General features: G+C 71.2%; 41 protein-coding genes (2 of these 41 running past the window's edge). 26 read left to right on the forward strand and 15 right to left on the reverse strand.

What is annotated here, in order from left to right; genetic code table 11:
• Positions 1–113 carry the end of a kinetoplast-associated protein gene (locus tag OWM54_RS06825; protein WP_223785091.1) on the forward strand. 916 nt of this gene lie to the left of the window's left edge, so 113 of the gene's 1,029 nt are visible here — the last part of the coding sequence; its start codon lies beyond the left edge, outside the window; it ends in the stop codon at positions 111–113.
• Between the two features lie 78 nt (positions 114–191).
• Here the strand turns inward: OWM54_RS06825 and OWM54_RS06830 are convergent, their stop codons facing one another.
• Together OWM54_RS06830 and OWM54_RS06835 are read right to left on the reverse strand one after the other, a co-directional pair.
• Positions 192–3,479: an RCC1 domain-containing protein gene (locus OWM54_RS06830; RefSeq protein ID WP_267696959.1), complete on the reverse strand. Its 3,288-nt coding sequence runs from the start codon at positions 3,477–3,479 to the stop codon at positions 192–194.
• Between the two features lie 120 nt (positions 3,480–3,599).
• Positions 3,600–4,031 (reverse strand): hypothetical protein, encoded by a 432-nt coding sequence (locus OWM54_RS06835; RefSeq protein WP_267696960.1) that lies wholly within the window; start codon positions 4,029–4,031, stop codon positions 3,600–3,602.
• Positions 4,032–4,353: 322 nt separating this feature from the next.
• Here OWM54_RS06835 and OWM54_RS06840 point away from each other — a divergent pair, with 322 nt between their 5' ends.
• The 3 genes from OWM54_RS06840 (at position 4,354) to OWM54_RS06850 (ending at position 7,177) form a co-directional block, all read left to right on the forward strand.
• On the forward strand, positions 4,354–5,463 hold the full coding sequence (locus OWM54_RS06840; RefSeq protein WP_267696961.1) for a Kelch repeat-containing protein: 1,110 nt from the start codon (positions 4,354–4,356) through the stop codon (positions 5,461–5,463).
• Positions 5,464–5,503: 40 nt separating this feature from the next.
• Positions 5,504–6,313, forward strand: coding sequence for an SAM-dependent methyltransferase (locus OWM54_RS06845; RefSeq protein WP_223751265.1), 810 nt, complete (start codon positions 5,504–5,506; stop codon positions 6,311–6,313).
• Positions 6,314–6,466: 153 nt separating this feature from the next.
• Positions 6,467–7,177 carry a hypothetical protein gene (locus OWM54_RS06850; RefSeq protein WP_267696962.1) on the forward strand — a complete coding sequence of 237 codons (711 nt, stop codon included), beginning with the start codon at positions 6,467–6,469 and terminating at the stop codon, positions 7,175–7,177.
• A 36-nt stretch (positions 7,178–7,213) separates the two neighbouring features.
• On the opposite strand, the gene OWM54_RS06855 is transcribed toward OWM54_RS06850, so the two are convergent.
• The 3 genes from OWM54_RS06855 to OWM54_RS06865 all read right to left on the reverse strand — a co-directional run bounded on the left by OWM54_RS06855 (position 7,214) and on the right by OWM54_RS06865 (position 12,358).
• Entirely contained in the window at positions 7,214–8,668 is a 1,455-nt protein-coding gene (locus tag OWM54_RS06855; RefSeq protein ID WP_223751263.1) for a hypothetical protein, read from the reverse strand.
• Positions 8,669–8,884: 216 nt separating this feature from the next.
• Positions 8,885–10,693: a DUF4215 domain-containing protein gene (locus OWM54_RS06860; RefSeq protein WP_223751262.1), complete on the reverse strand. Its 1,809-nt coding sequence runs from the start codon at positions 10,691–10,693 to the stop codon at positions 8,885–8,887.
• 204 nt (positions 10,694–10,897) lie between these two features.
• Positions 10,898–12,358: a M20 family peptidase gene (locus tag OWM54_RS06865; RefSeq protein ID WP_223751261.1), complete on the reverse strand. Its 1,461-nt coding sequence runs from the start codon at positions 12,356–12,358 to the stop codon at positions 10,898–10,900.
• Positions 12,359–12,556: 198 nt separating this feature from the next.
• Between OWM54_RS06865 and OWM54_RS06870 the strand changes: the two genes are divergently transcribed.
• Positions 12,557–14,317, forward strand: a complete 1,761-nt coding sequence (locus OWM54_RS06870) for a glycosyl hydrolase family 18 protein (RefSeq protein ID WP_267696963.1) — start codon at positions 12,557–12,559, stop codon at positions 14,315–14,317.
• 53 nt (positions 14,318–14,370) lie between these two features.
• Here OWM54_RS06870 and OWM54_RS06875 read toward each other — a convergent pair whose 3' ends face one another.
• Positions 14,371–16,587, reverse strand: coding sequence for a M3 family metallopeptidase (locus OWM54_RS06875; RefSeq protein WP_223751259.1), 2,217 nt, complete (start codon positions 16,585–16,587; stop codon positions 14,371–14,373).
• Between the two features lie 201 nt (positions 16,588–16,788).
• Here OWM54_RS06875 and OWM54_RS06880 point away from each other — a divergent pair, with 201 nt between their 5' ends.
• The 5 genes from OWM54_RS06880 (at position 16,789) to OWM54_RS06900 (ending at position 22,128) form a co-directional block, all read left to right on the forward strand.
• Positions 16,789–17,859 carry a hypothetical protein gene (locus OWM54_RS06880; protein ID WP_223785082.1) on the forward strand — a complete coding sequence of 357 codons (1,071 nt, stop codon included), beginning with the start codon at positions 16,789–16,791 and terminating at the stop codon, positions 17,857–17,859.
• 75 nt (positions 17,860–17,934) lie between these two features.
• Positions 17,935–19,464 (forward strand): acetyl-CoA hydrolase/transferase C-terminal domain-containing protein, encoded by a 1,530-nt coding sequence (locus OWM54_RS06885; protein ID WP_223751257.1) that lies wholly within the window; start codon positions 17,935–17,937, stop codon positions 19,462–19,464.
• Between the two features lie 107 nt (positions 19,465–19,571).
• On the forward strand, positions 19,572–20,342 hold the full coding sequence (locus OWM54_RS06890; RefSeq protein ID WP_267696964.1) for a tetratricopeptide repeat protein: 771 nt from the start codon (positions 19,572–19,574) through the stop codon (positions 20,340–20,342).
• A 214-nt stretch (positions 20,343–20,556) separates the two neighbouring features.
• Positions 20,557–21,612, forward strand: a complete 1,056-nt coding sequence (locus tag OWM54_RS06895; protein ID WP_267696965.1) for a hypothetical protein — start codon at positions 20,557–20,559, stop codon at positions 21,610–21,612.
• A gap of 123 nt (positions 21,613–21,735) precedes the next feature.
• Positions 21,736–22,128 (forward strand): hypothetical protein, encoded by a 393-nt coding sequence (locus OWM54_RS06900; RefSeq protein ID WP_223751254.1) that lies wholly within the window; start codon positions 21,736–21,738, stop codon positions 22,126–22,128.
• A 60-nt stretch (positions 22,129–22,188) separates the two neighbouring features.
• Here OWM54_RS06900 and OWM54_RS06905 read toward each other — a convergent pair whose 3' ends face one another.
• The gene (locus OWM54_RS06905) at positions 22,189–23,775 is read right to left on the reverse strand and encodes an adenosine deaminase (protein ID WP_267696966.1); all 1,587 of its coding nucleotides are present in this window, start codon (positions 23,773–23,775) and stop codon (positions 22,189–22,191) included.
• A 252-nt stretch (positions 23,776–24,027) separates the two neighbouring features.
• On the opposite strand from OWM54_RS06905, the gene OWM54_RS06910 reads away from it, so the two are divergent.
• Complete coding sequence (locus tag OWM54_RS06910) at positions 24,028–24,426, forward strand: GFA family protein (protein WP_223751252.1); 399 nt, start codon at positions 24,028–24,030, stop codon at positions 24,424–24,426.
• A gap of 78 nt (positions 24,427–24,504) precedes the next feature.
• Here OWM54_RS06910 and OWM54_RS06915 read toward each other — a convergent pair whose 3' ends face one another.
• Complete coding sequence (locus OWM54_RS06915; RefSeq protein ID WP_267696967.1) at positions 24,505–25,224, reverse strand: hypothetical protein; 720 nt, start codon at positions 25,222–25,224, stop codon at positions 24,505–24,507.
• Between the two features lie 311 nt (positions 25,225–25,535).
• Between OWM54_RS06915 and OWM54_RS06920 the strand changes: the two genes are divergently transcribed.
• The 4 genes from OWM54_RS06920 (at position 25,536) to OWM54_RS06935 (ending at position 30,203) form a co-directional block, all read left to right on the forward strand.
• A complete protein-coding gene (locus OWM54_RS06920) occupies positions 25,536–26,465 on the forward strand; it encodes an arginase family protein (protein WP_267696968.1) in 930 nt (309 codons plus the stop codon).
• Between the two features lie 9 nt (positions 26,466–26,474).
• A complete protein-coding gene (locus tag OWM54_RS06925; RefSeq protein ID WP_223751249.1) occupies positions 26,475–27,029 on the forward strand; it encodes a CGNR zinc finger domain-containing protein in 555 nt (184 codons plus the stop codon).
• Positions 27,030–27,181: 152 nt separating this feature from the next.
• A complete protein-coding gene (locus tag OWM54_RS06930; RefSeq protein ID WP_267696969.1) occupies positions 27,182–29,134 on the forward strand; it encodes a hypothetical protein in 1,953 nt (650 codons plus the stop codon).
• A 175-nt stretch (positions 29,135–29,309) separates the two neighbouring features.
• Positions 29,310–30,203, forward strand: a complete 894-nt coding sequence (locus OWM54_RS06935) for a Virginiamycin B lyase (protein ID WP_267696970.1) — start codon at positions 29,310–29,312, stop codon at positions 30,201–30,203.
• Positions 30,204–30,386: 183 nt separating this feature from the next.
• On the opposite strand, the gene dusA is transcribed toward OWM54_RS06935, so the two are convergent.
• The gene (gene dusA / locus OWM54_RS06940; RefSeq protein ID WP_223751318.1) at positions 30,387–31,385 is read right to left on the reverse strand and encodes a tRNA dihydrouridine(20/20a) synthase DusA; all 999 of its coding nucleotides are present in this window, start codon (positions 31,383–31,385) and stop codon (positions 30,387–30,389) included.
• Positions 31,386–31,535: 150 nt separating this feature from the next.
• Between dusA and OWM54_RS06945 the strand changes: the two genes are divergently transcribed.
• From OWM54_RS06945 to thrA, 6 genes are all read left to right on the forward strand, one after another.
• Positions 31,536–32,438: a LysR family transcriptional regulator gene (locus OWM54_RS06945; protein WP_255666194.1), complete on the forward strand. Its 903-nt coding sequence runs from the start codon at positions 31,536–31,538 to the stop codon at positions 32,436–32,438.
• Positions 32,439–32,562: 124 nt separating this feature from the next.
• Entirely contained in the window at positions 32,563–32,889 is a 327-nt protein-coding gene (gene trxA, locus OWM54_RS06950) for a thioredoxin (RefSeq protein WP_141330114.1), read from the forward strand.
• Between the two features lie 190 nt (positions 32,890–33,079).
• Positions 33,080–33,706, forward strand: a complete 627-nt coding sequence (locus tag OWM54_RS06955; RefSeq protein WP_223751244.1) for a DUF47 domain-containing protein — start codon at positions 33,080–33,082, stop codon at positions 33,704–33,706.
• Between the two features lies 1 nt (position 33,707).
• Positions 33,708–34,733 carry an inorganic phosphate transporter gene (locus OWM54_RS06960; RefSeq protein WP_141330118.1) on the forward strand — a complete coding sequence of 342 codons (1,026 nt, stop codon included), beginning with the start codon at positions 33,708–33,710 and terminating at the stop codon, positions 34,731–34,733.
• Between the two features lie 76 nt (positions 34,734–34,809).
• Positions 34,810–36,387 carry an adenylate/guanylate cyclase domain-containing protein gene (locus tag OWM54_RS06965; protein WP_223751243.1) on the forward strand — a complete coding sequence of 526 codons (1,578 nt, stop codon included), beginning with the start codon at positions 34,810–34,812 and terminating at the stop codon, positions 36,385–36,387.
• A gap of 356 nt (positions 36,388–36,743) precedes the next feature.
• The gene (gene thrA, locus OWM54_RS06970; protein ID WP_267696971.1) at positions 36,744–39,197 is read left to right on the forward strand and encodes a bifunctional aspartate kinase/homoserine dehydrogenase I; all 2,454 of its coding nucleotides are present in this window, start codon (positions 36,744–36,746) and stop codon (positions 39,195–39,197) included.
• On the opposite strand, the gene OWM54_RS06975 is transcribed toward thrA, so the two are convergent.
• On the reverse strand, positions 39,119–41,245 hold the full coding sequence (locus tag OWM54_RS06975) for a PAS domain S-box protein (RefSeq protein WP_267696972.1): 2,127 nt from the start codon (positions 41,243–41,245) through the stop codon (positions 39,119–39,121). The two genes, thrA and OWM54_RS06975, sit on opposite strands and share 79 nt — an antisense overlap.
• Before the next feature lie 297 nt (positions 41,246–41,542).
• Here OWM54_RS06975 and OWM54_RS06980 point away from each other — a divergent pair, with 297 nt between their 5' ends.
• Positions 41,543–43,147, forward strand: a complete 1,605-nt coding sequence (locus OWM54_RS06980; RefSeq protein WP_223751240.1) for a hypothetical protein — start codon at positions 41,543–41,545, stop codon at positions 43,145–43,147.
• 38 nt (positions 43,148–43,185) lie between these two features.
• Positions 43,186–43,692, forward strand: coding sequence for a hypothetical protein (locus tag OWM54_RS06985; RefSeq protein WP_223785072.1), 507 nt, complete (start codon positions 43,186–43,188; stop codon positions 43,690–43,692).
• Between the two features lie 413 nt (positions 43,693–44,105).
• On the opposite strand, the gene rsgA is transcribed toward OWM54_RS06985, so the two are convergent.
• Positions 44,106–45,194: a ribosome small subunit-dependent GTPase A gene (gene rsgA / locus OWM54_RS06990; protein ID WP_267696973.1), complete on the reverse strand. Its 1,089-nt coding sequence runs from the start codon at positions 45,192–45,194 to the stop codon at positions 44,106–44,108.
• Between the two features lie 329 nt (positions 45,195–45,523).
• Here rsgA and OWM54_RS06995 point away from each other — a divergent pair, with 329 nt between their 5' ends.
• A complete protein-coding gene (locus OWM54_RS06995) occupies positions 45,524–49,567 on the forward strand; it encodes a protein kinase domain-containing protein (protein ID WP_267696974.1) in 4,044 nt (1,347 codons plus the stop codon).
• Between the two features lie 11 nt (positions 49,568–49,578).
• Here the strand turns inward: OWM54_RS06995 and OWM54_RS07000 are convergent, their stop codons facing one another.
• Together OWM54_RS07000 and OWM54_RS07005 are read right to left on the reverse strand one after the other, a co-directional pair.
• The gene (locus OWM54_RS07000) at positions 49,579–50,073 is read right to left on the reverse strand and encodes a hypothetical protein (protein WP_223752218.1); all 495 of its coding nucleotides are present in this window, start codon (positions 50,071–50,073) and stop codon (positions 49,579–49,581) included.
• An 87-nt stretch (positions 50,074–50,160) separates the two neighbouring features.
• Positions 50,161–51,726: a sigma 54-interacting transcriptional regulator gene (locus OWM54_RS07005; RefSeq protein ID WP_267696975.1), complete on the reverse strand. Its 1,566-nt coding sequence runs from the start codon at positions 51,724–51,726 to the stop codon at positions 50,161–50,163.
• Positions 51,727–51,940: 214 nt separating this feature from the next.
• Here OWM54_RS07005 and OWM54_RS07010 point away from each other — a divergent pair, with 214 nt between their 5' ends.
• Complete coding sequence (locus tag OWM54_RS07010) at positions 51,941–52,708, forward strand: RNA polymerase sigma factor (RefSeq protein WP_267696976.1); 768 nt, start codon at positions 51,941–51,943, stop codon at positions 52,706–52,708.
• Here OWM54_RS07010 and OWM54_RS07015 read toward each other — a convergent pair.
• Positions 52,644–54,005 (reverse strand): TAXI family TRAP transporter solute-binding subunit, encoded by a 1,362-nt coding sequence (locus OWM54_RS07015; RefSeq protein WP_267696977.1) that lies wholly within the window; start codon positions 54,003–54,005, stop codon positions 52,644–52,646. The genes OWM54_RS07010 and OWM54_RS07015 overlap by 65 nt on opposite strands.
• A gap of 60 nt (positions 54,006–54,065) precedes the next feature.
• On the reverse strand, positions 54,066–55,559 hold the full coding sequence (locus OWM54_RS07020; RefSeq protein WP_223752214.1) for a hypothetical protein: 1,494 nt from the start codon (positions 55,557–55,559) through the stop codon (positions 54,066–54,068).
• Between the two features lie 344 nt (positions 55,560–55,903).
• Between OWM54_RS07020 and OWM54_RS07025 the strand changes: the two genes are divergently transcribed.
• Positions 55,904–57,671: the 5' portion of a hypothetical protein gene (locus OWM54_RS07025; protein WP_223752213.1), read on the forward strand. Its footprint extends 239 nt past the window's final position; only the first 1,768 of its 2,007 coding nucleotides appear in the window; its start codon is at positions 55,904–55,906; its stop codon lies off the right edge, out of view.

The raw sequence follows: 57,671 nt of genomic DNA on the forward strand, positions 1-57,671 counted from the left end.
AGCGCCAGGTGCAGGCCATCGCGGAGAAGGCGCTCGAGTCCGCCTCCGGCGCTCGCGCCCTCGCCGAGGTGCAGGGCGTCATCGCCAGCCGCGAGTTCGGCAAGGCGAAGTAGTCCCGCCCCGCTCCCGCGTCCCACCCGGCCCGCTCGCGATGGACTCACGCGAGCGGGCCGCCGTCCGCGCGGGGGGCGCTACCAGACCTGCACGGGCGCCTCGCGGAAGCCCGCCATGCCGGTGCCCAGCTGGCCCTGGCTGCCGTTGCCCCAGGCCCAGACGCCGCGGTCCGCGAGCACGGCGAGCGAGTGCTCCCCGCCGCCCGACACCGCCACCGCGCCGGTGAGCCCGAGCACCTGCGCGGGCAGCTTCTGCCAGTTCGACTTCACGCCGTTGCCCACCTGGCCGTGCTGGTTGCGGCCCCAGCCCCAGACCTTGCCGCCGGTGGTCACCGCGAGGCTGTGGTGCTCGCCGGCGCCCACCGCGGTGACGCCCGTCAGGGTGTTCACCAGGATGGGCGCGAGCCGCCGCGTCTGGGTGTTGTCCCCCAGCTCGCCATAGGTATTGGAGCCCCACGCCCAGAGCGTCGCGTCCGCCTTGAGCGCGAGCGCGTGCGTGCGCCCGGCCGCCACCGCGGTGACGCCCGTGAGGCCGGTGAGCTCCACCGGCTCCAGCCTGCGCTGGGTGGAGTTGTCCCCCAGCTGTCCCAGGCCATTGGCGCCCCAGGACCACACCGTGCCGTCGTGCTTGAGCGCCAGCGAGAAGCCCTCGCCGGCGGCGATGGCCGCCACGCCCGACAGGTTCAGCACGCGCACGGGGAGCCGCCGGGACACCGTCGTCCCATCGCCGAGCTGGCCCTGGAGGTTGGAGCCCCAGGCCACCACCGTGCCGTCGCCATGCAGCGCCAGCGAGTGACGGCCGCCCACCGCGATGGACAGCACGCCCGCGAGCGACGGCAGCTGCGCGGCCTGCATGCGGGGCGTCGTCGTGCCATCCCCCAATTCGCCCTCCAGGTTCGCGCCCCAGGAGTAGACGTGGCCATCGGTCTTCAGCGCGAGCGCGTGCCCCGGGCCCGCGGCGATGGCCCGGACCTCCGTCAGCCCCATCGCGGCCACGGGGGCCGCGCGCGTCAGCAGGCTGCCGTCACCCAGCTGCCCGGAGTCGTTGGCGCCGGTGCCCTGCACGCTGCCATCCAGCGCGACGACCAGCGAGTGGCGGGACGCGGCGGCCACGCCTCGCGAGGCCACCAGCCCCGAGCGGGTCGGCGTCAGCTGCCAGTCCACCGCGCCGATGCCCAGCTGCCCGTCGCCATTGCCGCCCCAGGCCCAGAGCGTGCCGTCCTCCTTGAGCGCCAGGGTGTGCGAGGCCCCCGAGGACAGCGTCCTCACGCCCGCCAGCGAGGGCACCTGCACGGGCGCCACGCGCGGAGCGGACAGGCCCGCGCCCAGCTGGCCCAGGGGATTGCTCCCCCACCCCCACACGCCGCCGTCCTGCTTGAGCACCAGCGCCTGGCGCGGCCCCACGGCGAGCGACACCACGCCGGTGAGCCCCGTCACCTGAGCGGGCGTCATCCGCGCGAGGAGCCCCCCATCCCCCAGCTGCCCCTGGTCATTGCTCCCCCAGGCCCAGACAGTGCCATCCGCGCGCAGCGCCATCGAGTGACAGAGCCCCGCGCCCACCGCCACCACGTCCGTCAGCCCCGGCACCTGGCGCGGCGCGCGCACCGCCAGCGCCTCGCCCCCCGGGTCCTCGCACGTGTCCTGCCGGCCCCAGACCCAGACGGTGCCGTCCGACTTCAAGGCGAGCGAGTGCTCCAGGCCCGCGGCCACGGAGACGACGCCGTCCAGGTCCGGCACGCGGGTGGGCGTGGTCCGCGTCGGCGTGGCGTCGCTGCCGTCGCCCAGCTGCCCCACGCTGTTGTCCCCCCACGCGAAGACGGTTCCATCCACGCCCAACGCCAGCGAATGGTACGCCCCCGCCGCCACCGCCGAGGCCACCAGGGTGCCCTGCCCCACCCGCACCGGCTGCGGGCGATTGACGACGCTCCCGTCCCCGACGGCGCCCCAGCCGTTCGCGCCCCAGCCGAACACCGCGCCGTCCTCCTTCAGCGCCAGCGAGTGGAACGCCCCGGCGGCGACGGACGCCACCTGCGTGAGCGTCCCCACGCGCACCGGCAACCGACGCGACACATTCGTCCCGTCGCCGAGCTGGGCCTGGGTGTTGTTCCCCCATCCCCACGCGGTGCCATCCCCCTTGACGGCGAGCGAGTAGCCCTCCCCCGCGGACGCGCCCGCGCGCTCCAGCAGCCCGCGCGCCAGCGTGGGCACCAGCTTCATCAGGTACGTCCCATCACCGCACTGCCCATCGGAGTTGGAGCCCCACGTCCACACCTCGCCGCTCGCCTTCACCGCCACCGAGTGCTGCCCTCCGCCCGCGGACACGCCCAGCACGCCCGTCAGCCCCGGCACCTGGAACGGCGACAGCCGCTGCGTCTGCGTCCCATCCCCCAGCTGCGCGCGGATGTTGCTGCCCCACGCCCACACCGTCCCGTCCGCCTTCAGCGCCACCGAGTGCTGCCCGCCCCCCACCACCGCGGCCACGCTGGTGAGGCCCGGCACCTGCACCGGCACCAGGCTCGCGGTGGTGTTCCCCAGGCCCAGCTGGCCATCGTCGTTCTTCCCCCAGCCCCACACGGTGCCGTCCGTCTTCAGCACCATCGAATGCGAGCCTCCACCCGACAGCCCGGACACCATGCCCGTCATGCTCGCCAGCGCGCCCGGGAGCGAGCGGGGCGTCTGGTTGCCCGTGCCGAGCTGCCCGTCGGCGTTGCCACCCCACGTCCACAGCCGCCCATCCGCCGTCAGCGCCAGCGAGTGCACGTTGCCCGCGGCGATGGCCACCGCGCCCGGCAGCCCCTGCACCTGCACGGGCGACAGCTTGCGCACCGTCGTTCCATCGCCGAGCTGCCCCGTCGCGTTGAGCCCCCACGCCCACACGGTGCCGTCCGACTTGAGCACCATCGAGTGGGTGAAGCCGGCGGCGATGGCCACCACGTTCGTCAGGTTCGGGATTCGCGCGGGCACCGAGCGCGACGTCGTCGTGCCGTCGCCCAGCTGGCCGTTGTTGTTCCAGCCCCAGGACCACACCGTGCCGTCCACGCCCAGCGCGAGCGAGTGCTGCTCCCCCACGCCAATGGCGCGGATGCTCGACAGGCGCCAGACGCGCGAGGGCATCGGGTTGGGGCGGGTCGAGTTGTTGCCGAGCTGGCCGAAGGTGTTGCCACCCCATGCCCACACGGTGCCGTCCGTCCTCAACACCAGCGTGTGATGCCGTCCCGCCAGCACCGAGCCCTGACGGGAGGCACCCTCCCTGGCGCGCACGGTGCCCAGCTCGCCGGTGAAGGACGACGCCCCGGGCTCGACACAGCCCGCCCACCACAACAGGCACAGCAGCAACCCAGACACACGCCTCGCGACACGTTCCATGGGACACCCCCGTTTCAGACTGCCCGACGACGTACTCGCTGCATCCGGGCCCACCGGGGCGCGGAGTTCTCGAGGGAGGGCGCATAGGACGCCCTCCCGTTTCGCGTGAGGCGCGGCGCGCTACCAGACCTTCACGGGGGAGGCCCGAACCGTCGACAGGCCCGTGCCCAGCTGTCCCTGGGCGCTGTCGCCCCAGGCCCACACACCTCCCGCGCGCAGCGAGTGCGCATGGCCCGCCGCGAGCGCGCCCACCTGCGTCAGCCCCACCGCATGCACCGGCGCCCACCGCGACGCCGTCGTGCCGTCACCCAGCTGACTGGCGCCGTTGTCTCCCCAGCCCCACGCCGTGCCATCCGCGCGCATCGCCAGCGTGTGATGCCGCCCCGCCAGCACCGTCCCCTGTCGGGCCACCCCCTCCACCGCCTGGGCACCGGCGCCCAGGCGCCCCTCCTCGCTCGCGGCCCCCCGCTCCGAGCAGGCGCCCAGCAGCGCCACGCACAGCAAGGCGCACCCCGCCAGCAGCCCCGACACACGTCTCCCGATGAGTTGCATGACTCCCCCCTTTTCCAGACGACGTCTCACGCAATGCCTGTCATGGGCCCCGTCCCGACATGGACGCGCCCCGCCAGGGCAAGACGGGCTCGGCGGAATCTCGTGGCGCACGGCGCATGTTTCCCCCCTCGGAACGATGCGGGCCCCAGAGAATCACCAGACACGCATGCGGAACAAGCCATTGCCCAGGACACCCTCGTCCCGGCCGCCCTCCCAGGTTGTCATTCCCAGGGCCGGCCCCCCGGACGGCGACTGTCTCCAGGTCACCGTGGACCTCCCCGGTGGCAGGCGCGGCGCGGCGCGGACGGCGTACGATGGCGCCATGACTGGCGGCCCTCCGTCCACGGCGACTCGACGTGTTCCCGCCCCCGGGCTCTGGCTGGAGGGCTTCGGCCTGACGCCCGTGGCCGGCGGCGCGCTGCTCACCGGCGGACAGGGCTGGCACGCAGAAGGGGGCGGCTCCACGCCCAGGACCTCCGCCAGCGCCTTCCTCTGGGACACCCTCCGTCAGGAATGGCGGGAGGCAGCGCCCCTGCCGGAGCCCCGGCACGACCACGCGGCGGTGGCGCTCCCGGACGGACGCGTGCTGCTCGTGGGCGGCCGCGACAATGCCCACCCGGACCTGGCCAGCACCGTGGTCTGGGAGCCGGACGCGCTGCGCTTCGTCCCCGGTCCTTCCATGCGGGCTTCGCGCTCACACCCCGTCGCGCTGGTGCTCGAGGACGGGGCGGTGCTGGTGCTGGGCTCGGACCACGACGACGACCTCGAGCGCGGAACGCGCGCGGAGCTGCTGCGGCCCGGCGCGGCGGAGTGGGAGCCCGCGGGCCAGACGGTCCGCATCTTCCACATCGGCCCGGTCTGCGTGAGCCGGGGCCGCGTCGTCATCGCCGGGGGGCGCGACAACGGCTTCGGCTTCGCCATCGTCGAAGGCCAGCACCTGGCACCCCCGCTCGACATGAGCACCGAGGTCTACGAGCCCGCCACGCGCACGTGGAGGACCGCGCCCCATCCGCTCACCGCGTCGCGCGACGACGCCGCCGGCGTCACGCTCGCCGACGGTCGCATCCTCGTGGTGGGCGGCTGGCACCAGGGCACGCTGCTCACGAGCGCCGAGCTCTTCGACCCCGCCACCGAGCAGTGGAGCGCCACCGCGCCGCTCGCCCTGGGCCGCTCCAGCTTCGCGCTCACCGCGCTGCCGGACGGACGCGCCGCCGTGTCCGGAGGCCTGGAGTCGACGACATACGGCGCCACCCCCGACGTGGAGCTCTGGAACCCGGCCACGGGCCTGTGGAGCCCGGGGACACCGCTCGCCCACGGCCGCGCGGGCCACCGCGTCGCGCCCCTGGGCGATGGCGCCTACCTGGTGGTGGGCACCACCCGCGCCGCGCCGGACAGCCCGCCGGAGACGACCTCCGAGGTCTGGCGCCCCTGAGAGCCGCGCAACCCCCTACCCCACGAGGAGCGAGCGAAGGATGGACAACCAGGAGCTCTCCCGCATCCCGGGCGTCAACCCCCACGTGCCCGACGCGGCCCGCATCTACGACTACACGCTGGGCGGCACCCACCACTTCGAGGTGGACCGACAGGCCGCCGAGTTCATGTTCTCGCTGGTGCCCTCCACCCGGAAGTGGCTGCGCATGCTCCGAAGCTGCCTGCGCACCGCCGCGCTGCGCCTGTCCGCGGACGGCTTCGACCACTGGGTGGACTTCGCTTCGGGCCTGCCGACGAGCGACCACATCCACTCGGTGCTGCCCGACGCCAAGGTGCTCTACACCGACATCAACCCGCTCACCATCGCCACCGGCAAGCACCTGCTCGGCGACAATCCGCGCACGCGCTACATGGAATGCGACATCCGCTCCGCGGGCGACTTCCTGCGGCGGCCCGACGTGCGCGCGTTCCTGGATGGCGAGCGGCGCGTGGCCTTCGGCGCCAATGGCATCACCGTGTTCCTCTCCTCGGAGGAGAACCGGAGGTTCTTCAAGGATTTGTATGACTGGGCCGCGCCCGGCTCGAAGCTCTTCGCCACCTTCGAGACGAAGGCGCCCGGGCTGAGCACGCCGAAGTGGGAGCAGTTCGTCGGCATGTTCCAGAAGATGGGCGAGTCCTTCCAGCTCTACTCGCTGCGCGAGTACCTGGACCTGTGCGGCCCCTGGTCTCCCGGGCCCGGCGGGGTGATGACGGTGCGGGAGTTCCTGGGCCTGCCCGTGGGCCACATCACCGAGGAGGACCGCGAGGGCGTGGGCATCGAGTTCTACGCCGTCATCCTCGAGAAGCACTGAGCAGGCGGCCACACCAGCCGCCCTCCTCCACGCCCGCCCCCCGAGCGGGCGCGTCAAGGCCAGCGTCGGGTGTCGCACCGTGCCTCCTGCCTCGCCGTCGCCGAGTGCCTACCGTGTCGAGCAAGCGACGATACGCACGGTCAGGAGGAATTCATGTTCCAGTCGACGAGGAAGCATCGGGTTCTGGCGGGAGTGGTGTTGGGGACGGCGCTGGTGCTCGGCGGGTGCAGCTCATCCAAGTCCGCGAAGAAGCAGGTGGACGAGTCCTGGCTGGCGCGCGTCCCCGAGAGCCAGCTCGGCGACGTCCGCAACGCCCAGTCCGAGCGCACCAAGGCCCAGGACGAGGTCACCCGCGCCGACGTGGCGGTGAAGGACGCCGAGCGCGCGGTGGAGGTCTCCCGGCGCAACGAGGAGGCGGCCAAGCTCTCCCACGAGGCGAACCAGACGGCGCTCGAGGCCGCCCGCGCCACCGGTCAGCAAGCCAACATCACCCAGGCCCAGAAGGACCTGAGGACCACCGAGGCGAAGCTCCAGGCGGCCCGCGCCCAGACGGCGTGGCGCCAGCGCGCCGTGGAGACGCAGAAGGCCCGCAAGGACTTGCGCCAGGCGGAGCTGGAGCTGTCCGAGGCCCAGCTGCGCCAGGCGGAGCTGCAGGCGCTGAAGAACAGCGATGACGTGCGCGCCAAGGAGATGTCCGACGCCGAGTTCACCCGCGCGGTGGCCGACGCCCAGCGCAAGACGGAGGAGGCCCAGCGCCAGGTGGACGTGCGCCTGGGTGAGGAGCGCCAGGCCCGCGCCGACTTCGAGAAGGCCCGCGGCTCCTCGCAGGGCTACGGCGGCAGCGGCATGAACGACGACGAGTGAGTGGCGCCCTGATTCCAGGCCCGCGTCTTCCGGCGGCTACTTCGGCGGCCGGAAGACGTACTGGAAGATGGGCTCGTCCTTCGCGGGCGGGTACTGCGCGTCCAGGAAGGCGAAGTAGGCGTGGCCGGCGACGAGCGGGTCCTCCAGGCTATCGTAGAGGACCTTCACCTGCGTGGCCTTGCCCGTCTCGTCCACCTGCACCTGGAGCTTCAGGTTGCCCTTGAGCTCCGGTGACTCCTTGAGCCGCTCCATGTAGATGGCGACCAGGCCCAGGGACACGCGGGCGTAGATTTTATCCGGCACCCCCTTGGCGGGCGTCGCGGGCAGCCGGAAGCGCCTCACCAGCTCGGCCGTCTCCGCCTCGGCCTCGGCCACCTTGCGCTCCGGCGCGGCGAGCGCGGCGCGGTAGGACACCAGGGCCTCCCGCCAGCGCTCCTGCTTGAGACACAGCCGCGCGCGGCGCACGTGGATGTCCGAGCGCGCCGGCGCCCGCTCCGAGGCGCTCACCAGGAAGGCCTCGCTCGCGGCCGCATCCCCGCGCGCTTCGGCCAGCTCGGACAGCCGCAGCAGGGGCTCGGGGTCCTTGAGCTCCGCCTCGATGAGCCGCGCGAGCGCCTTCTCCTCGTCCGCCGCGCGCCCCAGCTCCGCGTACACGTGCGCGCGCAGCGCCAGGGGCGCCACGTCCGCGCCGCCCAGCTCCACGTAGCGCTCCAGCGAGCGCGCGGCCTTGTCCTTCTCCGACGCGGACAGCCACAGCTCCGCCTGGAGCCGGTGCGCCTCGCGGTCCGCGGGCTTGAGCGCGACCAGCTTCTCGCCCGCCGCCGCGGCGGCGCGCACGTCCTTGGCCGCCTGGGCCAGCGAGGCGAGCTTGCGCAGGGCCTCGGGCTGCTCCGGCCACGCCTCCACCGAGCGCGTCAGCTCCGCGCGGGCCTCGGCCTCGCGCCCCGGGCTCGCGGCCAGCAGCAGCCCCAGCGCCGTGCGGGCCTGGGGCGCGTCCAGCCTGGAGAGCGACTCGCGCAGCCGCGCCTCGGCCTCCGCGGGCTTGCCCTCCGCCTGGAGCAGCAGCCCCTCCCCCCACAGGGCGGGCGCGAAGTCGGGGGACACGCGCCGGGCGGCGGCCAGCGGCGCGCGCGCCTCCGACAGGAGCCCCCAGCGGATGTAGATGAGCCCCATGCCCAGGTGCGGCCAGGGGTTCTCCGGCTCCAGCGAGGACAGGGCCTTGAGCTCGTTCCAGCTGGTGTCCGCGGGGAACGCGAGCCAGGCGCGGTACACGCGCGGCATCACGCTCCTGGGCTGGGCGCGCGTCAGCTCCTCGAACTCGCTGTCGAGCACGCGCAGCGTCCCACGCACCCGCGCCGTCTCCACCCGCCGCAGCACGCCCATCACCTCGTCGGCGGGAGGTGGTGTGCTCCGCGCGCTCGCGGCCCCGGCCGGGACGGCCAGCACCAGCGACAGCAGCAGCGACAGACGGAAGAGGACGGAGGGCGCCATGAAGTCGGGCGCGAAGATACCAGACGGCCTCGCGTGAGCATCCCACTTGGGAGCACGGGCCTGCCTGCTTCCCCACCGGGCGGCGCGGTCATCCCGGCCCCAGGGCCTTGGGGACGACTCGCCCCCGGCGACAGCCGCCTCGCGGGAGCTTCTTCCGCGAGGCGGTGAGCCGCTCCGGGGCACTCGCGCCCGGAGCGGCCCGTCACGTCGGACGACTCAGCCGATCTCCGACTTGCACGTGGCGCTGCAGCCGTCGCCGCTGGTGGTGTTGCCGTCGTCGCACTCCTCGTTGGCCGGAGGCGCCGTCTGCGGGATGCCGTCGCCGCAGCGCGGACCCCAGACGCAGCCGGGCGCGCACTTGCCGTAGCCACCGGCGTTGACGAAGTCGTCGCACTCCTCGCCCTCGTCCACCTCGCCGTTGCCGCACGTGGCGTTGCACACCGTGCGACGGGTCTCGAAGTTGTTGAGCGTCAGCCGGTACGACGAGCCGGAGGTGTGGCGCTCGGCCTGGAACACCACGACCTCGTAGATGCCACCCACCGTCAGGCCCAGGGCCGCGGCCTGCTGCGACACCGTGACGGTGCCGTTCTCCGGACCGTGGACGCCGCCCAGGTCCAGCGCGAGCTTGCCGTTGATGAAGACCCACACGTCGTCGTCACCGCGGAACAGCAGCACCTCGGTGCCCTTGTACTGGAACCAGTACCGGACCTCGCTCGTGAAGCTGAAGTTGTGCTGCTGGGAGGGCTGTCCGTTGTCGCCGCGCAGCGGCTCCTTGCCCGCGGCCACCCAGCTGTCCGGGTGGTTCGTCAGCGGGAAGAACCGGTCGCTGTCGAACACGTACGAGCCACCCGCCTGGCGGTTGAGCTTGAGCGTCCCGACGATGGTCTTGTTGATGTTCGCGTGGTCCGTGTACCACTGGTGGAAGGCGGTCGCGCCGTGGGTGGTGGCGGACGACTGCCCCGTCTTGGCGTACTCCGGCTTGCCACCCGGGAACGTCTTGCCCGGGATGCCCTCCAGCGTCGTGGCCAGCTGCGCCTTCACGATGCCGCGCTCGCCGGCGTTCCCGTTCTCGAAGTCGATGTGGCCGCGCGGCAGCGCGCCATCCGCCGGCAGGTCATACCCGCGGAAGTCGCGGAAGACGGCGGACAGGTCGAGCGAGGCCGGGGGATCCGTCTGGACCACCTGGCACACGTAGCCCGTCTCCAGCTTGCACGTGGCCGAGCAGCCGTCGCCCGAGCGGGCGTTGCCGTCGTCGCACTCCTCGGAGGTGTCGTTGGGCAGGATGATGCCGTCGCCGCACGTCGCCTGGCACTGGCCGTTCTGGCACCGCGGCTCGCGCTTGCACGCCGCCGAGCAGCCATCGCCCATGTCCTTGTTGCCGTCGTCGCACTCCTCGGTGCCCTCGACGATGTTGTCGCCGCAGGTCGTCTTCGAGCAGGCCGCGCCCACCGTCGGGCACTTCCAGCCCTCCTCCAGGCGGCACTCCGCGGTGCAACCATCACCGTTATTGGTGTTGCCGTCCTCGCACTCCTCCTCGCCCACCTTGAAGCCGTCGTTGCACTGCGCGGCGTGGCAGCGGCCACCCGCCGACGGGCAGTTCCAGCCCTGCTCCACGGTGCACGTCTCGCTGCAGCCGTCGCCGCTGGACACGTTGCGGTCGTCACACTGCTCGCCCGCCTCCACCTTGCCGTTGCCGCACCCGACCACCTTCACGCACGGCTCGCCCGGCGTGTTGCACGCCCAACCCTCCTCGAGGGTGCACGTGGCCGAGCACCCGTCGCCGCTCACCTGGTTGCGGTCGTCGCACGTCTCCCCGGACTGGAGGGTGCCGTTGCCGCAGTTCTCGACGGGACACGTGCCTCCGTCACACGGCTGGGTGGGGCCGGCATCGTCATTGCCCCCACCGCCGCCATCCGGCTTGCCATCACCACCACCGCCTCCACATGAGGATGCGATCAACGAGAAGAGAAGAGAGGCGAGTACGAGACCCGCGAGGCGCTTTCCAGCAGAGGGGACGGTCACCATGACCCCCGATGCTGGAAGTGCGCGCGGTGCGTGTCAACGCGGTTGCGATTTCTCACTCCCGCACAGCGCGTGAAAATGCAGGAATTGCGCAGATGTGCAGGAAGAGCGGACTGAATCGCCTGATTTCGTGTCTCGGACACACATCCGCGTCCATGTCGCGATACAGGCCCCCATCGAGGGGAGGGCCCCTGTCTCAGCCATGTCTCAGCGCGCGGCGTTGCGGAGGTATTGCGCGTAGAAGCGGACGGCCTGGGCATGCGCCGTCACGGCGATGCGCTCGTCCTTGCCATGCACGCGCGCCAGGTCCTCGGCGCGCAGGTGCACGGGGAAGAAGCGGAAGACGTTGTCGCTCAAGCCCACGTAGTGGCGCGAGTCGGTGGCGGCGACGTTGAGGTAGGAGGACACCACCACCTCCGGGAACACCTGCCGCAGCGTGCGCTCCAGGTGGCCGAAGGCCTCCGTGTCCGTGCGCGACACGGGGGACGGCTCGCTCTGGAACGCCAGCGTGCCCAGCTCCACGCGCGAGTCATCCACCACCGAGCGCACGTGCGCGAGCACCCCGTCCACGCTGTCGCCGGGCAGGATGCGGAAGTTCACCACCGCGCGGGCGCTGGCGGGCAGCACGTTGTCGCGCACGCCGCCCTGGAACAGCGTCACCGCGGTGGTGGTGCGCACCGCGGCGTTGGTGGTGGGCTTCTGGGTGAGCTGGCGCACCACGAGCGGCTCGGTGAGCCACAGGTTGGCGAAGAGCAGCCGCATGCCGAAGGGCATCTCCGGGCCCACGCGCAGGAACAGCTCGCGGCTGCCACCCTCGAGCCGGGCGGGCATGGGCGAGTCCTCCACCTTCGCCACCGCGCGGGCCAACACCCCCACGGCGCTGCGCGGCGGCGGCATGGACGAGTGCCCTCCCTCCCCCTTCACCTTCAGCTCCACGCTGGTGAAGCCCTTCTCGGACGTGCCCACCAACGCCACCGGGGCGCTCACCCCAGGCACCGTCCCGGACATGATGACGCCGCCCTCGTCGAGCACGGACTCCAGCCGCACGCCCCGCTCCTTCAAGAGCGCCGCGATGGCCACAGCGCCCTTCAGGCCCCCCACCTCCTCGTCCCCGCCGAACGCGAACATCACCGTGCGCCGGGGCTTCTCCCCCGCGGCGAGCAGCGCCTCCACCGCCTCCAACTGCGCCAGCACGCTGCTCTTGTCATCCAGCGCGCCGCGCCCCCACACGAACCCGTCCGCCACCACGCCGGCGAACGGCGGGTGCGCCCAGGACTCCTCCGTCCCGGGGGCCACCGGCACCACGTCCAGGTGCCCCACGAGCAACAGGGGCGACAGCGACGCGTCCGTCCCCGGCCACGTGTAGAGCAGCGAGTGCGTCCCCACCGGCTCGCGCTTCAGCTCCGCGTGCACGCGCGGGAAGTGCTCGGCCAGGTAGGCATGCAGCCCCGCGAAGGCCGCGTCCTCCGCGGGCACGCCCTCCGACGCCGCCACCGTCTTGAGCCGCAGCGCTCCGGCCAGGCGCGCCGCCGCGGCGTCCGCGTCCACCGTCAGGGGTTCCATCGCCGCCGGCGCCACCTGCCGCGAGGTGAAGGACAGCGTCCGCACCACCAGCACCAGGACGAGGACACTGGCCGCGAGGGCCATGGACAGGAGCAGTCGTTTCATGGATGGAAGCGACCACCGTAGCAAGGCCGCCTCCAACGACGCGGGAACGGCCCGCACCCTCCCTAGCGTTTTCCCAGAACCCGAGACAGACGCGACCACCTTGTCGCTCGTCGAGCAGATGCAGTATTGCCACACTATTTCAACGCAGGGATGTCGGACTTCCCCGTATTATCTGTGCCAGTTCGAAGAGGTGCGCAGGTGAAGACTCGACTCGTGACGCAGTGGTGGTGCCTTCTCGTAGCGGGGGTGCTGCTCGGGGGATGCGGAAAGGGTGAGGAGGGGCCGGGGCTGCCCGGGGCGCCCTCGGACGTGGAGGCGCAGGCGGCGGACGCCCAGGCGCTGGTGACGTGGACGCCGCCGACGAGCGATGGCGGCCACCCCCTGCTGTACTACGTGGTGCGGTGCGACCCGGCCTGCGGCGGCGCCATCGTCAGCGCGAGCGAGCGCCAGGCCACGGTGCTGGGGCTCAACAACGGCTTCAAGTACCTGTTCAAGGTCTCCGGGGTGAACGCGCGGGGCGAGGGCGACGCCTCCTTGCCGTCGGTGCCGGTGGTGCCCCAGCCGGGCATGTCCATCCCCAACCCCACGACGCCGGGTCAGCCGCGCTCGGTGAGGGCGACGCCGGGCAACGGCGCGGTGTTCGTCAGCTGGCTGGCGCCGGCGAGCTTCGGCGGACGCGCGCTCAAGCACTACCTCGTCACCGCCGAGCCCGGGGGGCACTCGGTGACGGTGGACGTCAAGGCCGGGAGCGCGAACGTCCCGGGGCTGCCCAACGGCAAGCCGCACACCGTCACGGTGAGGGCCGTCAACGACGTGGGCGAGGGTCCGGGTGCGCAGGTCGGTCCGGTGACGCCCAAGCCCGGCGGCGCGCCGGCGAGCTGGGTGTCCGGCTACTACGTGGGCTACCAGCACCGCGCCTACCCGCCCGACGTGGTGGACTTCTCGGGGATGACGCACATCATGGTGGGCCGCGTGCGCCCCCGCTTCGACGGGACGCTGTTCACGGACTTCGACGTCTCCGACCTGGAGGGCCCCGCCATCGCCCGGACGCTGTCCGCCCGGGCGAAGGCCGCGGGGAAGATACCGCTGCTCATGATTGGCGGCTTCGGCGAGCACGACGGCTTCGTGCTCGCGTCCACGGGTGAGAGCCGCATCGTCTTCGTGCGCGAGCTGCTCAAGACGATGGATGAGCTGGGCTACATGGGGCTGGACCTGGACTGGGAGCCCATCAACCTGCCGCCCGCGGGCAACGACGGGGAGCTGCTCCTGGCGCTCATCGACGAGCTGCGCGCGGCCCGTCCGGACATCATCCTCACGGTGCCGGTGAACTGGCTCAACTCCAACTTCGGGATGCCGGAGCACGAGGCGAAGTTCATGAAGGAGCTGGGCTCGCGCGTCGACCAGCTCAACATCATGTCCTACAAGATGAGCGGCCACTGGGGCGGCTGGGAGAGCTGGCACTCCAGCCCCCTCTGGGACGAGGCGCAGAACCGCCCCAGCTCCGTCGCCAACTCCGTGGCGGGCTACATCCGGGCGGGCGTGCCGCGCGGACGGCTGGGCGTGGGCATCGGCTTCTTCGGCACGTGCTGGCAGGGCGTGACCCAGCCGCGCATCCCCCTGGACGGCCGGCCCGACGTCAACGAGGGCCAGAGCGACAACGCCATGAGCTACGCCAACATCGTGGACAAGTACCTCCAGGACCCGCTGATGAAGCGACACTGGGACGAGCGCGCGGCCTCGCCCTACCTGTCCGCCTCCGACGTCACCGGCGCGGGCCACTGCAACTACGTCTCGTACGAGGACGGGCAGTCGGTCGCGGTGAAGGGCCAGTGGGCGCGCGACGAGGGACTGGGCGGCACCATCATCTGGACCATCAACCAGGGCCACCGCCCCCTGCAGCCCGCGGGCAAGAAGGATGAGCTGCTGCTCGAGGTGAAGCGCGCCTTCCTGGACCCGTGAGCCCCCAGGTGCGCGAGGCGTCATCCCCCGCGCACCCGGACGTCACCCGCCGCCTACGGCGTGGACTTGGACTGCTTCGCCTGCGCGGGCACCGGGAAGCCCCGCTTGCGCATCAGCGCGTTGATGCCGGCGTCGCGGCCGCGGAAGGCGCGGTAGCCCTCGGCCGGGTCCACCGTGTTGCCCACCGAGAACACGCTCTTGCGCAGCTTCTCCGCCACGGCCTTGTCGTAGGCGCCCTTGCCCTCGGTGAAGGTCTCGTACGCGTCCGCCGTCAGCGTGTCGGACCACAGGTAGCTGTAGTAGCCCGCAGAGTAGCCGTCGCCCGCGAACACGTGGCCGAACTGCGGCGTGCGGTGGCGCATCACGATCTCCTTCGGCATGCCCAGCGCCTTGAGCGTGTCGCGCTCGAACGCGTCCGGGTCGATGCTCGCGTCGCCGGCCAGGTGCAGCTTCATGTCGATGAGCGCGGAGGACAGGTACTCCACCGTGCCGAAGCCCTGGTTGAAGGTCGCCGCCTTCTCGATGCGCGCCACCAGCGCCGGGGGGATGGGCTTGCCCGTCTGGTAGTGCAGCGCGAAGGTGTTGAGCACCTCGGGCGTGGACAGCCAGTGCTCCAAGAGCTGCGACGGGAACTCCACGTAGTCCCGCGCCACGGCGGTGCCGGACAGCGACGGGTACGTCACCGACGAGCTCAGGCCGTGCAGCGCGTGGCCGAACTCGTGGAACAGCGTGCTCGCGTCCTCCCACGAGATGAGCACCGCCTCGCCGGGCGCCGCCTTCACGAAGTTGGAGTTGTTGGAGACGATGGTCGTCACCTCACCCCGGAAGCGCTCCTGGCCGCGGTACGCGTTCATCCACGCGCCCGAGCGCTTGCCCTTGCGCGCGTACGGGTCGAAGTACCACAGGCCCACGTGCTTGCCGCTCGTCTTGTCCTTCACCTCCCACACCCGCACGTCGGCGTGGAAGACGGGCACGTCCGTCACCTGCTCGAAGCTGAAGCCGAACAGCTCGCCGGCCACCCAGAACATGCCCTCGCGCAGCTTCTCCAGCTGGAGGTAGGGCTTCACCTCGTTCTGGTCCAGGTCGTACTTCGCCTTGCGGACCTTCTCCGCGTAGTAGCGGTAGTCCCACGGTTCGATCTTGAGCTTCGCGCGCTCCTTGTCGGCCACCTTCTGCATGTCCGCGACCTCCTCGCGGACGCGGGCCACGGCGGGCTTCCACACCGCCTCCATCAGCTCCATCGCGCGCTCGGGCGTGCGGGCCATGGCGTTCTCCAGCCGCCAGTGCGCGTGCGTGGCGTAGCCGAGCAGCTTCGCGCGCTCGGCGCGCAGCTTGAGCACCTCCGAGATGATGGCGTTGTTGTCGCGCTCGTCGCCGTTGTCGCCGCGGTTGACGTAGTTACGCCAGACCTTCTCGCGCAAATCCCGGCGGGACGAGTACGTGAGGAACGGCTCCATGGAGGAGCGCGTGTTGGTGATGACCCACTTGCCCTTCTGGCCCCGGGCCTCGGCCGCGGCGGCGGCGCCCGCGCGCACGGAGTCGGGCAGGCCCGCCAGGTCCGCCTCGGACTCCAGGACGACGGTGTAGGCCTCCTCGTCGCCGAGCACGTGCTGGCTGAAGGCCGTGTAGAGCGAGGCCAGGCGCTGGTTGATGGCGCCCAGGCGCTGCTTGGCGGCGCCGTCCAGCTTGGCGCCGGAGCGCACGAAGCGCGTGTGGTGCAGCCACGCGAGCCGCTGCTGCTCGGGCGTCAGCTTCGCCTTGTCGGGCGAGTTGTAGACGGCCTCGATGCGGCGGAAGAGGGCCTCGTTCTGGAAGATCTCATCCTCGAACGCGGCGAACTTCGGCGCGAGCTCGCGCTCCACGGCCTGGTACTCGGGGCTGCTCAAGGACGAGCCCCAGATGCCGTAGAGCGTCTCCACGTTGCTCAAGCCGCGGCCGGCGTCCTCCAGCGCGGCCAGCGTGTTCTCGAAGGTGGGGGCCTCCGGGTTCGACGCGATGGTCGCCAGCTCCTTGCGGAAGGTGTCCATGGCCGCCTCGATGGCGGGCTTGAACAGCTCCACCTTCACCTGGTCGAACGGGGGCACGCCGCCATGGGGGCCGCTCCACTTCGCCAGCAGGGGGTTGGCGGGAGCCACGGGGGCCTCGGGGGCAGGGGCGGCAGGGGCCGCGGTGGAGGTGGCGGCGTCCTCGGGACGGGCGTCCTTGGAGGTCGCGCATCCGGTGGAGGCGAGCGCGGCCACGCCCGCGCTGACGATGAGGAGGTTGCGCATGAAAGTGTAGGTCTCCCGAGGATGGGGTGGGTTGTGCACCAAAGCACGGAATCGCGGCGCCCAACACGTCCACCCGTCCACCTGTTCCCTTCTCGCGACAAACACCTGGCGGGTCGGATGAGGACGGGGCCCCGGGCCGGATAGAGGAGGCGTGCAGGCCTCCGTCCTCGAGGGCCTTCGTCGCCAGGAGACACCCGCCGGATGCGAACCGTCCTCGCCCAGCCCAGGGGCCGTGCCTCGCGGGGCCTCGCGCTGGCGCTCCTCTTCGCGGCGGGCGGGGCCCGGGCGGACTGGAAGGTGGAGTACAACACCCCCGCCCCGCTCTTCCTGGACCGCAGCTACATCTTCGGCTCGCCCAACCGCATCCGCCGGCAGGGAGATCCCGACTCCCCGGCGCCGCTCCTGTTCGAGGCGCAGCTTGCCCCGAACCTCTTCCTGCCCCAGCTGCACACGGGCCGATTCCGGAGCGAGCACGGCGAGTGGTTCCTCACCGCGGTGCTCACGCCGTACATCCGGCTGCGGATGCTGAACACGGACAGCAGCCCCGTCATCCCGCCGTCGTACGTCCCGAAAATCACGCTCCAGGTGGCGCACCTGCGCGTGCTGCCGGGCTCGCTGGCGGAGGACCGTCCGATGCGGGGGCTCGCGCTCGCGGCGAACCTCACGGTGGGCCACTACTCCAATGGCCAGGACGGCTGCTTCTTCGCGAACCAGGAGGGCACGGACCCCGACTGCGCGCCGGCCCAGGGGGAGCTGCCGCTCAACGAGCTGACCGGCAGCTTCTCCACCAACTTCGTGCGCGGGGAGCTGCACGCGCGCGTGGCGTTCGGCGTGGACCCGGACCTGGACAGCGCGTGGCTGGTGGGCGGCGGCTCGTTCCTGGAGCTGAACACGGCCATCGGCTCGGGCGGCATCACCGAGGACCAGAGGCGCGTCTACGGCAAGGGAAACTGGGGCGTGAGCGCGCTGGGCGAGCGCATCTGGCACCAGCACCGCTTCCGGCTCGAGGGGACGGTGTCCGCGCCCTTCGGCGAGACGCCCCACCGGCGCGCGACGGTGAGCGGCGCGCTCGCCGCGCTGCCCTACTGGGGCGCGGGCTTCGGCGTCTTCACCCGCTACGTGTACGGCCAGGACTCGTACAACATCCTCTTCCTGGAGCGGCTGAGCCAGTGGCAGTTCGGGCTCGTCTTCGAGCTCTCACCCGGCGCCAGGCTCAAGGCCGAGGAGGCGCCCGGGGACACCGGGACGCGGCGTCCGCCGGGCTTCCGCTAGGGATGGCAGGACGTCCCGGGTGTGACATCTTCGACCGCGGACCCGCCGCCTTCCGCGGGGGTTCCCGACTTGACCATGACCGCTCCGAGCACGCTGAAGGACCGCATCCAGAACGCCGACCTCCTGGCCCGGGTCGTCCCCGTCGAGGAGGCCGTGAAGCACGTCACCGACGGGAACACGGTGGCCATCAGCGGCTTCACCAAGTCGGGCGAGCCCAAGACGTTCTTCCCCGCGCTGGCCTTCCACCTGTCGCGCACCGCGCCCCAGACGCGGCTCACGCTGTTGTCCGGGGCGTCGCTGTCCGAGGACGTGGAGGGCCCCATGGCGCCCTTCATCCGCAAGCGCGGGCCGTACATGTCCTCGTCCGCGTCGCGTCGGCGCATCCACGCCGGGGAGATGGACTTCACGGACGTGCACCTGTCCGCCTTCGCGCGCAACCTGATGTACGGGTTCTACGGCGACATCGACGTGGCGGTGGTGGAGGTGTCGCGCATCCGCCCCAACGGCAGCGTCATCCTGACGTCCTCGGTGGGCATCAGCGCGGAGGCGCTGGCGAAGGCGAAGAAAGTCATCCTCGAGGTGAACACGTCCGCGCCGGACTACACGGGCTTCCACGACATCGTCGTGCCCACGGTGCATCCGCACGTGGGCTGGCCGCTGCCGCTGTTGAACGTGAGAGACCGCATCGGCACGCCGTACGTGGAGTTCGACCTGGGCAAGGTGGTGGCGGTGGTGGAGTCGAGGACGCCGGACCACCCGGTGCCCTTCAAGGCGGCGGACGACACGGACAAGCGCATCGCGCGCAACGTGGTGGACTTCCTGTTGAGCTGCCGCGAGGAGTTCGGGTGGGGCAAGCGGCTGCCGCCCATCCAGTCCGGCGTGGGCAACGTGGCCAACGCCATCATCGGGGAGCTGTACGAGTCACCGTTCCAGAAGATCCGCTTCTGGACCGAGGTGTTCCAGGACGGGATGCTGCGCTACGTGGAGGACGACGCGAAGTTCGAGTACGCGTCCGCCACGGCGGTGTCCTTCTCCGCCGAGGGGCGCCAGCGGTTCCAGCAGCTGTTCGAGCGGTGCAAGGAGCGGCTGGTGCTGCGGCCGATGTGGCTGTCGAACAGCCCTGAAATCATCTCGCGGCTGTTCGTCATCGCGATGAACACGCCCATCGAGGTGGACATCTACGGGCACGTGAACTCGACGCACATCGACGGCTCGCGCATCGTCAACGGGCTGGGCGGCTCCGGGGACTTCTTCCGCAACGCGTACCTGAGCATCGTGCACACGCCGTCGGTGCGGAAGCTCAAGGACGGGCGGACGGTGAGCTGCGTGATGCCGTACGTGCGGCACATCGACCACACGGAGCACGACATCAAGTGCGTCGTCACCGAGCACGGCTACGCGCGCAACATGGACATCCGCTCGCCCCGGCGCCGGGCCACGGACATCATCGACCACTGCGCCCACCCCTACTTCCGGCCGCTGTTGCACGCGTACCTGGACATGGCGGGCCCGGGGGACGAGCCGCGCGCCACGGACATGAAGGTGCTCGAGGCCTGGTGGCGCGACTACGACGCCGCCTGCCGCGCCTTCCCCCAGGGAGGCTGAGCACCGGCATGGCGGGGCGGGACGACAGAGACGACGCGCCAAGGGGAACGCCCGGGCCAGGGAGCCCCGCGACGACGCCCCCCCCCTCCGAGGGGCGCGCCTCCCGCATGCCTGCGGAGGCCTCCACGGCCGTCGACGCGGCGAGAACCGGAGGCACCGCGAGGAACGGGCGGGAGCCCTGCCCTCCCGAGGTGGCGGAGCAGCTCCGACAGGTCGACCGACTGCGACGCACGGGCCGGTACACCTCCGCGCTCGCGCAGGTGCGCGCGCTCGCCGAAGCGCACCCGAGGCTGGGCATCGTCCTGATGGAGCTGGCGATGACGCTCGGCATCTGGGGCGGCGCTCCGGCCGAGGCGCTCCCCTGGTTCGAGCGCGTCCTGGAGCTGGCCCCCGGACACCGGACGACCCGGCTGCACCGCGCGCTGTGCCTCGCCCGGCTGGGTCGCCATGCGGAGGCCGTGGCGGACTTCGACGCGCTGGTGGATGGCGGCTATCGCAAGGCGCTGGTGCTGCACATGAAGCGCGCCGAGTCCCTGGAGGCGCTCGGACAGGACACCCGCGCGGAGCAGGACTGGACGCTCGCGCTGGCCGAGGACCAGGACAACCCCTGGCTGCTCCAGCAACGTGCCGCCGTGCGCGCGCGCCTGGCAATGCACGCGGAGGCGCTGGAGGACCTGTCCGCCGCGCTCGCCCTGCAACAGGGCGCTGACGTGGACCCGGAGCTGCTCCACGAGCGCGGCCTGCTCCGCGTGCGGCTCGGCGACGTCGGCGGCGCGCGCGCGGACTTCCAGGCCGGGCTCGCAGCCTTGCGCCGGGGAGACCCGGACTGGCTGCCGGACGCGCTGCGCTCGGCAGTCCAGGCACTCGACGTGCCCTGAAACACGCTCCCGCCGCGGCCTTTCGCCTCGGGCCCGCAGTCGAGCCCGCAGGACGAAGGGCCCCCCTGCACTCCTGCATCCGAGGGCGATGTCACTGATGCGGACTGAACATGCCCACGCGGCCAATCACAACCCAAGGGCCCCGCGGCTGCCGCCCGCCGCGACCGCATTAGCTTGAACATCCACACCTGACACCCGGACGTGGGGGCCGCACATGCTCGAGCTCGAACTCAATCCCAGACTGGAACAGATCAGACACCAGGGCTTTCGCGAAGAGGCGGAGAACGTCCTCCGCTCGGGGGAACTGCGCAAGCTGATACGCCTCATCGGCCCCGTCCCGGGTGATTCCCGCGAGAGGAGCATTCCCGTCTTCGAGCCCGCGGTCGACCTGGCGGAGGTCGAGCGGGAGACCCGCTTCATCCGACAGGAAGCCTTGGCCCGTGGCCTGGACATGGATGAGGAGTTCATCCAGACCATGACATACATGCGCCACATCACGATTCCCATCCAGGACCCCAGGCTGGGGCGGGCCATCAGTCGCGTCTGGAGCCTGGTGCTGTGGTTCGACCCCGACAAGGAATACAACCCGGAGAAGCACTTCCTGTCCCTCAAGCATGCGAGCGCGGTGGCCCACCCGCCCTCCGCGCTCATGGACTACGTCGACTTCTCCTTCGAGGAGCTGGGTCACTCTTGCGACTCGGACTTCCTGGGTCTCTACAAGAACCTGTTCTTCCAATACCACCTTGGAACCCTGCTCGAGGTGCTGGTGGCCCGGCACGGCGCCCAGCGCACCACGCACAGCGTCCGGTACATCCGCGACCACAACGGCTCCTCGGAGTTCTGGTACCTGTCCCTCCAGTTCATCGACGCGCGGCTGAGCTTCGCGCGCGACCCGCTGTTCTGGGTGGACACCCTGGAGGCGGCGCGGGACTTCATCGCATTCACCAACGACGTCTTCTCCTTCTACAAGGAGGCGAAGTCCCAGCTCGACTTCGAGAACTGCTACCTGTTCAAGCAATCCCAGACGCAGAAGCGCCCTTACCTGGAGGTGTACCGGGAGACGCTCGCCACGACGGTGAGGAACTACCACGCCATCCTGGAGTCCGCGTCCTCGCGCGCCCCGGAGCTGAGGGCTCACGTGGAGCACTACCTCAAGAGCTTCATCTACTGGCACTTCCGCAGCCGGCGCTATCTGTTGCAGGAGGTCTACCCCCAGCTGCGCTACTGGGAGGACCTGCTCTCGCCGCCTTCGCCCGGGCGGGTGGGCTGACCCAACCTCCGCCACATTTAATCGCGCTTAATCCCGGTTAATCAGGGAGGAACGTAGGGTGGCCTCCACTCGCCGACGGGGAGGTCCCGGCCACGGCGGGCTGACAATCCACGAGGTCAATCCATGTTGAAGCAAGTCATGCGGCCGTTGTTCCTGGGAGCGCTGTGCATGGGCATTATCGCCTGTGGTGGCACGCCGATGGACGAGGTGGCTCCGGAGACGGAGGACCTGGGCCAGGTGGAGCAGAACGCGTGCAGCGTCGGGACGTACCAGGGCGCGTGTCGCGACTACGGCAGCGGCGGATGGGTGGACGGGAGCTGTCCGGCCGCGACGCCGTACAAGTGGAGCTTCTGGAACTGCTCCCAGTACATGGCGGGCTCCGGTCCGACGGCCCAGTACTACCGCCAGTACTGTTATGACCTGCAGCTCTACACCTGCCACAGCAGCATCAGCACGCCGCCCGCCGGCAGCCCGCCGCCCGTCGGCCCGCCGCCTCCCTGCAAGCAGAACTGCTGAGCCCCGCCTGAGATGAGCCGTGGTCGCGCCAACTGCTCGCGCGCGACCACGGCTCCGGCATCAGTTCGCGAAGCGCGCCTCGAAGTTCGTGAACTGCGCCTCCAGGCGCCACTGCAGCGCCGCGCGCTTGTTGGCCCCCAGGAAGGTCTGACACGACGCGGACGGGCCCGCCTCGCCCGCGTCGTCCTGGGCGCAGGCCGCCACCCGGGCCGTGAAGACATCCCGCTGGGCCCACAGGCTGTCCCCCTCCACGAAGGCGTGCTCCAGGCTGGCGCGCGCCAGCTGCTTGAGCGTCTTGTAGTCGAGCCCCTGGACGGTGGCCGCCGCGACGTACTCCTGGGTGATGTCCCCCCGGAGGATGCCGGAGTCATCCGTCGCCAGCGTCACCGGCACCTTCTCCACCAGGTACGCGGAGAGCGGATGGTCCGTGCCCTTGACGCCCAGCAGGACGTTGTTCGAGGACAGGCAGATCTCCACCAGCACGCCTGCCTCGCGCATGTCGCGCAGGAGCGCGTCGACGCCCTCCCCGTCCGTTTCGCCCAACACGTCCACCCCGTGGCCGATGCGCTCCGCGTGCGCCAGCTTCACGGCGTTGCGGATGTGGAAGCGCAGGTGCCCCTGGTCCTCGGGCTTGAGCACCTCGGGGATCAGCTCGCCCGCGTGCAGGGAGACGTGCACCGTCTTGCGGCCGGGCGTGGTGTCGTTGTGGTCATCCAGCGTGCCCAGCGCGAACATCTCGTCGTTGTAGTACGCGAGCGAGTTCGGGTGCTCCTCGGGTGACACCAGGTTGACGCCGACAATCTGGGGCACGCGCTGGGCCAGCTCGAAGGCATACACCCACTGGCCGAAGACGTTGGCCCGCTCCGCCGTGCGGTTGGCCGACACCAGCAGCCGCACCTCCACGTCGCAGCCCGGGTCCGCCTGGGGCGTGCCACAGGCCATCACCTGCCGGCTCCCCACCAGGAAGCTGGCAATGCTCTCCGCCTGACGGGTCAGCGCCGTCTGGAAGTCCGGCAGGGCGATGAGCTGCTCGCGCTTGGCCAACAGCGTCGGCGCGTCCCAGGGGTCCGTGGGCGAGAACAGCGGCGCGGCGAGCCGTCCCCCCGTGCTCGCGCCGAAGCCCTGCATCAGCTCCACGTAGACCTGGTTGTGCTGGCCCGCGCGGGAGAGGATGTCCGCGTAGATGTCGTCCCCCCGGGCCTCCGTCTGCACCGCGCCGTACTTGGCGAAGGCATCGAAGAAGTGCTGGTGCGCCTCCAGCAGCGGACCGGTGAAGCCCTCCATCGACCAGGCGCCCATCACCGCGTCATAGAGGGCCCGGTCCGACGCCGTGTTGGACAGGGGCGTCGCGCCCTGCTCACAGGGGTTGCTCGCCACGTAGGTGGTGGGGTTGACGCAGGCGCCGTCCTCGGAGCCCCATTGGATGAGCTTCTCCATGGTGATGGCGCCGGAGGTGTGGCTGTGGAGGTCGCCGCCCTTGGGCATGTCGCGCAGGAAGGCGGAGAGCGCGATGGGGTTGGAGCGAAGGGTCTCCATGTGCTCCTGCGTCAGGTCCTCGGGGGGACGCGGAGTGGGAGGCTCCGGCTCCTCCCTGCAGGCACTCAGGCCCAGCGTCATCGTGACGACGACCAGCGAAAGCTTGCTCATGTGGGGACCTCACGGCGGGGGTGTCCGAGGAGCGTCTTGTCCGCGGGGCGGCGAACACCAGTCGGCGCGGGCGCCATGCGTTCCCTGCCGCGCATCGGGCTGCGCCAAGAGGGACTTTTCAACCATGACCCACGCCCTCGCGCCGCCCCTCGACGGTCTTGACGTGCTGGCGCGCCGTCCGGAAGGTTGCACTTGTCTGTCCGCGGCTGAAGCCGCAGGCTCCCCGCCCCCACCCTTCGGACGAGGTCATCCATGCATCGGGGTTCCTGTTTGTGCGGCGCGGTCCGCTTCACCGTGGAGGGCGAGCTTCCCGCCCCCGACGCCTGTCATTGCACGAAGTGCCGCAAGCACTCGGGGCACTACTTCGTGTCGACGGACGTGCCCCGCTCGGCCGTCACCCTCGAGGGACAGGACCAGGTCCGCTGGTTCCAGTCCTCGGAGAAGGCGCGGCGCGGGTTCTGCTCGGTCTGCGGCGCGTCGCTGTTCTGGGACCCGCTCCAGCGCGACTGGATTGGAATCGCCATGGGCGCGTTCGACACGCCCACGCGGACGCGCGTGGCGCTCCACGTCCACCTGGCCAACAAGGGCGACTACTACGAACTGGAGGAAGGGACGCCCCGGTTCGACACCATTCCGCCCAGGCCCCACTGAGGACGGGAACGACGGCCCAAGCACCCAGTTCGGGTGCCCGGGCGGGACCGACTCACGCCGCCGTGAGCCGGCCTGAGGTCACTCCTCGACCAGCTCGGTGAGCGCCGGGCAGTAGGTGGCGTACCCATGGCCGGTGAATGCGCCGTCCTCCATGACGGCATCCACGTCGAACGCCACGAAGTGTGACGCGGGGAACTCGCCGGTCTTGGCGCAGGTGGCGCAGAGGGAGGCCGCCACGGGCGTGAAGGTGAAGCTCGAGCTGTGGTCGAACCAGTTGAGGCTGAGCGAGCCATCGAAGTCGACCAGCGTCGCTCGCGGCTCCCCCTCCGTGGTCGCACCGCTCTGCGGCGTCGCGTCCACGGGCACCTTCACGTCGTAGACGTTGACGAGCTGAGCCGGCACCGACGAATCCGGCGAGGGGCACTCGCCCGGGGTCCCGTTGTTCAGCTCGATCCACAGGGTCCACGACCCGTCCGGGCTCTCCGGCTCGGTGTAGCCGAAGTACGCGTTGGTCAGGACGCGCGAGTTGTCGCCCATGCGGATGGTGGCCGAGGTCTCACGGCAGGCCCCCTCGCAGGTGGTGAACGGGTCAGGCGTCACGCCCGCATCGGGCTCCGTGCCAGCGTCGGGCTCCGTGCCGGCGTCGGGCTCGAGGCCCGCGTCGGGTTCCGAGCCCGAATCGGGCACGGTGCCGGCGTCCGGCGGGGTCCCCGCGTCGTCGCCCACTTCGGGCGTCGACGGCTTGTCATCAGAATCACAAGCAGAGAGTGCGGCAACAGCAACGAGGGAGACAAACATCCAGGAGAGAATCGAGCGTTGCAGGGTCATGTATCAGGATTGTTACGGCCCTCTCCGAGAGAAGCGAGCAAACTCAACGCCCCGCGTCACAATGTTTCAGTCTCACTCCCGAGCGCCCCCGTCGAGCGTCTCGATTCCACCGAGGCTGGACGATCTTTGCGCAGAAGCCGACGAATTCGGGGAATAAACATGCATCCGAGCTGAAACCCCCTATCGCAATTTGGCGGTTGCAACTGCGTCACCTCCGCCCTAGCTTCACCGAAACCACTCAAATACAGTTGATGGTTTCCAGCCATTGACAGGGAGCGCCCATGTCATCACCCATCGCCCTCGTCGCCGTGCCCTCCGGTCTGGGGCTGAGCCGTCCGGACGGGCGGATTCCCCGTGTGGACCTGCTTCCCGAGACCCTGCTGGAGGCGGGCCTGGGACTCAAGCTCCAGGCGAAGGTGGAGCACACCGTGACGCCCCGGCCCTATGTGGAGCAGCGCGACGCCCGGACGCACATCCTCAACCCCCATGGCATCGCCGAGCTGAGCCTCCAGCTCGCGGACGCCGTCGAGGCCATCGTGCGCGCCCGGCGCTTCCCGCTCGTCCTGGGCGGTGACTGCAGCATCCTGCTCGGGTGCCTGCTGGGACTGAAGCGCACCGGCGCGCACTCGGGGCTCGCCTTCATGGATGGACACACCGACTTCTGGCCGCCGGAGGCCTCCGAGCTCGGCGGCGCCGCGGGCATGGACCTCTGGCTCTCCACCGGCCGGGGCCCCGCCCTGCTGTCGAACCTGGAGGGCCGAGGTCCCCTCGTCCTCGACGAGGACGTGGCCGTGCTCGGCGTCAGGGACCCGGAGCGCCAGGGAGAGAAGGTCGGCGCGGAGGACGCGCGCGACACGGGCATGGCCTGGCTGGACCTGGACGTCCTGCGCGCGCAGGGAATCGCCGCCGGAGCGAAGCGCGCCCTCACCCGCTTCAAGGAGCGCGGCGTGCGCGGCTTCTGGATGCACCTGGACGCGGACGTCATGGACGACGCGGTGATGCCCGCCGTCGACTCGCGCCAGCCCGACGGCCTGCGCGTGGCGGAGCTCGGGGAGCTGGTCGCCCGGCTCGTCGACTCGGGCCTGGCCGTGGGCCTGGACGTCACCATCTACGACCCGAGCCTGGACCCCCGGCGCGACGCGGCCCGGGCCCTCGTCGAGGCGCTCACCCGCGGCCTGGGGGCCCTGGTGCCCACGCCCAGGACACGATAGGCCCACCGCATGGCCGATGCGCGCAGCCCCGGACTTCCCACGGACGTCGTCCTGCTCCTCGAGTTCGTCAACACGCTCGACGTGGAGAAGCTCGTCGACGCCGTGCCCACCCCGGCCGCGCTCGACGCCTGGTGCCGCGCACGGGGCCTGGTGGCGGCCTCGGACACCTTCTCCCCGGACGCCTTCCGCGCCGCCATCGACGCCCGCGAGGCCCTGCGCGCCGTGCTCCTCTCCCACACCGGCGAGCCCCTGGCCGCCTCGGATTTGAAGACGCTGGAGCGCGTCGCCGCCTCCAGCCCCCTCACCGTGGGCTTCGGCCAGGACGGCGTGTCGCTGCGCCCCGCGGCCACCGGCGGCTGGAAGGCCCTGGGCGCCCTGTTCGCCGCCATCGTCTCCACCCAGCGCGATGGACACTGGCCCCGGATGAAGGTGTGCGCCGCGGGCGCGTGCCAGGAGGCCTTCTACGACACCTCCAAGAACCGCTCCGGCCGGTGGTGCTCCATGGCCGTGTGTGGCAACCGCACCAAGCTCCAGCGCTTCCGCGCCAGCCCGCCCCGGCGCTGAAGCACCTCCACATCCGCACGGGATGAGCGCCAGGGCTTCACTCCCGGGCCGAATCTCGCGGGTAACACCCGGAAACTCCTCGCCATCCGCAACCCGGCGCGTCGACTCCCGAGAATTGGGAATCTCGTACGGCAGCTAGGAGCCCACACCCCATGGGAACTGGACGCGTTGGTGACGGTGGAGCAGCAGAGGCGGCACGCAGGGCGGCGGAGGCCGCGCGCAGGGCCGCGGAAGAGGCGGCGCGCAGGGCGGCGGAGGCGGCTCGGCAGGCTGCCGCGGAGGCCGCGAAGAAGGCCGCGGAGGCGGCCAAGAAGCTGGCCGCGCAGAAGAAGGACGTGTCCACCTTCGAGCCCGCGGGCGCGAAGAACAAGCTGAAGCTGGATGGCCAGGGGGCCCCCTCGACGTCGCTGTTCACGGAGAACAGCAAGGACGCCAAGGTCAACTGCCTGGACAAGGCCGCGGACTTCATCAACAAGTCCTCGCCGGAGCTGCAGGGTCGCTCGGACCTGGTGTTCCTGAAGGACTCGCGCGCGGGCGCCGAGGGCCAGTCGGGCCACGTCGTCGTGCGCCAGGGCGAGCGCGTGTTGGACCCCAGCAACGGCAAGAGCTGGGACGACATGAAGTCGTACCTCCAGGGCAACTCGCACTACAGCGAGGCGGGCTCCCTCCCCGGCACCACGGCGGCCAAGGTGTTCGGCACCGAGGCGGGCTCGCCCGAGCGCGCCCAGGCGCTGGCGGACGCGAACGTGTCCCCCGAGCTGCAGCAGATGATGGTGGCCGACTACCCGGCGGACGTGGGCAGCGTGCCGGACGCGGCCCACGTGCAGCCGCACGAGACGACCATCCCGGGCCAGGCGGGCCCCGTGTCCGTGGAGTTCAGCGACTCGCTCGAGAAGGACGTGAAGAAGGAGGACGGCTTCGTCACCGTGTCCATCAACGCGGAGACGTCCGTGTCCGCGTCGGGCTCGGTGGAGTTCAAGAAGGCCAAGGTCGGCGTGGGCGCGTCCGTGGAGGGCAGCGTCGAGGCCGGCAAGAGCATGACGTACGAAGTGAAGATGACGGAGGCGGACTTCGAGAAGCTCAAGCGCGGTGAAATCGCGCCGCCGCACCCGCTCAACCCGGAGACGATTCCGGATGGCACCTCCATCAAGATGGAGCAGAGCCAGTTCACCGGCTACGGGCTGGACGTGGGCCTGTCCTACCACGCGGTGGAGCTGGGCATCTCCGGCGACGTCAAGAGCGGCAAGGGCATGTCCATCGAGGTGAGCCGCACGGGCGACAAGCTGTCGATGACGACGGGCCCCACGGAGTTCATCGAGAACAACGGCAAGGTGACGCTGGGCGCCGGCCCCGTCTCCGTGAGCATGGGCCGCGAGGACACGCTCAAGGAGTACAAGCTGCGCACCGCCGAGTTCGACCTGGGCAACCCCGAGGGCCAGAAGGCCTTCGAGGCCTTCGCCAAGGACGGCCGGATGCCGGAGAAGGAAGGCCCGGGCGTGTCCAACACGCTGCGCTTCGACAAGATCAACTACGAGTCGACGGGCGGCAAGGTGGGCATCGACGTGGGGCCCTTCAGCATCGAGACCGACGGCACCACCAACACCGGCGACTACCTCATCACGCACCACCCGGATGGGACGAAGTCGCTGACGTCCGACATCACCTACGGCGGTGACCACCCGGACATCACCCTCGAGCAGAAGTACGACAAGGACGGCAAGCTCGTCCCCGGCTCGGAGAAGTTCGCGATGAAGTTCGACACCAAGGACGACAACGCGCGCGAGCTGCTCGTGTACTCGTTCACCGGTGACGCCGACAAGGCGAAGGCCGCGCGCGAGCACGACAAGCCGATCACCCTCAACCTGACGGCCGACGACATCGAGGAGATGCAGCGCCGCTCCGGCATCCAGGCGCAGAACGGCGGGCACATGGGCATCAACGTCCTGCTCACCGACTACGACGGCAAGCCCAATGACCCGCTGATGGCGGTGCGCAACATGGCGTGCTCGCCGGCGTACAACGAGTACAAGCTGGCGCAGAGCTACTTCGGGCTCTTCATGGACGAGGGCAAGAAGCCCCTGTCGGGCGAGCTCGTCATCGGCTGAGCCAGCACGGTTTCACCCCCGCGAGCCCGGGTCCTCGAGGTGAGGGCCCGGGCTTCGTCGTGTCTGTCGTGGAGGGAACACGCGCTCGCGCGGGGCGAGGTGACGCTGGACGAGGTATCACGTCCGGGCGAGGGTCCAGGCCTCCACCTCGCGCTCGACCTCCGGGAGACATCCGATGACGCAGGCCCCTGGACGCATCACGGAGTACCCGCTCACGGCGGCTGGAACCGGGCCCTATGGAATCTGCGCCGGGCCTGACGGCGCGCTCTGGTTCACGGAGGTGCACGCGGGCCGCGTGGGACGCATCGAACTGGACGGCGCGGTGACGACCTTCGCGCTGCCGACGCCGGACTCGGGGCCCTCCGTCATCACCGCGGGGCCCGACGGCGCGCTCTGGTTCACGCAGCAGAAGGCGAACCGCATCGGCCGGGTGACGACGCGCGGCGAGGTGCGTGAGTTCCCGCTGCCGACAGAGGGGGCTGGCCCGTTCGGGCTCTGCGCGGGGCCCGACGGCGCGCTCTGGTTCACGCAGCTGTCGACGCATCGGCTGGGGCGAATCACCGTGGAGGGCGCCGTCACCGAGTTCGCGCTCGAGGCCGGCAGCTACCCGTCGTTCATCACCTCCGGACCGGATGGGGCGCTCTGGTTCACGCAGAACGCGAGCAATCGCATCGGGCGAATCACGGTGGACGGGCAGGTCTCCGGGTTCGCGCTGCCCACGCCGAAGGCGGGCCCCGTGGGAATCACGCGGGGGCCGGATGAGGCGCTGTGGTTCGTGGAGCTCCTCGCGGACCGCGTCGGGCGCATCGGGCTCGACGGGGGCATCACCGAGCATCCGTTGCTTCGGACCGGCGCGAAGCCTCACGCCATCGTCACGGGCGCCGACGGCGCGCTCTGGTTCACCCAGTGGGGAAGCAATCACCTCGGACGGATGACGACCTCGGGCGAAGTCACGGAGTACGCCATCCCCACCGCGAAGGCGGAGCCGCATGGAATCTGCTCCGGGCCGGATGGCGCGCTGTGGTTCGCGCAGGAGGTGGGGAAGATAGGGCGACTGGCGCCGCGCTGAGGGCTGGCCACGAGCAGCCCAAACCCCGCGGGGGGACACGTCGCGAGAGCCGCCATGGCGGCGTCGCGTTCAAGACGTCCCTCGGCGAGCCTCCGCCAGAAGTCCCTCCGTGCATGCGCCTTTACGGGACGATACGGCGACGGCAGGCACGCAGCGCACCGCGCCCTTTCGGGTCCGCGCCGCTCAGGCCGCGACGACCGCGTCGGGCTCGCGGCGCACCTTGGCGAGCGCGGCCACCACCACCTCGGGCCCGGCGCCGGCCTTGTGCGCGTTCTCGCTCAGGTGCCGTCGCCACGCGCGCGCGCCCGGCAGGCCCTGGAACAGGCCCAGCATGTGCCGCGTCACCGCGCTCAGCGGCGCGCCCTGCTGCCGGCGGCGCTCGATGTACGGGAGCATCGCCTCCACCACCTCGTGGCGCTCGCGCGGCGCCTGGGTCGCGCCGAAGAAGCGGCGGTCCGCCTCCGCCAGGAGGTACGGGTTCTCGTAGACGGCGCGGCCAATCATCACCCCGTCCACGTGCTTCAGGTGCTCGGCCGCCGCGTCCAGCGTCTTGATGCCGCCGTTGATGCTGATGTCCAGGTGCGGCAGCTCCTGCTTGAGCCGGTGCACCAGGTCGTAGCGCAGCGGCGGCACGTCGCGGTTCTCCTTGGGGCTCAGCCCCTGGAGCCACGCCTTGCGCGCATGCACGATGAAGCGCGTGCACCCTTCCGCCGCAATCAGACGCACGAAGCGCTCCAGCGTGGGCCACTCCTCCAGCTCGTCGATGGCGATGCGCGACTTCACCGTCACCGGGATGCTCACCGCCGAGCGCATCGCGCCCACCAGCCGCGCCACCAGCTCCGGCTCCGCCATCAGACACGCGCCGAAGCGGCCCGACTGCACCCGGTCGCTGGGGCAGCCCACGTTCAGGTTCACCTCGTCGTAGCCCCACGACTCGGCGATGCGCGCCGCCTCCGCCAACGCCTCTGGCTCCGAGCCCCCCAGCTGGATGGCCACCGGGTGCTCGGCCGCCTCGTAGCCCAGCAGCCGCTCGCGGTCGCCGTGGAGCACGGCGCCCGTGGTCAACATCTCCGTGTACAGGAGCGTGTGCTGGCTGATCTGGCGGTGGAAGTACCGGCAGTTCCGGTCCGTCCAGTCCATCATCGGCGCGACACACAACGGCATGGGGCTTGAGGGCATCATGGGCAGGACCTGGGAAACGTCCTGCATCTACCCGGCTTTTTCTCCCCTGCCCACCCCCCAGTGACGCCCGGAGGCCCGAAGAGCGAGGAGCCGGACGACCTCCCCGGCTAGGCTCCCCCCGTGCCTCCGAGCCCGCCCCTGCTGGACGACATGCTGCTCTTCACCGAGGTGGTCACCTCCGGAGGGCTCACCGCCGCGGCCCTGCGGCTGGGATTGCGCAAGTCCACCGTGAGCCGCCGCCTCTCCGCGCTCGAGGCGCGGCTCGGGGTCCGCCTGCTGGAGCGCAACGCGCGCCACCTGCGCCTCACCGAGGCGGGGCGCGACTACCATGTCCACTGCGCGCGGCTGGTCTCCGAGGCCCGCGAGGTGAACCGCGCCCTGGGCGAGTCCCGCGCCACGCCCCAGGGCACCCTGCGCATCGCCACCCTCTCCCTGCTGGGCGAGCTGCTCACCCCGCTCATCGCGGAGCTGCTCCTGCACCACCCGCTGCTGCGCGTGGAGCTGGCGCTCGCCGAGGCCCACGTCGACCTCATCGCCGAGGAGTACGACGTGGCGCTGCGCACCGGCCCGCTCGCCGACTCGTCGCTGGTGGCCAGGAAGCTCGGGCGGCTGCGCACCGGCTACTACGCCAGCCCCGCGTACCTCGCCCGCCAGGGCACACCCCGCACCCCCGCCGACCTCCAGGGCCATGCCTGCGTCGTGCTCGCCGAGCCCCGTACCGACGAGGTCTGGTTCTTCGGCGAGGGCCGCGAGGCCTCAAGCCACCCCGTCACCGGCCGCCTCCGCGTCCCCAGCGTGCGCGCGGGACAGGCCGCCGCCCGCGCGGGCCTGGGCGTGGTCCGCCTGCCCGCCTCCCTCGTCGTCGACGACGTGCGCAGCGGCCTGCTCGTCCCCGTCCTGGAGGCGGCGACGCCGCCGGGCCTCCCCGTGTTCGCCGTCTACCCGAGCAGCCGCCAGCTCCCACCCAAGCTGCGCGCCTTCCTCGCGCTGCTCTCGGAGCGCGGCGCGTCGCTGCCCTGGGAGGTGGAGGCCCCTTCCCCCCGGAGACGTTGAGGGCCCTTCACGCAACCTCGCGTTCCGTGAGGGACGCTCGTCTCCGAGCCCCCCGGCCACTACATGTCCTGCTCGAACCGAGGCACGGCCCCGACGCCGCGCCTCCAACGCAGGAGGACAGGACATGGCCACGGACGTCATCGAGCTGGGCGACGCGCGGTTCCACCAGGAGGTGCTCGAGTCGAAGGAGCCGGTGCTGGTGGACTTCACCGCCGCCTGGTGCCCACCGTGCCGCGCCATCGCCCCCACCGTGGCCGCGCTCGCCACCGAGTACCGGGGCCGCCTGAAGGTGGCGAAGCTGGACGTGGACGCGAACCAGGAGACGGCCCAGCGCTACAACATCCGCTCCGTCCCCGCCCTGCTGCTCTTCAAGGACGGCCAGGTCGTCCAGCAACTCCTGGGCGCCATGCCCCGGGCGAAGCTGGAACAGGCGCTGCTTCCCCACCTGTAGACCTGGGGGCCCCTCCCGCTGGCGGGCTAATGGCTCGATACAGCGAGACTCGGGGCTCCCGAGCCCGGCATTCCGTTGCAAGTCAAAAAGGAAGGCTGGCGATTCTCTCCAGGTGAGGTAGTCACGGGCCGCCTCGGCTGTGTCACACGAAGGTGACACCCGGGGCATGCCCCCATCCGGGAGGGAAGCGATGCTCGAAAGGCTGATGCCCAAGTCGGACGAGTTCTTCGACGACTTCGACAAACAGTGCGCCGCCACAGTGCAGGGCGCGAAGATGCTTCACGAACTGCTCAGCGACTACACGGACGTGCCCAGGCGGGTCCAGGCGCTCAAGGACGTGGAGCACCAGGGTGACGAGGTCACCCATACCGCCTTCAACCGTCTGCACAAGCAGTTCATCACCCCGTTCGACCGAGGGCAGATCCACTCGCTGCTGTCGCGCATCGACGACGTGCTGGACCTGGCGAACGCGGCTGCGTCACGGCTGCACTACTACGAAATCCAGAGCAGCCTGCCGGACGCGACGGAGCTGGCGCGGCTCCTGGTGCTGTCCGCCGAGAAGGTGCAGGAGGTGGTGGCGGCGCTGCGGCTCATCAAGAAGCCGGAGCAGATCCTCGCCGGCTGCAAGGAGATCAAGCGCCTGGAGACGCAGGCGGACGAAGTGCTTCGCTCGGGCCTGGGCCGGCTGTTCAAGAGCGGGGTCGACACTCTGACCATCATCAAGTGGAAGGAGATCTACGACCTCATCGAGACCGCCACGGACAAGTGTCAGGGCGTGGCGAACGTCATCGAAGGCGTGGTGCTGGAGCACTCCTGAGATGCTACTCGCGGCCGTCATCGTCATCGTCGGAGTGGCGCTCATCTTCGATTTCATCAACGGCTTCCACGACGCGGCGAACTCCATCGCCACCGTGGTGTCCACCCGGGTGTTGTCACCGAACCTGGCCGTGGCGTGGGCCGCCTTCTTCAACTTCGTGGCCGCCTTCGGCGGCGGTGTCCATGTCGCCAACACCATGGGCAAGGGCATCATCAACTTCGAGATGCTGCGCGCCACGGGCCCCACCGCGGTGCTGTCGGTCATCTTCGCGGCGCTGATGGGCGCCATCGCCTGGAACCTGCTCACGTGGTGGTGGGGGCTGCCGTCGTCGTCCTCGCACGCGCTGGCGGGCGGCATGATTGGCGCGACGCTGCCGGTGTTGGGGCTCAAGGGCCTGATGGGCGCGGGCATCGCGAAGATCGCCGCCTTCATCGTGCTCTCGCCGCTCATCGGCACCACGCTGGGCATGACGCTGATGCTGGTGAGCACCTGGGTGGTGCACAAGCAGACGCCGCGCGTGGTGGACGTCTGGTTCCGCCGGCTCCAGCTCGTCTCGTCCGCCATCTTCTCCTACAGCCACGGCACCAACGACGCGCAGAAGGTGATGGGCATCATCGCCGTGGTGCTCTTCGGCACCATCTGGGCGGACCGTCCGTTCCACATCGACTGGTGGATGATCATCTCCTGTCACGCGGCCATCGCGCTGGGGACGTTCTTCGGCGGCTGGCGCATCATCCGCACCATGGGCCACAGCCTGACGAAGCTGGCGCCCATCGGCGGGTTCAGCGCGGAGACCGGCGGCGGCGTCACCATCATCGCGCTGGCGGAGCTGGGCATCCCCGTGTCCACCACCCACACCATCACCGGCGCCATCGTCGGCGTGGGCTCCACGCGCGGCTGGCGCGCGGTGAAGTGGGGCGTGGCGGGCCGCATCATCTGGGCCTGGGTGTTCACCATCCCCGCGTCCGCGCTGATGGCGCTGCTCATCTACGGGATGACCCAGGTCGTCGTCCGCCTGGTGGGCTGAGGGCCCGCCACCCTCCCCGCCCGCGCCGGCCACTTCCTTCGGGAGGCCCGCGGGCGGGTGTAGCATCCCGGGCGCCATGCGCCTCATCCTCAACCCTGGGCGGGAGGGCGAGCAGGAGCTGCTGCTCCCCGAGGGCGTCACCACCATCGGCAGGACGGAGGAGAGCTCCGTCTGCGTGCTCCACAAGAGCCTGTCGCGCAGGCACGCGCGCCTGGAGCGCGAGGGCTCGCGCGTGGTGCTGGTGGACCAGGGCAGCAAGAACGGCACCTTCGTCGGCGAGCAGCGCGTGGAGCGCCATGAGCTCGACGCGGGCCAGGCCTTCCGCTGCGGCGAGGTGTGGTTCCAGCTCCTCGCGGCGGACCCCGACCTGGACGCGGGGCTGAGCCCGCTGCACACGCGCACCCTGGACACGCGCTTCTCGCCCGCGCCCGGTGAGCTGTCCCTGGACGCGCCGCGCCTGCGGGTGCGCCCGGAGCCGGAGGCGGACGCGACGCGCGAGCGGCTCCAGGTGCTGCTCGCGGTGGCGCAGCTGTTGTCGTCGCCCGGCTCGCTCGACTCGCTGCTGGAGCGCATCCTCCAGCTCGTCTTCCGCGTGCTCGGCGTGGACCGGGCCGCGCTACTGCTCGTGGACGAGGCCACCGGCGAGCTGCGTCCCCGCGTGGCGCGCGCCGCCACCGGCGAGGTGCTCTCCGAGCGCTTCCACAGCCAGCACATCGTCGACTCCGTGCGCAAGCACGGCCTGGCGGCGCTCTTCGCCAACGCCCAGCAGGACGTGCGGCTGGACAGCTCCGTCTCCATCCGCGCGCAGTCCATCCACTCCGCCATGTGCGTGCCGCTCAAGTCCCGGGACACGTGGCTGGGCGTGCTGTACGTGGACAACCGCTCGCACGGGGGCCTGTTCACGGAGGCGGATTTGGAGTTCCTCACCGCCTTCGCCCACCAGGCGGCGGTGGCGCTCGACAACGCGCGGCTGACGCGGCGGCTGGAGGAGGAGGCGGTGCTGCGCAACACGTACCTGCGCTTCTTCCCGCCCGCCGTCGTGCGCAGGCTGCATGCCTCGCCCGGCACGGCGCTGGAGGTGGTGGAGACGGAGGTGACGGTGCTCTTCGCGGACATCTCCGACTTCACGCCCCTGTCCTCCTCGCGCGGCCCCCGGGACGTGGTGGACATGCTCAACGCGTACTTCCCGGTGATGGCGGACGTGGTCTTCCGTCACGAGGGGACGCTGGAGAAGTACATCGGCGATGCGCTGATGGCGGTGTGGGGCGCGCCCTTCTCGCGCGAGGACGACGCGGACCGGGCCGTGCGCGCGGCGGTGGACATGCAGCGCGAGCTTGCGGGGCTCAACGCGCGCTTCCGGGCCCGGGGACAGCCGGAGCTGCGCATCCACGTGGGCCTCAACAGCGGCCCGGCCGCCGCCGGCAACATCGGCTCCGAGCACTACCTCCAGTACGCCACGCTCGGGGACGTCACCAACGTGGCCAGTCGGGTGTGCGGCGTGGCGAAGGCGGGCCAGGTGGTGCTCTCCGAGGCCACGCGCGTGAGGCTGCGCGAGTCGCGCTGGCCCTTGACGACGCTGCCCCCCACCCACGTGAAGGGCAAGCAGGAGGCGCTGACGCTGCACCGCGTGGAGTGGGACGTGGCGGGTGGGTGAGCCGTCGTCCCCCCGTCCGGGAGGGCGGCTTGACTCGCACCGGGCTCATCGGTCAGCGTTCGGGTTCGTGAACGGCATCGGCCTCGACCTCGCGTGGACCTCGGGATGGACGTCCCGGACCTCCGCGCGCGCGGCGACCTTCACCTCCACGACGACGACGACGCACACGACGACCCGCGGAGCGCGGGCGGTCTAGCTCGGAATCGCTGTCCTTCCGACCAGGCCCCGCGCTCCCCGGCGCGGGGCTTTTTTCGTTTCCCTCCACCCACCAGGAACCCCATGCAGACCCAGACCCCGACGACGACGCCCCGCCCGCCCGTGTCCCTCGGCCGCCTGCTCCCGAGCGAGGTGCCGTCATGCGGGTGATGAAGTTCGGCGGCACCAGCGTGGGCGGCACCGCGCAGATGCGGCGCGTGGTGGACCTGGTCGCCCGGGCACGTCAGGAGACACGCGTGTGCGTGGTGGCCTCGGCCGTCTGTGGCATCACCAACCTCCTGGTGGACACGGCCCGGCTCGCGCAGGAGGGCAGCTCGGTGGAAGAGCCCCTGTCGCGCTTCGAGCAGACGCACCTGGGCATCGCCCGGGAGCTGGGCGGAGAGCTGGAGGCGCTGGCCCCGCTGGAGCTGGGGCTCGCCGCCATCTCCACCGAGCTGCGCGGGCTCTTGCAGGGCGTGGGGCTGCTGCGCGAGTGCTCGCCGTCGGTGCTCGCGCACCTGTCGGGCCTGGGCGAGCGCGCCTCGTGCCTGGTGCTGGAGGCGCTCCTGTCCGCGCGCAAGCTGTCGCCCCACCTGGTGGACCCCAGGCAGGTGCTCATCTGCGCGGGGGACCCGCTGCAGGCCACGCCGCGCATGGACGAGATTCGCGCCAGGTTCGCTCCGCTGCGCGACGCCCAGGGGCCGGGGCTCCTGCTGATGCCGGGCTTCTTCGGCGGTGACGCGCGCGGCAAGACGATGTCCCTGGGACGCGGCGGCTCGGACTACTCGGCGGCGCTGGCGGCGGCGGCGCTGGACGCGGCGCTGCTGGAGATCTGGACGGACGTGGACGGCATCTACAGCGCCGACCCGCGCCTGGTCCCCGAGGCCTTCCCGCTGGCGGAGGTGAGCTTCGAGGAGGCGATGGAGCTGGCCTACTTCGGCGCCAAGGTGCTGCACCCCAAGACGATTGCCCCCGCGCGCGAGCGCGGCATCCCCGTGCGCGTGTGCAACAGCTTCAAGCCCGAGCACCCCGGCACCCTCGTCACCGACAGGGCCGCCCCACCCGAGCACCCGGTGCGGGGCCTGTCGTTCCTCAAGGACGTGGCGCTGGTCAACATCGCCGGCGCGGGGCTCAAGGGCGTGCCCGGCACCGCCGCGCGCGTCTTCGAGTCCATGGCCCGCGCGGGCATCTCCGTGGTGCTCATCACCCAGGGCTCCAGCGAGTGCTCCATCAGCTTCTGCGTGCAGCAGTCGGAGGCCGACGCCGCCGTGCGGGCGCTGGAGTCGGAGTTCGAGGTGGAGCGCGAGGCCGGCAAGGTCGACACCATCGAGCGCCAGGGCCGGCTGGCCGTGCTCAGCATCGTCGGCGACGGCATGCGCCACCGCGTGGGCGTGGCGGGCACCTTCTTCAGCGGCCTGGCCGACGTGGGCTGCAGCATCGCCGCGATTGCCCAGGGCTCCAGCGAGCGGAGCATCTCCGCCGTCATCACCGAGGCGGACGGCCCGCGCGCCATGGCGCACGTGCACCACCGCTACTTCGGCACCACGGAGGTGGTGGAGCTCTTCGTGGCGGGCGTGGGCAGCGTGGGCGCGGAGCTGATGCGGCAGGTGCGCCAGCAGGCCCCCCACCTGCGCGCGCAGGGCGTGGACCTGCGCGTGTGCGCCATCGCCAACAGCCGGCACGCGCTCATCGAGCCGGGCGGGGTCCCCCTGGGCGAGTGGAAGGAGCGCCTGGAGGCAAGCCGCGCCCCCGCGTCGCTGGAGTCCTTCCGCGAGCAGGTGCGGGCCAAGCGGCCCGGCCGTCCCATCTTCGTGGACTGCACCAGCAGCGAGGACGTGGCGCTCGCCTACCCGTCCCTCCTGGCCGCGGGGCTGCACGTCGTCACCGCGAACAAGAAGGCCAACGCGGGGCGCATGGCCCACCACCGCGCCATCCGCGAGACGGCGTCGCGGCACCAGCGCCGCTTCCTGTACGAGACGAACGTGGGCGCCGCCCTGCCCGTCATCGACACGCTCAAGAACATGCTGCGCACCGGCGACCAGGTGCACCGCATCGACGGCATCCTCTCCGGCTCGCTGTCGTACATCCTCGGCCTGCTGGAGGAAGGCGTGCCGCTGTCGCGCGCGGTGGGCTCCGCCATGGAGAAGCGCTTCACGGAGCCGGACCCGCGCGACGACGTGCAGGGCACGGACGTGGCGCGCAAGGTGCTCATCCTCGCGCGCGAGCTGGGCCGCCCCGTGGAGCTGGAGGAAGTGGCGCTCCAGTCGCTCCTGCCCGAGGACTTCGACGCGTCCGGTCCGCTCGACGCGTTCCTCGCGCGGCTGCCGTCGCTCGACGAGGGCTTCCAGCGCCGGGTGGAGGCGCTGCGCACGGAAGGCAAGGTGCTCCGGTACGTGGGCAGCGTCGGCCCCGAGGGCTGCTCGGTGGGGCTCAAGGCCGTGCCGCTCGCCAATCCCCTGGCCGCGGTGAAGGGCGGAGAGAACGCGCTGAGCTTCCTGTCGGAGCGCTACAGCCCCACGCCGCTGGTCATCCGGGGCTATGGCGCGGGCGCGGCGGTGACGGCGTCCGGCGTGTTGGCGGACGTGCTGCGGCTGGTGGAAGGTCCGCTGCCGTGAGTCCAGCGGGGCAGCTCGACGACGAAGCGGGCGCCCCGCCCCGGCTCGCTCTCCACCCAGACCTCTCCGCCGTGGGCCTGGGCGATTTGACGGGTGATGAAGAGGCCCAGGCCCAGGCCACCGTAGTTGGGTGAGGCGGCGCGCTCGAAGCGCTCGAAGATGCGCCCCTGCGACTCGCGGGGGATGCCCATCCCGTGGTCCTCCACGCTCAGCCACACCCGCTCGTCGTGGTGGGCGGACAGCCGCAATCGGATGGGCCGGCCCGCGCCGTACTTCACCGCGTTCGTCAGGAGGTTCATCAGCACCTGCTCCAGCCGCAGCCGGTCCCACCGGCCCGGCAGGGACCCGGGGGTGTCCAGCACCAGCTCGCAGCCCGCCTTCTCCAGCTGCTCACGCAGGTGGCCCACCACGTCGCGCGTGACGGCGACCAGGTCCATGTCCTCCAGGCGCAAGGACAGCCGCGACTCGTTGATGCGCGAGACATCCAGCAGGTGCTCCACCAGCCGGGACAGCCGCGACAGCTGGCTCTCGCACACGTTCAGCATGCCGGACAGCCGCGCGCGCAGGCCCGAGTCCGTCCGGGGCCGCGCCAGGAGGGCGCCCATCTGCTGCATGCGCAGCTTCATGGACGTCAGCGGCGTCTTCAGCTCGTGCGAGGCGATGGAGAGGAACTCGTCGCGCACGCGGATGGCCTCCTGGGACTCGCGGTAGAGCTGCGCGTTGTCGATGGCGTACCCCGCGCGCCGCCCGAGTTCCTCCGCCAGCGCCACCTCGTCCGCGCCGAAGGCCCGCGCCCCCTGTCGCGACACGAGCGTCAGCACGCCCAGCCCCCGCCCGCGCGCCTGCAGGGGCACGCTGAGCGAGGGCTTGCCGCCCCACGCGCGCACATGGCTCCAGCGCGGTGAGCCCAGCCCTCCGTCGCGCAGGATTCCATGGGGCACCGGCGAGCACTCCGAGCGCCCCGACGCCATGACCCCCACCGGGCCGTACGTCACGCCGGGGACCAGCGGATGCGCCTCGAGCAGCTCCCGCACCTCGCGCTCCACCTCGGGCGAGCGCGCCGCCACCGCCACCGGGTGCAGCCCGCGACTGCCGTCGGGCATGAAGACGATGCACACGTCCCCCAGGCGGGGCACCGTCAGCTCCGCGACGCGCTGGAGCGTCGTCTCGTAGTCGAGCGACGTGCCCAGCTCCCGCCCCGCCTCCGCGAGGAAGCGCTGGGACTCCTCCAGGCGCTTGCGCTCGGTGATGTCGGTGGAGATGCCGCAGACGGCGTAGGGCACACCCGACGCGTCCAGGAGCGGGAACTTCTGGGTGATGTGCGTGTGGACGCCGTCCTCTTGCGGGACGCGCTCCTCGCGCACCACGGGCAGCCGCTGCTCCAGCACCTGCTCGCTCAGCGCCTGGAACTCTCTCGCGCTGTCCTCCGGGAAGATGTCGTGCACCGTCTTGCCGAAGACCTCCTCGCGCGTGCGGCGGAACATCAGCTCCCACTGGCGGTTCACGAAGATGTAGCGCCCGTGGGTGTCGAGCAGGAAGAAGACGGAGGTGGCGTTGTCCAGGATGGCGCGCAGCTGCCGCTCGCTCTGCTGGAGCGCCTCCTCGGCGCGCTTGCGCTCGGTGACGTCCAGCAGCACCGCCAGGGAGCGCACGCAGGCGCCCGAGGCGTCGCGCTCCATGATGGCGGACAGCAGCACGTCCAGCCGCGTCCCGTCCTTCTTCACCAGCTGGTACGGCACGTCCTTGCAGCGGCCCGTCCTGTGGAAGGCCGGCAGCACCTCCTCGCGCGCCCGCCGGGCCGACTCCTCGGTGAGGAACTCCGTGGAGTCGCGGCCGAGCACCTCCTCGCGCGTGTAGCCCAGCGTGGCCAGCCAGCAGTCGCTGACACTCACCAGCCGGCCCGCCCGGTCGATGGAGTGCATCATCACCGGCGTGTTGTTGTAGAGCGTGCGGTACTTCTCCTCGCTCTCGCGCAGGGCCCGCTCGACGCCGGCGAGGTCCCGGGACGCCTCGGGAGGTGACGCGGGGCTGTCGGTCGGGTGGGGCATGGCGAGGAGGCGATGGGCCGTGGGGTCGCCCGCCCTCCGCGCGTGACGCCCTCCTCAATGATTGGCGCGCCCCCGGGCCCCGCCAACCCGGCCTCCGCGCCACCCCCAGGTCGGCCAACCCACCGAGCCCCGGAAGACGGGCACGCCCGCCAGGATGCTGTCCCGCACCCGGCCCTCACGACGGACAAGCCTCATCCCACGGCCTTCTCCGGGTCCTCCGTGTTTGAAGTTCCCGGACGTCCCGTCGAGAATGGCCCGCCACCCATCTCAGGCGACGAAAGGAAGGGGGAGGACGGAATGTACGTATCTCGCAAATCAGCGTGGGCCCGCACAGGCGCGACGCTGGCACTCGCGCTCGGTCTCACCGTGCTCGGTTGTTCCGACAAGGAGGGTGACGACGACAAGGACGAGGGGACGCCCGTCACGGCCACCCTCACGGGCCGGGTGACGTTCGACTCCGTCCCGGCCGTCTACACGCCGACGACGCGCCAGGGCTCGCTCGCCTTCAACCAGGTGAGCGTCAAGCCCGTGCGCAACGCCACCGTGCAGGTGCTCCGGGGCAGCACGGTGCTCGCCTCGGCGACCACCGACGACGACGGCCGCTACCAGCTCACCTTCACGGCCGGCGACCAGGCCGACGTGACGCTGGCCACGCTCGCCAAGACGACCACGCCGGACATCCAGGTGGAGGACAACACCGACGGCAACGCCATCTGGGCGGTGGTGACGCAAATCAAGGGCGGCACCACGAGCAAGGACCTGCACGCGGGCCACGGCTGGAACGGCTCCAGCTACACCGCCAACCAGCGCGTCGCGGCGCCCTTCGCCATCCTGGACGCCATGTACACCGCGTCCCACGCCTTCCTGGCGGAGCGCCCCGTGCCCTTCCCGCCGCTCAAGGTGAACTGGAGCCCGAACAACGCCCCGCAGAACGGCGACAAGGCCCGGGGCCAGATTGGCACCTCGCACTTCTCCCCCAACGAGAACGAGGTCTACGTGCTGGGCCTCGCGGGCGCGGACACCGACGAGTTCGACAGCCACGTCATCGTCCACGAGTGGGGGCACTTCTTCGAGGCCAACCTGTCGCGCGCCGACAACCCCGGTGGCCCGCACTCCTCCGGCGACGTGCTGGACCCGCGCATCGCCTTCGGCGAGGGCTACGGCAACGCGCTGTCCGGCATGCTCCTGCCCAGCTCCATCTACGTGGACACGCTCTGGAGCGGCACCCGGCTGGGCGCGTTCGGCTTCGACCTGGAGACGCCGCCGACGACCACGGACGACCCGAACCCGGGCGTCTTCTCCGAGTTCAGCATCATGCGCTTCCTCTACGACCTGCACGACGAGTCGACGCTGTCGGAGACCCCGTTCGACCAGGTGTCCCTGAGCCTGGGCACGCTCTATGACGTGCTGGTGGGGCCGCAGCGAACCACGGAGGCGGTGACCACCGTCGGCTCCTTCATCCACGGCCTCAAGGCCCAGCCGGGCGTGGACGCCGCCGCGGTGGACCGGCTCGCGGCGCACTACAACATCGGCGCCATCCGCTCGGAGTGGGGCGAGGGGGACACGGACCTGTATGGCATGTACAAGTTCGTGACGGTGCCCTTCTCGGAGAACAACTTCTTCACCCGAGGCGAGCCCTTCAACCAGCGGCAGCAGAACCGGTACTACGTCTTCACCGGCAATGGCCGCAGGATGACCGTCACCGCCGACTCCACGGAGGACGTGAGCATCCTCGCCCTGCAGCAGGGCGCCACGGCGGGTGAGGCCGACCGCTTCACCACCGGCAAGGAGACCTTCGACTTCAACAGCCAGACCGACCGGCGCTACGTCCTGGTCACGACGGGCTGGGCCGACGAGGGCTCGGGCAACTACAACTACACCCTCTCCATCAGCAGCCAATGAGCGGACCTCTCACTCCTCCCGCGTTCCCAGGAGCACCCATGAATCGCATTGCCTCCGCGGTCCTCTCCGGCCTCCTGGCGCTGATGGCGCCCCTGGCCTGCACCTCTCCGGCGAAGAGCAGCACCCCGGCGGACAGCGCCGACCACCCGGGCTCCACCGCCAAGCTCAGCGCGCCCGTGGACGTGGGCGCCAAGGTGTCCGACACCAGCGCCACCGTCTCGCTGCGCTTCCAGGTCCCCGGCGAGGATGTCCGGGTGGAGGTCTCCGGCGTCGACGGGCTCCAGGTGACCAGCAGCACCTCGCCCGTGACGGGCGTGAGCGTGGAGAAGGCGGCCGTCACGAACCTGGACGTGGCCTTCGCGCCGGGCGCCGGACGCTCCCACCTGGTGGTGACGGTGAGCGGCATCTTCCAGGGCGTGCCCCTGACGAAGGTGGCCAGCTTCGCCGTCGGTCAGCCCACCGAGCAGCAGAAGGCAGACGGCTCCGTGGTGACGGATGACCAGGGCCAGCGCATCAAGATGATGCCCTCGTCGGACACGAAGTAGTCCACGACGCGGGCGGGTCCGAAGAAGGACCCTGAAAAGAACCGCGGGGAGCGCGCCCCCTCGACGCGCTCCCCGCCGTATGAAGGACTGCGAGAATTCGTACCTCCGGTCCAGCGTGAGCGCGCCCCTCGGCGCACCCTCCGGAAGCCACGCCCCTCCCCAGGGGCGCCCCCTCAAAAGGTCCGAGGCGAGCCCCCCGGCGCGCCTCTTCCCCCCTCGAACGTCGGACGTTCGAAAACCCGAGTGCCGGTGATTCCCCCGGACACTCCCCCCACCCACCTGCCCGGACGCTCAGCGCCCGAAGCCCTCGGACATCCAGGCTCTGCCCGGGTGTCCCCACCTTTCGAAATATCCAAACGCGGCCCATCGGAATCCTTGAGTGGAGGATTTACGGCGAATTTTCGGTCCGGGTTTCAGTCCCGCCGGCGCTTGGCGCGGGTGTTCTCCCAACCCTGCATGGAGCGGCTCCTGTCGATGCGCCGCTGCTCCTTCTGCAGCGCGGTGCTCGACTGACGCGCCTGGAAGGCCTTCTCCTTTTGCAGCTTCTCGAAGCTCGAGAGGCGCTGCTCAGGGAGGGCCCCGGACTGGACGGCGGCGCGGACGGCGCAGCCGGGCTCACGCTGGTGCGTGCAGTCGCGGAAGCGGCAGCCCTCGGCGAGCTCGAGGATGTCGGTGAAGGCCTGCTCAATCGCCTTCTCCTCCTCGCCGAGCAGCCCCAGCTCGCGCATGCCGGGGCCGTCGATGAGCAGCCCCCCGTGGGGCAGCCGGAACAGCTCGCGGTGGGTCGTGGTGTGACGCCCCTTGTCGTCCTCGTAGCGCACCTCCTGCGTGGCCAGGCGCGACTCACCCAGCAGGCGGTTGACGAGGGTGGACTTGCCCACGCCGGAGGAGCCCAGCAGGGCGCCGGTGCGGTGCTCGGGGATGAGGGCCCGCACGGCGTCCAGCCCCTCGCCGGTCCTGGAGCTCAGGGCCAGCACGGGGACGCCGGGGGCCAGCGCGGAGACCTCCTCGACGACGGCGTCGGCGTCGTCATGGAGGTCGGCCTTGGTGAGCAGCACCGCGGGGGAGGCGCCGCTCGTCCAGGCCAGGGTGAGGGCGCGCTCGATGCGGCGGGGGTTGAAGTTCCCGTCCAGGCCGGCGACCAGGAGCACCACGTCCAGGTTGGCGGCGATGAGCTGCACCTCCCTCTCGCGTCCCACCTCGCGGCGCGCGAGCAGGCTCTTGCGGGGGAGCACGGCGTGGAGCATGCCCTCCCCTTCGCCCGGAGGAAGCTGGAGGGCCACCCAGTCACCCACGGTGGGCAGGGACTCGGCGCTGGAGGATTGGTGGAGCAGCCGGCCGGCGGTGCGCGCCAGCAGGGTGCGCTCCGCGGTCTGGACGGTGAGCAGCCCTCGGGCCTGGCGCACCACGCGGCCGGGGACGAGGGGAAGAGGGGACGACTCGACGAGGAGGGAGAAAGCCTGGGCCAGCTGGGGCCCCCAACCAAAAGTTTCGAGAGACACTGAGAAGGACTCCGGACAAGGCGGTGCCTGCGGCGCACCTGGATTCGTCAGGGCACCCGGAGCGAGGACCGCGCTGTGACGGACCTTCACGTCGGCCTGTTCAGGCCGACGTCCTCCGGGCGAACGGGACTCCCACCGCGGCAAGATCAATATCGGCGTACATGGGGCCCTCCGGGACCGGGCGGGGCGGCGTCCATCGCCGTCCGGCGCTCCCTGCATATCAATCCAGCCCGGCGCCTGCACGGGATGTCGTCGGGGGCGGGGTGGTACAACCCTCCCCGCACGGCGTTCCGGCGGGGCCCGGACGCGCGCGCGCCCGGGGACCACCGATGCGCGAGGACGACGAGGCGGAGCTGCGAGCGGTGCTCCTCGAGGGCCTGCTGGCCGACGACGAGGTGGAGTCCCTGCGGGCGGCCGTCGAGCGCGAGCAGAAAGGCCCCCTGGACCTGCTCCATGCCCGGGGGCGACTGTCCGAGGCCACCCTCGCCTCCCTCCGGAGCGCCTCGCGGGCCGCCCTCCAGGAAGCGCTCGTGGGCCCGCCCACGGTCCAGGTCGGGGCGCCCCGCCCGCTGGAGCCCGCGGCCCTGGAGGCCGAGCCCCCCTTCCCCGTGCCGGGCTGGGAGCGTTATGCGCCCATCCGCTTCCTGGGCCAGGGCGGCATGGGGCGCGTCTTCCTGGTGCAGGACCTGGTGCTGCGGCGGCTCGTGGCGCTCAAGTTCGTGAAGGACGACGAGCCCGGGCGGGTGAGGCACTTCGTGGCGGAGGCGCAGGCCCAGGCGCGCGTGGAGCACGAGCGCGTGTGCAAGGTCTACGAGGTGGGCCAGGTCCAGGGGCGCGCGTACATCGCGATGCAGTACGTGGACGGCCTGCCGCTCCACCAGGTCGCGAGCCAGCTCTCCGTCGAGCAGAAGGCGCTGCTGCTGGCGCAGGCCGCCGAGGGCGTACACGCGGCGCACCGGGCCGGCCTCATCCACCGCGACATCAAGCCGTCCAACATCCTGGTGGAGCGCACGGCCGACGGACAGTGGAAGCCCTACGTCATGGACTTCGGGCTGGCGCGGGCGCCGGGCGAAGGCGTCACCGCCACGGGGGCCATCCTGGGCACGCCGCACTACATGGCGCCCGAGCAGGCGCGCGGCGAGGTGAGCCGGCTGGACCGTCGCGTGGATGTGTACGCGCTGGGCGCCACGCTCTACGCGCTCCTGGTGGGCCAGGCGCCCGTGCCCGGGAGCAACGCGCTGGAGGTGCTCAGCCGCATCCCCACGGAGGAGCCCCGGCCTCCGCGCGCGCTGGCGCCCGAGGTGCCCGCGGACCTGGAGGCCATCGTCCTCAAGTGCCTGGAGAAGGAGCGCGGGGGCCGGTACGACTCGGCGCGGGCGCTGGTGGAGGACCTGCGGCGCTTCCTCGATGGGGCGCCGGTGCTCGCGCGCTCGACGGGGCCGGGCTACCGGATGGCGCGGCTGGCGCGCAGGCACTGGCGGGGGCTGACGCTGGCGGCGGTGGTGGGGCTGGTGTTGCTGCTTGCAGGGGTGCAGGCGGTGCTCGCCCGACGCGAGGCGGACGTGCGCGAACATCTTGCGCGCCGCTTCTCCGAGCTCGCCGAGCACGTGGAGGCCCGCGCCCGGTACACCGCCCTGGCGCGGCTGCACGACACGCGGGAGGAGCGGCGCACGCTGGAGGCGCGCCTGGAGGACATCGCTCGGGAGATGCGCGCGGGAGGCGAGCGCGCGCTGGGGCCGGGCAACGAGGCGCTGGGACGGGGCTGGTTGGCGATGGGGGAGCCCGGGCGCGCGAAGGAGGCGCTGGAGGCCGCGTGGCACCACGGGACGCGGACGCCTCGCGTCGCGTGCGCGCTGGCGCTCGCGCTGGGGCAGATCTACCAGGAGCAGCTGCGCGCGTCCGAGCACCTGCCCGCGCTGGAGCGGCAGGGGCGACGCAAGGCGCTGGTGGCGCAGTATCGGGAGCCGGCGCTGGAGTGGTTGAGGAAGGGCGGCGACGTGGACCTGCCCCCCGCCGAGTACGTCGCGGCGCTGCTCGCGTACCACGAGGAGCGCTACGCGGACGCGTTGGAGCGGCTGGATGCGTTGGGTGAGCGGCTGCCCTGGTTCTTCGAGGCGCCGCTGCTGCGGGGGGACGTGCTGGTGGCGCGCGCCACGAGTCATTGGGATGCGGGGCGGCGCGAGTCCGCGCAGGAGGACCTGGACGCGGCGCGACGGGCGCATGCCCGGGCCGCGTCGCTCGCGGAGAGTCTGCCGGAGGCGCACCTGGCGCTCGCGGGTGTGGAGCAGGTGGCGCTGCGCATGGGGATGTATGGCCAGGGGGACGTGACGCCCCACCTGGAGCGGGCGTTGGAGGCGTTGGAGCGCGGGCTCACGGCCTCGCCTCGGCATGTGCCGTCGTTGGTTCGCAAGGCCATGCTGCATCGCAGGCTCGCGGAGTATCGCGGCAGACAGGGTGGGGATGTGCGGGCGCCACTGGAGGCCGCTTTGAAGGCGGCGCGCGCGGCGCTCGAGGTGGAGCCGAATCGCAGCGAGGCGCGGCAGGCGCTCGGGTTGGTGCTCTGGCAGGAGGCGCGGCTGCGGCAGGCGCGCAGCGAGGACCCTCGCGCGCTGCTGCGTCAGTCCATCGAGGCGTTCGAAGGGGTGGCGCCGCGGGAGCGCGGCTACGACTATCACGCCAACCTGGGGCTCATCTTCAAGGTCTGGGCGGACCATGAGGACGCGGTGGGCGAGGACTCGCTCGGCAACCGGCAGCGCGCCATCGAGGCGTACCGCACCGCCATCGGCATCGACGAGTCGCTGCCGGATGCGTGGATCAACCTGGGCAGCGCCTGGTTCAAGCGCGCGTCGAATCCGCGCAGCACCACGGCGGATGAGGATCTGGAGCGCGCCCGGGAGGCGCTGGAGAAGGCGCGGAGCCTCAACCCGCGCAACCTGGTCAGCCACTTCTACGAAGCGCAGGTGCATGCGCTCCGCGCGGCGCGCGCGCGTGACTCGGGCAAGGATGCACGGTCCGCGCTGGACGCGGCGCTCGGTTCGTATCGAAGCGCGCTCGCGCTCAACGCCGAGGTGCCGCAGCTCCACGGTGGCGTGGGGCTGGTGCACCTGGAGCGTGCTCGCGATGCGTGGCAGCGAGGAGAATCCCCCTTCCCTGCTGTCGACGAGGCCCGCGAGGCCTTCGTCCGGGCTCGCGCGCTCGCGCCGAAACAGGGGCTGACGTACAGCAACCTGTCGGAGGCGCTGGCGGCTCGCGCGGCGTATCGGCTGGAGCTCGGGGAGGACCCGCGCGAGGACGCCCAGGCCGCGAAGCGCGAGGCCCAGGCGGCGCTCGCGCTCCAGCCGGAGCTGTCGACCGCGTGGGCCAACCTGGGCCACGCCGAGCTGCTGCTCGCGACGTACGCGTGGGAGCGCGGCCTGGGGTTCAGCCACGCACGCGTGGCCCCCCTGCGCGACGTGGCAACGCGCGCTCCACGCGATGCCTCTGCGGTAAACCACCCGCGCGAAGATGCGGTGCAAGGCGTGGCAACGCGCGCTCCACGCGAGGCCCCTGCGGTAAACCACGCGCGCGAAGATGCCTTGCAAAGCGCGGCAACGCGCGCTCCACGCGAGGCCTCTGCGGTAAACCACGCGCGCGAAGATGCGGTGCAAGGCGCGGCAACGCGCGCTCCACGCGATGAGCATGCTGCGAACCACCCGGGCGAAGATGCGGTGCAAGGCGCGGCAACGCGCGCTCCACGCGATGAGCATGCTGCGAACCACTCGCCCGAGGCTGCTGCTCGCGACGCGGCCCAGCGCAATCCGCGGGACGCCCTTGAGGTGGTCCACCCGCTCGAAGCCGCCGAGCTCGCGCTGCGCGAAGCGGTCACGCGCAATCCCCGCGATGAGGAAGCCCTGCGCTATGTGGCGAAGGCCCGACGCCTGAGGGCGCTCGTATGGCGAGGGACACGAGGCACAGCCCCCCTCATCGCGAGCCCTCCGCCCTCCGGCCTCCCGCGGGAACAAGAGGCGGTCTTCACCGAGGCGGCGCAGGCGCACGAAGCCGTGCTCGCCCTCAGCGCGCGTCCCCATGACGACCGGCTCGCGCTCGCGCGACTCCTCATGGACCACGCCCTCGCCCGACATCTCGCCGATGCCTCCCCAGGCGACGCGCTGGAGAGAGGCCTCGCGCATGCATCCGCGGTGCTGAAGGTGCGCCCCGATGACCTCGAGGCGCGCGCACTGCATGCGGCGCTGGAACTCCTGCGCGTGCGCTCATCGCCCACGCAGCCCCTCGATGAACAAGCGCGGGCCCGTGAGGCCCTGTCGCGCGCGCTGGTGGCCCGCCCTCGACTCGGGCGGACCTGGGTGCCCCTGCTCACGACCTCACCGCGTTGAGCAAGCGGTCCTCACCCCTCCTCGGGCTCGCCTGGATCCCTCACCACCTCCAGCTCTCCAGGCTGGCCCTCTCCCGTGCCCGAGGACACCCGGAAGGGATAGTCCATCCACCACGCCTTGGCCGAGACCTTTGCGCACCACGAAGGCCTGTACCAGGAGTCCAGCTTGACGATGTCCGACGGCTCCCCCTCGAACAGGTGACCCGAGGGGTCACCGTCGAAGTGGATGGTGGCGTGCGACACGTCCTCAGCCAGCCGGAGCTTGAGCCACTGCCTCCGATGGATGCAGGAGAAGGCGGGCGTCACCGGCTCCGGCCCCCGTCCGATGGTGATGGTGCACACCTCGTCCGGCGCGATCTTCGGACACAGTCCGTGCACCAAGGTGCAAGACACCTCCCGCAGCTTGGAACACTCGACGTCCTGCGCCTGCGCCCCCGTCTCGAGGACCTCCTCGGGCGCGGCCTGCTCCGGAGCACACCCCATTCCCAGCCACATCACGACTGCCATCCCATGCAACTTCATCACGCGAGCCTCCTCACGTCGTTCGACTGAATGGAGCGTGGCCGCGAGAGCCCGCCACGCCGGATGACGCCATCACTCGGCGGGCCCGAGCCCCAGCTCACGGACCCGCCGCTGGAGCGCGCGCCGGGAGACCTCCAGCCGTCGCACCATCGCGTCCAGGTCCCCCGCGCACTCGTGGAAGCAGCGAGAGATCTCCTCCGCGCTCACGTCCTTCACCGTGCGGATATGCGGGCTGCGGTCCACCAGGTTGTAGAGCGACGCCCGGGTGATGCCCAGCCGCTCCGCCGTGCCCTTCAAATCCCACGAGCACTCCCGCAGCGCCTCCAGGAGCTCCCGCTCCGACACCTCCGCCGGCTTGCGGCGCGTCAGCGCCACGGGCTCCTCGCGCTTGCCGGAGCCCAGCTCCGCCTCCAGCGACGCATCCACCTGGAGCCGAGGCTGCCCCCGACTGCTGATGACCAGCTGCCGGACCACGTTGCGAAGCTGGCGCACGTTGCCGGGCCACTCGAAGTCCAACAGCCGCGTCGCCAGCGACGCGGGCAGCCACGGCTCCGCGTAGGGGTCCTCGGGCTCCAGCCGCCACGCCTCGCCCAGCGACTCCAGCTCCAGCCGCGCGAAGTGATGGAAGAGCAGCGCGATGTCCTCACGCCGATCCCGCAGCGCCGGCATCTGGAGCGTGTAACCGGAGAGCCGATGCAACAGTGGTGCGCGAAACCGCCCCTGCTCGATGAGCTCCTCCAAGGGCGCGTCCGTCGCGGCGACCAGCCGCACGTCCGTGACGACGGGCGTATGTGACCCCACCGGGAACACCTCCCCCGTCTCCAGCACGCGCAAGAGCGCCACCTGCACCTCCGGCGGAGCCTCCCCCACCTCGTCCAGGAAGAGCGTGCCGCCATGGGCCGCGCGGAAGAACCCCTCGCGACTCTGCGACGCACCTGTGTAGGCCCCGCGCTGCGCGCCGAACAACTCCGAGGCCGCGAGCTCGCGTGCCAGCGTGCCCAGGTTGACGCTGATGAACGGCCCCCTGCGACGAGGACTCCGCTGATGGAGCGCCCGGGCGACCAGCTCCTTCCCCGTGCCCGTCTCCCCCCGCACGAGCACCGGCACCTCCAGGTCCGCCACCTGCCGCACGCGGGTGCGCACGCGGCCCAGGGCCAGGCTCTGCCCCACCATGCCCAGGGTGTCCGCCGAGCGCTCCGCGTCCAGCGCCACGCGATGCAGCAGCACCACCACCCGCCCGCCCAGCTCCAGCGTCACCCCCGCCGCGAGCACCTCCGGCCGGAAATCCCACGCCCCCCCGGGCACACCTCCGACCACCACGGACGTGCCCTCCGCGTCCACCTCCAGCCGGAGCCCGCCCTCCGGACGCGGCAGGAAGCGCAGCGGACGTCGGCTCAGGAACGGGTCCGCCAGCGGTCGCCCCACCCCCTCCCCCACGCGCGTGAAGAGCGGCTCGTTGCGCGACAGGGCCACCTCACGCCCCGCGAGCAAAGCCTCCATCACGTAGCGCTCCCCCACCCTCGACGCGAGCGGATGGGAGACCAGCGTCAGCGCCGGCGCCAGGGGCGCGGACTGGGAGTCGCCGCCACGCCGCGGGGGGCTGGCGGTGGAGACATCATCGAGGAATCGCTGCGACATGAGGGGGACGCTCGGCGCCGGAGCCGGGGTTCTCCTCCAGGCTACACCGAGGAGGCCCGGGTCGAGTCTGACGCCAGCCTCCCCGGGCCTTCGGCTGACATGTCAGCGCCCGCCGCTGACATGCCAGTCCACGCTTCCGGGCGCCGCCGTCCGAGGGACAGGCGTGGGCATGGCCGTTGCTCAAGGGGGCCTCACACGCAGGGGTGAGCCCACGGTGAAGACTCTCAACGAAACGACGTCGACCCGCTTCTGGGAGCTGTGGCGGCAGCACCAACCGAGGCTCCTCGCCAGGAGCGTGCGCCAGCTCGGAGGCAACCACGCCGACGCGGAGGACGCGCTGGGCGCCGCGATGCTCCGGGCCGCGGAGGCCTGGCCCCGCGAGTCCCACCGCCTCCACAACCCCGAGGCCTGGCTGACGCGCATCCTCCACAACACCTGTGTGGACCAGCACCGCGCACGGGCCCGCCGCGCGGACGACCTCACCGACGACACGTGCACCGAGGCCACGGCCCCCCTCCACGCCCCCTCGCCCGAGCACCTCCTGCTCGAGCGCGAGCGGGCCCGGCTCCTGTGGCGCCACGTCTCCCAGTTGCCGGAAGCCCTGCGCCAGGCCTGCGTCATGCGCTTCGAGCGGGACCTGGATGGACGCACCATGGCCGCACAGCTCGGGCTCACCCACGTGAACACGCGGCGGCGCCTGATGCGCGCCTGTCAGGTGCTGCGCGTGGCCATGACGGGAGGCGTCGACCGAAGCACGCAGAGGGGGCCAGTCCCCCGTGCCCCCGTTACGCGCGTGACGGGCGCGGGGCTGTCGCCGGCGCCGGGCGGGTGGAGCCCCGAGCCGGGGCCGACACCTCGCGCCCCCACGACCCCGGGCGTGGCGCCCACGCGAGCGCCCCGCGCGAGGTCCGAGCCGACTACGCGCTGGCGGAGTGCGCGTGCGCGTCCGCCCCGTCCCGCCCACCGGAGAGCCGACGGATGAGGCGACGGCGCACCACCTCGATGTGCTCGCGGAAGAAGTAGAGGTTCTCCGCGTACGCCAGCGGCATGGGGATGCGATTGACCTCGCGCTCCGCCTCCTCCAGGCGCTTGAGCATGTCCTCGAGCATCTGCTGCCCGGGGTTCTCATCGAGCTGGATTTCAATCTCCTTCAGCCGCGCATACCAACGCACGATGCGCGAGCGCATGCGCCACTGGTACACCGCCGGCACCGCCCGGAACAGCGGCACCACCACCGCGATGATGGGCACCAGCATCACCCACAGCCGGTCCACCAGGTTGGCGGCCCAGAACGGCAGGTAGCGCTGCAGCAGGGGGACCCCCGCCTCGTAGTAGCGCTTCGCCTCATCGCTGAGCGGGAAGCCCGTCTCGCGGGGCGCGGGGAACTCGGCCGCGCCGTCCAACAGGCCCGCCTTGCCGTGGACCTCGCTGGCCGCGCGCATCAGCAGATACGCCAGCGCCGGGTGCAGCGAGTCGCGCGCCACCAGGTTCGCCGTGGGCGCGATGACCACCACGTCCTCGGCCGGCACGTCCGAGGCCAGGTTGAACACACCCCGGGGCAACACCAGCCGCGACAGGTACGGGAAGCGCCGCGCGTACGCCGCGCCCCGCGTGAAGCTCAACAGCCGGATGCCGGGCACCGCCGCCAGCCGGTGGATGGCGGGCGACTCGGCCGGAGAGATGAGGAAGATGGCGTCCACCGTCCCCTGCTTGAGCTGCTCGATGGCGGCCTCGCGCTCCAGCGGCATCAGCTCCGTGGGCGCCTCGTCGATGCCGTTGGCCTTCAAGAGCGTGATGGCGAGCGCACGCGTGCCGCTGCCCTCCGGCCCCACCGCCACCTTGCGGCCCTTGAGCTGGCGCACGTCCTCCAGGGGCTCACCCCGGTAGAACACCCACAGGGGCACGTAGGACAGACTGCCCAGCGACACCACGTTCCCCGCGGTCTCCCCCGCCACCGTGCCGCTCTGCACGAAGGCCACGTCCACGCCCGAGGACTCGTCCGCCAGCAGCGCCACGTTCTCGATGGAGCCCTTCGTCGAGCGCAGCTCCAGCTTGATGTCGTGCCTGGCCAGGAAGTCCTGGTACTTCCGCGCGTAGTAGCGGAAGCCGCCCTCGTCCTGGGACATGGCCAGAACCAGCGTCTTGGGCGGCGCGGGCTTGATGAAGTGGAACGCGGCGGCGAAGGCGACGCCGATGAGGAGCAGCGCGGGGGTGAGCGTCAGCCACAAATCCCGCCGGAGCGTGCGCCGCAGGTGCTGCTTGAGGGAGTCCGCCGTCATGGTGGGCGCGGAGTATAGACATGCCTCCGCGCCCACATCCGAACCTTGGTGGACCGAGGACTACGGGCAGTCAGCCGGGCAGACGGTGGTCGTCTCCCACGGCTGGCACGTGGCATCCCCGCACGAGGCGTTCAGGAACGTCTCCAGCACCGCCTTGCGGTGGGGCAGGAAGACGTTGGTGAGCGCCGGGGAGATGCGGTAGCGCGGGCCGAACACCCCCGAAAGCGGGTCGAACTGCTCACCCACGTGCACGAAGCCGCCCGACGGAGGCCAGACGAGCCCGCCGCCCAGGTTCGCGCCGTTGCTGTTCTCGTGGCAGCCGGCGCACGACAGCGCCATGGAGCGCGCCACCACCTGCTGCGGCGTCAGCGTGCTGCCCGCCGCGGCAATCGCCGCCTGGACGTTGGTGTGGAAGGGGCTGGGGCCGGGGCCGAACTGCGCGACGTACTGGTTCTCGAACACCCCCACGTGGCTCTGCCCGCTGTTGAACGCGTCCGGGATGGTGTTGTTGAACAGGTTGATGTCATTGACGGCCAGCGCGGGCACCTGTCCGGGGAACAGCGAGCCCTGGAACGTGGGCGCGAGCGCGTGGCCGGACGCCGGGTTGAACAGCGTCCCACCCGGGTTGACCTTCACCGTCACCGGGACGAAGCGCAGCTGGCAGGGGGTGGCGCCGCACATCGTCCGGCGCACGCTGAACTCACGCAGCGTCCACGGCCGCCCGATGAACTGGTTGGTGCGCACCTGCCCCGTCGCCACGCTCCCGGAGCGGTTGCCGTAGTTGTCGATGTGCACCACCGGCATGACGCCCGCGCCCGGCAGGCCGTTGAAGTAGAAGCCCTGCAGCGCGGCGATGCGGGACGACAGCGTGGTCATCCCCGTCAGCGAGGCCCAGAAGTTGGCGACCGGCTGACAGCCATTGAGGCCCGCGGCGGGGTTGGGGTTGGGCAGCACCGCCTCGAAGATGAGCAGGTTGCGATTGCCGCCGCCCGGGATGCCCGAGCGCTTGCCGAAGACGATGCGGTACTCACCGCAGTCGCTGCCCGACACCGGCGCCAGGTCGAAGCGGTTGACCAGCGCCAGCGGGATGTACTCGTCGGGGTTGGTGCCCGGGTTGATGAAGGGGTTGACGAACGCCTGGTTCGACTCCGGCCGCGGACACTCGAAGGGGAAGGTGTTGAAGACGGGCAGACAGCCCGGGGGCGCCTGCGTGCTCCACCAGTCCTGGAAGAGCGCCAGCGGCGTCAGGCCCGCGACCCCCGACTGCGTCACCAGCTGCGTCATCACCCGCAGCAGCGTGAAGTTCCTCACGATGGCGTCCTCGGTGACGATGAGCGACGCCCGAGGGTCCACCGTGATGGCCATCGCCGACGGCCCGCTCGGCAACGGCAACATGCCGATGCCACGACGCTCCGGATGACGCGCCGGGTCCGCCTCCACCACCTCGGGCACCGGTGACTCGGGCTCCACCGCCGCGTCCCCACACGCCGAACCCAAGGCCAACAGCGCGCACACCACTCCCACGCGCCAGCTTCCCTGGCGCATTTCAAACATGCGTTGCATTCGCGTTCTCACACCCGCGCGGACGGCCGCGCCCCCTGCCAGGGATGAGCAACTCCGGCCCCTGCCGGAATCACGACTTGGCAAGATATGCCGTGATTACACGTTTATACATTGTTCATTGGCATAAATCCACGCCAACCCGCACACGGGGTGACGCGGGAGCAGTGCCATCCCGAAGACGTGAAACACCTCCAAGGTGGGACGGGCGACAGACGCGCGGGCGGGTCGTGCGGGCTCTGGGCGGGGGAGATGCACAGCATGATGCGGGGTGCCGGTGACACCAGCACTCGCGCGGAGAGGGGACGCCGCGCCGGGTCATCGAGGGGGGAACATTCATGGACACGACACGACGCGCCGTGCGCGTCCGCGCGAGCTTTCATCTGGCCATCCTGATGACCTGTCTCGTCGGCTGCGGCGGCCACCTGGAGTCACCCGACACATCCGGGGGGGAGGCCGTGGACCAGCGCGTGGAGTGGGCCTATCAGGACTACTACCGCGTGGACCTCGGCCCTTCGGGCGCGCTGGCCAGCAGCCGGCTCAGCCATGGGACGGTGTTCGTCCCCATGCTGCGCCCGGGGACGCACGCCCCTGTCCTGGGGCTGGATGGAACACCGCTGCGCTACACGTGTGGTGTCACGTTCATCTCACCGCGCCGGGCCATCACCGCGGCGCATTGCGTGGATGCCACGAACGTGTGGTCCCCCGCGAACCAGCTGCTCGAGGTCCGCATGTATGACCCCATGCGCAGCGACGAGGTGGGCTGGGAGGCCACTGCGCGGAGCCTGTCGGGCACCTTCCCGCGCTATCGCAAGACACCGCTGGGGCCGGGCTACAGCACGACGTCCTACGGCTGCCGCGTGGTGGCGCGCTGCGGAGGGCCGTATGGCGACTACCGCTGCCCCGCGGCCTTCCCCCGCGCGGACACCGCGCTGCTCGACTGCGGAGATTCGAGCCCCGGCTGTCGCTATGACTACCTGGGCGTGGCCGGGTCCGAGGGCGAGGGCCTCCCCGTCTCGATGTCGTGGACCCACGAGGTCTACACCATCCCCGCGGACCGGGGCTCCGACCTCTGGCGCCACTACACGCGCTACGCCGGCCACGAGCCCACGCTCAACTACCACTACTACGACGCCCACCAGCTGCTGCCGCTGCGCTCCACGCCGTGGTCCCCCTCCGGCCGCCCCCGCGTCTCGCTGGGCGTGACGTCGACGGGCACGGACGCTCGTCTCACCGAGCTGCATGGCTGCCACGGCTCTTCGGGCGCGGGCATCACCCAGCGCAACACGGCGCTGGGCACCGAGGAGCTGCTCGGGCCCGTGGCCGTGTGGGATTCGTGGGTGTTCCTGGCGCACGACTACGACTTCCTCTGCGAGGACCCCGAGCGCACCGCGCGCGGCCCGGGAGACGCGGGGCTGGGCTACGCGCGGCTGGCCTTCACGCGCAAGCTCGTGGAGTCGAGGAGCGCCTCGGATGTCTGCGATGCCCAATCGCCCGGCCTGTTCCCCAACCTCCACCTGTGGCTGGAGCACGATGTCTGGCTATTGCGCCGTGCCCCGCTCACGCCGCAGGCCTTTCCCAAGCCCTGGCCCTGCGTCGAGGCCACGTGCTCCGCCTGGGAGCGCGTGCGCTTCCCCAACGAGCCGCTGGTGCCCGTCGGGCGGAGCAGCCCCCTCTCGCTGCCGCCCGCGCGGGTGGTCTCCGGCATGAGCTATCGCGTGTCGGTCCGCGTCCGCGCGCTGGAGGCCACGCCGCCGCGAGTCACCCTCACCCTGGGCGGCCAGACGCTCCTGCGCGGAGCCAGGCCCCAGAGCCGTCCGGGCGAGGCCGCGGGGCTCGTCGCCACCACCTTCGTCGCGACCAGCGGAGGCACGCAGACGCTGAAGCTCTCGCTGGAGGCGGACTCCGGCGCCGCCGCGGTGACGGAGTGGGTCGTCGTCTCCGACACGCTGGCCCAGGGCTTCGAGTACCGCTCGCAGCGCGTGGGGGTGGGCATCCTGGAGCCCGGAGCGTCCGTGCCGGTGCCGGCCACGTGGACCCGGGGTGAGACCTCGCGCTTCGCGTCGCTGCTTCGCGGCGGACAGCGGTGGGTGGCGACGCGGCAGG

Origin of the sequence: Myxococcus sp. MISCRS1 (assembly GCF_026626605.1) — a bacterium.
GTDB classification, from domain to species: domain Bacteria; phylum Myxococcota; class Myxococcia; order Myxococcales; family Myxococcaceae; genus Myxococcus; species Myxococcus fulvus.

Excerpts from the sequence above, each read along its gene's own strand:
- OWM54_RS06830 (WP_267696959.1), bottom strand. The coding sequence starts at position 3,479 with ATGGAACGTGTCGCGAGGCGTGTGTCTGGGTTGCTGCTGTGCCTGTTG.
- OWM54_RS06835 (WP_267696960.1), bottom strand. The coding sequence starts at position 4,031 with ATGCAACTCATCGGGAGACGTGTGTCGGGGCTGCTGGCGGGGTGCGCC.
- OWM54_RS06840 (WP_267696961.1), top strand. The coding sequence starts at position 4,354 with ATGACTGGCGGCCCTCCGTCCACGGCGACTCGACGTGTTCCCGCCCCC.
- OWM54_RS06845 (WP_223751265.1), top strand. The coding sequence starts at position 5,504 with ATGGACAACCAGGAGCTCTCCCGCATCCCGGGCGTCAACCCCCACGTG.
- OWM54_RS06850 (WP_267696962.1), top strand. The coding sequence starts at position 6,467 with ATGTTCCAGTCGACGAGGAAGCATCGGGTTCTGGCGGGAGTGGTGTTG.
- OWM54_RS06855 (WP_223751263.1), bottom strand. The coding sequence starts at position 8,668 with ATGGCGCCCTCCGTCCTCTTCCGTCTGTCGCTGCTGCTGTCGCTGGTG.
- OWM54_RS06860 (WP_223751262.1), bottom strand. The coding sequence starts at position 10,693 with ATGGTGACCGTCCCCTCTGCTGGAAAGCGCCTCGCGGGTCTCGTACTC.
- OWM54_RS06865 (WP_223751261.1), bottom strand. The coding sequence starts at position 12,358 with ATGAAACGACTGCTCCTGTCCATGGCCCTCGCGGCCAGTGTCCTCGTC.
- OWM54_RS06875 (WP_223751259.1), bottom strand. The coding sequence starts at position 16,587 with ATGCGCAACCTCCTCATCGTCAGCGCGGGCGTGGCCGCGCTCGCCTCC.
- OWM54_RS06880 (WP_223785082.1), top strand. The coding sequence starts at position 16,789 with ATGCGAACCGTCCTCGCCCAGCCCAGGGGCCGTGCCTCGCGGGGCCTC.
- OWM54_RS06885 (WP_223751257.1), top strand. The coding sequence starts at position 17,935 with ATGACCGCTCCGAGCACGCTGAAGGACCGCATCCAGAACGCCGACCTC.
- OWM54_RS06890 (WP_267696964.1), top strand. The coding sequence starts at position 19,572 with ATGCCTGCGGAGGCCTCCACGGCCGTCGACGCGGCGAGAACCGGAGGC.
- OWM54_RS06895 (WP_267696965.1), top strand. The coding sequence starts at position 20,557 with ATGCTCGAGCTCGAACTCAATCCCAGACTGGAACAGATCAGACACCAG.
- OWM54_RS06900 (WP_223751254.1), top strand. The coding sequence starts at position 21,736 with ATGTTGAAGCAAGTCATGCGGCCGTTGTTCCTGGGAGCGCTGTGCATG.
- OWM54_RS06905 (WP_267696966.1), bottom strand. The coding sequence starts at position 23,775 with ATGAGCAAGCTTTCGCTGGTCGTCGTCACGATGACGCTGGGCCTGAGT.
- OWM54_RS06910 (WP_223751252.1), top strand. The coding sequence starts at position 24,028 with ATGCATCGGGGTTCCTGTTTGTGCGGCGCGGTCCGCTTCACCGTGGAG.
- OWM54_RS06915 (WP_267696967.1), bottom strand. The coding sequence starts at position 25,224 with ATGTTTGTCTCCCTCGTTGCTGTTGCCGCACTCTCTGCTTGTGATTCT.
- OWM54_RS06920 (WP_267696968.1), top strand. The coding sequence starts at position 25,536 with ATGTCATCACCCATCGCCCTCGTCGCCGTGCCCTCCGGTCTGGGGCTG.
- OWM54_RS06925 (WP_223751249.1), top strand. The coding sequence starts at position 26,475 with ATGGCCGATGCGCGCAGCCCCGGACTTCCCACGGACGTCGTCCTGCTC.
- OWM54_RS06930 (WP_267696969.1), top strand. The coding sequence starts at position 27,182 with ATGGGAACTGGACGCGTTGGTGACGGTGGAGCAGCAGAGGCGGCACGC.
- OWM54_RS06935 (WP_267696970.1), top strand. The coding sequence starts at position 29,310 with ATGACGCAGGCCCCTGGACGCATCACGGAGTACCCGCTCACGGCGGCT.
- dusA (WP_223751318.1), bottom strand. The coding sequence starts at position 31,385 with ATGATGCCCTCAAGCCCCATGCCGTTGTGTGTCGCGCCGATGATGGAC.
- OWM54_RS06945 (WP_255666194.1), top strand. The coding sequence starts at position 31,536 with ATGCTGCTCTTCACCGAGGTGGTCACCTCCGGAGGGCTCACCGCCGCG.
- trxA (WP_141330114.1), top strand. The coding sequence starts at position 32,563 with ATGGCCACGGACGTCATCGAGCTGGGCGACGCGCGGTTCCACCAGGAG.
- OWM54_RS06955 (WP_223751244.1), top strand. The coding sequence starts at position 33,080 with ATGCTCGAAAGGCTGATGCCCAAGTCGGACGAGTTCTTCGACGACTTC.
- OWM54_RS06960 (WP_141330118.1), top strand. The coding sequence starts at position 33,708 with ATGCTACTCGCGGCCGTCATCGTCATCGTCGGAGTGGCGCTCATCTTC.
- OWM54_RS06965 (WP_223751243.1), top strand. The coding sequence starts at position 34,810 with ATGCGCCTCATCCTCAACCCTGGGCGGGAGGGCGAGCAGGAGCTGCTG.
- thrA (WP_267696971.1), top strand. The coding sequence starts at position 36,744 with ATGCGGGTGATGAAGTTCGGCGGCACCAGCGTGGGCGGCACCGCGCAG.
- OWM54_RS06975 (WP_267696972.1), bottom strand. The coding sequence starts at position 41,245 with ATGCCCCACCCGACCGACAGCCCCGCGTCACCTCCCGAGGCGTCCCGG.
- OWM54_RS06980 (WP_223751240.1), top strand. The coding sequence starts at position 41,543 with ATGTACGTATCTCGCAAATCAGCGTGGGCCCGCACAGGCGCGACGCTG.
- OWM54_RS06985 (WP_223785072.1), top strand. The coding sequence starts at position 43,186 with ATGAATCGCATTGCCTCCGCGGTCCTCTCCGGCCTCCTGGCGCTGATG.
- OWM54_RS06995 (WP_267696974.1), top strand. The coding sequence starts at position 45,524 with ATGCGCGAGGACGACGAGGCGGAGCTGCGAGCGGTGCTCCTCGAGGGC.
- OWM54_RS07000 (WP_223752218.1), bottom strand. The coding sequence starts at position 50,073 with ATGGCAGTCGTGATGTGGCTGGGAATGGGGTGTGCTCCGGAGCAGGCC.
- OWM54_RS07005 (WP_267696975.1), bottom strand. The coding sequence starts at position 51,726 with ATGTCGCAGCGATTCCTCGATGATGTCTCCACCGCCAGCCCCCCGCGG.
- OWM54_RS07015 (WP_267696977.1), bottom strand. The coding sequence starts at position 54,005 with ATGACGGCGGACTCCCTCAAGCAGCACCTGCGGCGCACGCTCCGGCGG.
- OWM54_RS07020 (WP_223752214.1), bottom strand. The coding sequence starts at position 55,559 with ATGTTTGAAATGCGCCAGGGAAGCTGGCGCGTGGGAGTGGTGTGCGCG.